Origin of the sequence: Candidatus Pelagibacter ubique HTCC8051, assembly GCF_000472605.1 — a bacterium.
Lineage (GTDB): Bacteria > Pseudomonadota > Alphaproteobacteria > Pelagibacterales > Pelagibacteraceae > Pelagibacter > Pelagibacter communis_B.
In genome coordinates this window covers 346029-403699 of sequence record NZ_KI421440.1, presented here as the reverse complement: position 1 = coordinate 403699, position 57671 = coordinate 346029, and the positions used below count along the sequence as shown (strand labels likewise).

Annotated in this window: 62 protein-coding genes (2 of these 62 cut by a window edge); 27 read left to right on the top strand and 35 right to left on the bottom strand. The window is 30.8% G+C overall.

The features are described from left to right. The 3 genes from dctP (F754_RS0102105) to F754_RS0102095 all read right to left on the bottom strand — a co-directional run. Positions 1 to 746: the 5' portion of a TRAP transporter substrate-binding protein DctP gene (gene dctP / locus F754_RS0102105; RefSeq protein ID WP_023648268.1), read on the bottom strand. 271 nt of this gene lie to the left of the window's left edge; only the first 746 of its 1017 coding nucleotides appear in the window; its start codon is at positions 744 to 746; its stop codon lies beyond the left edge, outside the window. A gap of 127 nt (positions 747 to 873) precedes the next feature. Further along, positions 874 to 1842, bottom strand: coding sequence for a D-glycerate dehydrogenase (locus F754_RS0102100; protein WP_023648267.1), 969 nt, complete (start codon positions 1840 to 1842; stop codon positions 874 to 876). Between the two features lies 1 nt (position 1843). Beyond that, positions 1844 to 3628, bottom strand: a complete 1785-nt coding sequence (locus F754_RS0102095; protein ID WP_023648266.1) for a dihydroxy-acid dehydratase family protein — start codon at positions 3626 to 3628, stop codon at positions 1844 to 1846. A gap of 48 nt (positions 3629 to 3676) precedes the next feature. Between F754_RS0102095 and F754_RS0102090 the strand changes: the two genes are divergently transcribed. Together F754_RS0102090 and F754_RS0102085 are read left to right on the top strand one after the other, a co-directional pair. Beyond that, positions 3677 to 5182, top strand: a complete 1506-nt coding sequence (locus F754_RS0102090; protein WP_023648265.1) for an altronate dehydratase family protein — start codon at positions 3677 to 3679, stop codon at positions 5180 to 5182. A gap of 14 nt (positions 5183 to 5196) precedes the next feature. Continuing rightward, positions 5197 to 6072, top strand: a complete 876-nt coding sequence (locus F754_RS0102085) for a DMT family transporter (protein WP_023648264.1) — start codon at positions 5197 to 5199, stop codon at positions 6070 to 6072. Here the strand turns inward: F754_RS0102085 and F754_RS0102080 are convergent. From F754_RS0102080 to F754_RS0102025, 12 genes are all read right to left on the bottom strand, one after another. Further along, positions 6062 to 7099, bottom strand: a complete 1038-nt coding sequence (locus tag F754_RS0102080) for a Gfo/Idh/MocA family oxidoreductase (protein WP_023648263.1) — start codon at positions 7097 to 7099, stop codon at positions 6062 to 6064. The two genes, F754_RS0102085 and F754_RS0102080, sit on opposite strands and share 11 nt — an antisense overlap. Before the next feature lies 1 nt (position 7100). After that, entirely contained in the window at positions 7101 to 8084 is a 984-nt protein-coding gene (locus F754_RS0102075; RefSeq protein WP_023648262.1) for a galactose mutarotase, read from the bottom strand. Between the two features lie 8 nt (positions 8085 to 8092). Next, positions 8093 to 8854, bottom strand: a complete 762-nt coding sequence (locus tag F754_RS0102070; protein ID WP_023648261.1) for an SDR family oxidoreductase — start codon at positions 8852 to 8854, stop codon at positions 8093 to 8095. 126 nt (positions 8855 to 8980) lie between these two features. Next, positions 8981 to 9829, bottom strand: a complete 849-nt coding sequence (locus F754_RS0102065; RefSeq protein ID WP_023648260.1) for a phytanoyl-CoA dioxygenase family protein — start codon at positions 9827 to 9829, stop codon at positions 8981 to 8983. 43 nt (positions 9830 to 9872) lie between these two features. Next, on the bottom strand, positions 9873 to 10652 hold the full coding sequence (locus F754_RS0102060; protein WP_023648259.1) for an ATP-binding cassette domain-containing protein: 780 nt from the start codon (positions 10650 to 10652) through the stop codon (positions 9873 to 9875). Beyond that, positions 10652 to 12247, bottom strand: a complete 1596-nt coding sequence (locus F754_RS0102055; protein WP_023648258.1) for an ABC transporter permease — start codon at positions 12245 to 12247, stop codon at positions 10652 to 10654. The genes F754_RS0102060 and F754_RS0102055 overlap by 1 nt, the downstream gene beginning before the upstream one ends. A gap of 72 nt (positions 12248 to 12319) precedes the next feature. Next, complete coding sequence (locus F754_RS0102050) at positions 12320 to 13225, bottom strand: sugar ABC transporter substrate-binding protein (RefSeq protein WP_023648257.1); 906 nt, start codon at positions 13223 to 13225, stop codon at positions 12320 to 12322. Positions 13226 to 13400: 175 nt separating this feature from the next. Continuing rightward, entirely contained in the window at positions 13401 to 14303 is a 903-nt protein-coding gene (locus F754_RS0102045; RefSeq protein WP_023648256.1) for an ROK family protein, read from the bottom strand. A 5-nt stretch (positions 14304 to 14308) separates the two neighbouring features. Further along, positions 14309 to 15058, bottom strand: a complete 750-nt coding sequence (locus F754_RS0102040; protein WP_023648255.1) for an SDR family oxidoreductase — start codon at positions 15056 to 15058, stop codon at positions 14309 to 14311. 1 nt (position 15059) lies between these two features. Continuing rightward, positions 15060 to 16532, bottom strand: a complete 1473-nt coding sequence (locus tag F754_RS0102035) for a tripartite tricarboxylate transporter permease (RefSeq protein WP_023648254.1) — start codon at positions 16530 to 16532, stop codon at positions 15060 to 15062. Further along, positions 16533 to 17042, bottom strand: coding sequence for a tripartite tricarboxylate transporter TctB family protein (locus tag F754_RS0102030; RefSeq protein WP_027303428.1), 510 nt, complete (start codon positions 17040 to 17042; stop codon positions 16533 to 16535). 24 nt (positions 17043 to 17066) lie between these two features. Next, on the bottom strand, positions 17067 to 18038 hold the full coding sequence (locus F754_RS0102025; protein WP_023648252.1) for a transporter: 972 nt from the start codon (positions 18036 to 18038) through the stop codon (positions 17067 to 17069). 69 nt (positions 18039 to 18107) lie between these two features. Here F754_RS0102025 and F754_RS0102020 point away from each other — a divergent pair, with 69 nt between their 5' ends. Both F754_RS0102020 and F754_RS0102015 read left to right on the top strand, forming a co-directional pair. Then, on the top strand, positions 18108 to 19106 hold the full coding sequence (locus F754_RS0102020) for a 4-hydroxythreonine-4-phosphate dehydrogenase PdxA (protein WP_027303427.1): 999 nt from the start codon (positions 18108 to 18110) through the stop codon (positions 19104 to 19106). Next, positions 19103 to 20278 (top strand): L-rhamnonate dehydratase, encoded by a 1176-nt coding sequence (locus F754_RS0102015; RefSeq protein WP_023648250.1) that lies wholly within the window; start codon positions 19103 to 19105, stop codon positions 20276 to 20278. The genes F754_RS0102020 and F754_RS0102015 overlap by 4 nt, the downstream gene beginning before the upstream one ends. A gap of 6 nt (positions 20279 to 20284) precedes the next feature. On the opposite strand, the gene F754_RS0102010 is transcribed toward F754_RS0102015, so the two are convergent. From F754_RS0102010 to iolD, 9 genes are all read right to left on the bottom strand, one after another. After that, positions 20285 to 21043 carry an SDR family oxidoreductase gene (locus F754_RS0102010; protein WP_023648249.1) on the bottom strand — a complete coding sequence of 253 codons (759 nt, stop codon included), beginning with the start codon at positions 21041 to 21043 and terminating at the stop codon, positions 20285 to 20287. A 21-nt stretch (positions 21044 to 21064) separates the two neighbouring features. Then, complete coding sequence (gene rbsK, locus F754_RS0102005) at positions 21065 to 21976, bottom strand: ribokinase (RefSeq protein ID WP_023648248.1); 912 nt, start codon at positions 21974 to 21976, stop codon at positions 21065 to 21067. After that, complete coding sequence (locus tag F754_RS0102000) at positions 21973 to 22446, bottom strand: fucose-binding protein (RefSeq protein WP_023648247.1); 474 nt, start codon at positions 22444 to 22446, stop codon at positions 21973 to 21975. Before F754_RS0102000 ends, rbsK begins: the two co-directional genes overlap by 4 nt. A 73-nt stretch (positions 22447 to 22519) precedes the next feature. Continuing rightward, the gene (locus F754_RS0101995; RefSeq protein WP_023648246.1) at positions 22520 to 23452 is read right to left on the bottom strand and encodes a sugar ABC transporter substrate-binding protein; all 933 of its coding nucleotides are present in this window, start codon (positions 23450 to 23452) and stop codon (positions 22520 to 22522) included. A 165-nt stretch (positions 23453 to 23617) separates the two neighbouring features. Continuing rightward, positions 23618 to 24634: an ABC transporter permease gene (locus F754_RS0101990; protein ID WP_023648245.1), complete on the bottom strand. Its 1017-nt coding sequence runs from the start codon at positions 24632 to 24634 to the stop codon at positions 23618 to 23620. A gap of 2 nt (positions 24635 to 24636) precedes the next feature. Then, positions 24637 to 25386 carry an ATP-binding cassette domain-containing protein gene (locus F754_RS0101985; RefSeq protein ID WP_023648244.1) on the bottom strand — a complete coding sequence of 250 codons (750 nt, stop codon included), beginning with the start codon at positions 25384 to 25386 and terminating at the stop codon, positions 24637 to 24639. A 21-nt stretch (positions 25387 to 25407) separates the two neighbouring features. Beyond that, the gene (locus F754_RS0101980) at positions 25408 to 26430 is read right to left on the bottom strand and encodes a 2-hydroxyacid dehydrogenase (protein ID WP_023648243.1); all 1023 of its coding nucleotides are present in this window, start codon (positions 26428 to 26430) and stop codon (positions 25408 to 25410) included. Between the two features lie 16 nt (positions 26431 to 26446). Next, entirely contained in the window at positions 26447 to 27604 is a 1158-nt protein-coding gene (locus tag F754_RS0101975; protein ID WP_023648242.1) for a Gfo/Idh/MocA family oxidoreductase, read from the bottom strand. Positions 27605 to 27610: 6 nt separating this feature from the next. Further along, positions 27611 to 29455: a 3D-(3,5/4)-trihydroxycyclohexane-1,2-dione acylhydrolase (decyclizing) gene (gene iolD, locus F754_RS0101970; protein ID WP_023648241.1), complete on the bottom strand. Its 1845-nt coding sequence runs from the start codon at positions 29453 to 29455 to the stop codon at positions 27611 to 27613. 92 nt (positions 29456 to 29547) lie between these two features. Here iolD and F754_RS0101965 point away from each other — a divergent pair, with 92 nt between their 5' ends. Continuing rightward, a complete protein-coding gene (locus F754_RS0101965; protein ID WP_023648240.1) occupies positions 29548 to 30990 on the top strand; it encodes an NAD-dependent succinate-semialdehyde dehydrogenase in 1443 nt (480 codons plus the stop codon). Between the two features lie 2 nt (positions 30991 to 30992). Then, positions 30993 to 31784: a 2,4-dihydroxyhept-2-ene-1,7-dioic acid aldolase gene (locus tag F754_RS0101960; protein ID WP_023648239.1), complete on the top strand. Its 792-nt coding sequence runs from the start codon at positions 30993 to 30995 to the stop codon at positions 31782 to 31784. Between the two features lie 12 nt (positions 31785 to 31796). Here F754_RS0101960 and F754_RS0101955 read toward each other — a convergent pair whose 3' ends face one another. Further along, positions 31797 to 32210 carry a MarR family transcriptional regulator gene (locus F754_RS0101955; RefSeq protein WP_023648238.1) on the bottom strand — a complete coding sequence of 138 codons (414 nt, stop codon included), beginning with the start codon at positions 32208 to 32210 and terminating at the stop codon, positions 31797 to 31799. Between the two features lie 36 nt (positions 32211 to 32246). Further along, positions 32247 to 33215 carry a DUF1907 domain-containing protein gene (locus F754_RS0101950; protein ID WP_023648237.1) on the bottom strand — a complete coding sequence of 323 codons (969 nt, stop codon included), beginning with the start codon at positions 33213 to 33215 and terminating at the stop codon, positions 32247 to 32249. An 85-nt stretch (positions 33216 to 33300) separates the two neighbouring features. Between F754_RS0101950 and F754_RS0101945 the strand changes: the two genes are divergently transcribed. From F754_RS0101945 to F754_RS0101930, 4 genes are read left to right on the top strand one after another with little or no spacing between them, the layout of a single operon-like run. Further along, positions 33301 to 34245: a 2-dehydropantoate 2-reductase gene (locus F754_RS0101945; RefSeq protein ID WP_023648236.1), complete on the top strand. Its 945-nt coding sequence runs from the start codon at positions 33301 to 33303 to the stop codon at positions 34243 to 34245. Further along, positions 34246 to 35115, top strand: a complete 870-nt coding sequence (locus F754_RS0101940; RefSeq protein WP_023648235.1) for a 2OG-Fe(II) oxygenase — start codon at positions 34246 to 34248, stop codon at positions 35113 to 35115. It abuts the gene before it with no gap. Positions 35116 to 35129: 14 nt separating this feature from the next. Then, positions 35130 to 36113: a phytanoyl-CoA dioxygenase family protein gene (locus F754_RS0101935; RefSeq protein WP_023648234.1), complete on the top strand. Its 984-nt coding sequence runs from the start codon at positions 35130 to 35132 to the stop codon at positions 36111 to 36113. A gap of 6 nt (positions 36114 to 36119) precedes the next feature. Then, positions 36120 to 37043, top strand: coding sequence for a 3-phosphoglycerate dehydrogenase (locus F754_RS0101930; RefSeq protein ID WP_023648233.1), 924 nt, complete (start codon positions 36120 to 36122; stop codon positions 37041 to 37043). Here the strand turns inward: F754_RS0101930 and F754_RS0101925 are convergent. Together F754_RS0101925 and F754_RS0101920 are read right to left on the bottom strand one after the other, a co-directional pair. Continuing rightward, entirely contained in the window at positions 37036 to 38118 is a 1083-nt protein-coding gene (locus F754_RS0101925; protein WP_023648232.1) for a Gfo/Idh/MocA family oxidoreductase, read from the bottom strand. The genes F754_RS0101930 and F754_RS0101925 overlap by 8 nt on opposite strands. A 31-nt stretch (positions 38119 to 38149) precedes the next feature. After that, positions 38150 to 39454 (bottom strand): c-type cytochrome, encoded by a 1305-nt coding sequence (locus F754_RS0101920; protein ID WP_027303424.1) that lies wholly within the window; start codon positions 39452 to 39454, stop codon positions 38150 to 38152. Between the two features lie 33 nt (positions 39455 to 39487). Here F754_RS0101920 and F754_RS0101915 point away from each other — a divergent pair, with 33 nt between their 5' ends. Continuing rightward, positions 39488 to 39958: a sel1 repeat family protein gene (locus tag F754_RS0101915; protein ID WP_023648230.1), complete on the top strand. Its 471-nt coding sequence runs from the start codon at positions 39488 to 39490 to the stop codon at positions 39956 to 39958. Between the two features lie 39 nt (positions 39959 to 39997). Here the strand turns inward: F754_RS0101915 and dctP (F754_RS0101910) are convergent, their stop codons facing one another. The 3 genes from dctP (F754_RS0101910) to F754_RS07540 form a co-directional block, all read right to left on the bottom strand. Then, a complete protein-coding gene (gene dctP, locus F754_RS0101910; protein ID WP_051332830.1) occupies positions 39998 to 41050 on the bottom strand; it encodes a TRAP transporter substrate-binding protein DctP in 1053 nt (350 codons plus the stop codon). Positions 41051 to 41135: 85 nt separating this feature from the next. Further along, positions 41136 to 42425, bottom strand: a complete 1290-nt coding sequence (locus F754_RS0101905) for a TRAP transporter large permease (protein WP_023648228.1) — start codon at positions 42423 to 42425, stop codon at positions 41136 to 41138. After that, complete coding sequence (locus F754_RS07540; RefSeq protein ID WP_082254678.1) at positions 42425 to 42913, bottom strand: TRAP transporter small permease; 489 nt, start codon at positions 42911 to 42913, stop codon at positions 42425 to 42427. Before F754_RS07540 ends, F754_RS0101905 begins: the two co-directional genes overlap by 1 nt. Positions 42914 to 43135: 222 nt before the next feature. On the opposite strand from F754_RS07540, the gene F754_RS0101895 reads away from it, so the two are divergent. Further along, entirely contained in the window at positions 43136 to 44101 is a 966-nt protein-coding gene (locus F754_RS0101895; protein ID WP_034390974.1) for a hydroxyacid dehydrogenase, read from the top strand. Between the two features lie 41 nt (positions 44102 to 44142). Here F754_RS0101895 and iolE read toward each other — a convergent pair whose 3' ends face one another. After that, positions 44143 to 45045 carry a myo-inosose-2 dehydratase gene (gene iolE, locus F754_RS0101890; protein WP_023648225.1) on the bottom strand — a complete coding sequence of 301 codons (903 nt, stop codon included), beginning with the start codon at positions 45043 to 45045 and terminating at the stop codon, positions 44143 to 44145. A gap of 140 nt (positions 45046 to 45185) precedes the next feature. Here iolE and iolG point away from each other — a divergent pair, with 140 nt between their 5' ends. The 12 genes from iolG to F754_RS0101830 all read left to right on the top strand — a co-directional run bounded on the left by iolG (position 45186) and on the right by F754_RS0101830 (position 53462). Next, on the top strand, positions 45186 to 46187 hold the full coding sequence (gene iolG, locus F754_RS0101885) for an inositol 2-dehydrogenase (RefSeq protein WP_023648224.1): 1002 nt from the start codon (positions 45186 to 45188) through the stop codon (positions 46185 to 46187). A 1-nt stretch (position 46188) separates the two neighbouring features. Next, on the top strand, positions 46189 to 47043 hold the full coding sequence (locus tag F754_RS0101880) for an SDR family oxidoreductase (RefSeq protein ID WP_034390971.1): 855 nt from the start codon (positions 46189 to 46191) through the stop codon (positions 47041 to 47043). Positions 47044 to 47063: 20 nt separating this feature from the next. After that, positions 47064 to 47906 (top strand): amidohydrolase family protein, encoded by an 843-nt coding sequence (locus F754_RS0101875; protein ID WP_023648222.1) that lies wholly within the window; start codon positions 47064 to 47066, stop codon positions 47904 to 47906. 3 nt (positions 47907 to 47909) lie between these two features. After that, the gene (locus F754_RS0101870; RefSeq protein ID WP_023648221.1) at positions 47910 to 48872 is read left to right on the top strand and encodes an aldo/keto reductase; all 963 of its coding nucleotides are present in this window, start codon (positions 47910 to 47912) and stop codon (positions 48870 to 48872) included. Between the two features lie 132 nt (positions 48873 to 49004). Continuing rightward, positions 49005 to 49331, top strand: a complete 327-nt coding sequence (locus F754_RS0101865) for a GYD domain-containing protein (protein ID WP_023648220.1) — start codon at positions 49005 to 49007, stop codon at positions 49329 to 49331. 139 nt (positions 49332 to 49470) lie between these two features. Beyond that, positions 49471 to 50463 carry a GTP 3',8-cyclase MoaA gene (gene moaA / locus F754_RS0101860; protein ID WP_023648219.1) on the top strand — a complete coding sequence of 331 codons (993 nt, stop codon included), beginning with the start codon at positions 49471 to 49473 and terminating at the stop codon, positions 50461 to 50463. Position 50464: 1 nt separating this feature from the next. Next, a complete protein-coding gene (gene moaC / locus F754_RS0101855) occupies positions 50465 to 51010 on the top strand; it encodes a cyclic pyranopterin monophosphate synthase MoaC (protein ID WP_023648218.1) in 546 nt (181 codons plus the stop codon). A gap of 12 nt (positions 51011 to 51022) precedes the next feature. Next, on the top strand, positions 51023 to 51289 hold the full coding sequence (locus F754_RS0101850; protein ID WP_023648217.1) for a MoaD/ThiS family protein: 267 nt from the start codon (positions 51023 to 51025) through the stop codon (positions 51287 to 51289). After that, entirely contained in the window at positions 51289 to 51741 is a 453-nt protein-coding gene (locus F754_RS0101845; RefSeq protein ID WP_023648216.1) for a molybdenum cofactor biosynthesis protein MoaE, read from the top strand. Before F754_RS0101850 ends, F754_RS0101845 begins: the two co-directional genes overlap by 1 nt. Then, a complete protein-coding gene (gene msrP, locus F754_RS0101840) occupies positions 51728 to 52633 on the top strand; it encodes a protein-methionine-sulfoxide reductase catalytic subunit MsrP (RefSeq protein ID WP_023648215.1) in 906 nt (301 codons plus the stop codon). The genes F754_RS0101845 and msrP overlap by 14 nt, the downstream gene beginning before the upstream one ends. Positions 52634 to 52639: 6 nt before the next feature. Next, a complete protein-coding gene (locus F754_RS0101835; RefSeq protein ID WP_023648214.1) occupies positions 52640 to 53224 on the top strand; it encodes a sulfoxide reductase heme-binding subunit YedZ in 585 nt (194 codons plus the stop codon). Beyond that, positions 53217 to 53462 (top strand): DUF1244 domain-containing protein, encoded by a 246-nt coding sequence (locus tag F754_RS0101830; protein WP_023648213.1) that lies wholly within the window; start codon positions 53217 to 53219, stop codon positions 53460 to 53462. The genes F754_RS0101835 and F754_RS0101830 overlap by 8 nt, the downstream gene beginning before the upstream one ends. Here the strand turns inward: F754_RS0101830 and moaB are convergent, their stop codons facing one another. Beyond that, positions 53463 to 53963 (bottom strand): molybdenum cofactor biosynthesis protein B, encoded by a 501-nt coding sequence (gene moaB / locus F754_RS0101825; RefSeq protein WP_023648212.1) that lies wholly within the window; start codon positions 53961 to 53963, stop codon positions 53463 to 53465. 15 nt (positions 53964 to 53978) lie between these two features. Here moaB and F754_RS0101820 point away from each other — a divergent pair, with 15 nt between their 5' ends. Together F754_RS0101820 and F754_RS0101815 are read left to right on the top strand one after the other, a co-directional pair. After that, positions 53979 to 54725 (top strand): sulfite exporter TauE/SafE family protein, encoded by a 747-nt coding sequence (locus tag F754_RS0101820; protein ID WP_023648211.1) that lies wholly within the window; start codon positions 53979 to 53981, stop codon positions 54723 to 54725. 38 nt (positions 54726 to 54763) lie between these two features. After that, positions 54764 to 55354 (top strand): hypothetical protein, encoded by a 591-nt coding sequence (locus F754_RS0101815; protein ID WP_023648210.1) that lies wholly within the window; start codon positions 54764 to 54766, stop codon positions 55352 to 55354. On the opposite strand, the gene F754_RS0101810 is transcribed toward F754_RS0101815, so the two are convergent. Together F754_RS0101810 and F754_RS0101805 are read right to left on the bottom strand one after the other, a co-directional pair. Next, a complete protein-coding gene (locus F754_RS0101810) occupies positions 55338 to 56231 on the bottom strand; it encodes a DMT family transporter (RefSeq protein WP_023648209.1) in 894 nt (297 codons plus the stop codon). The two genes, F754_RS0101815 and F754_RS0101810, sit on opposite strands and share 17 nt — an antisense overlap. Then, the gene (locus F754_RS0101805) at positions 56228 to 56710 is read right to left on the bottom strand and encodes a YbaK/EbsC family protein (protein ID WP_023648208.1); all 483 of its coding nucleotides are present in this window, start codon (positions 56708 to 56710) and stop codon (positions 56228 to 56230) included. The genes F754_RS0101810 and F754_RS0101805 overlap by 4 nt, the downstream gene beginning before the upstream one ends. Positions 56711 to 56851: 141 nt before the next feature. Between F754_RS0101805 and glnA the strand changes: the two genes are divergently transcribed. Next, positions 56852 to 57671 carry the 5' portion of a type I glutamate--ammonia ligase gene (glnA, locus tag F754_RS0101800; RefSeq protein ID WP_023648207.1) on the top strand. It continues 587 nt past the right edge of the window, so the window shows 820 of its 1407 coding nt (coding positions 1–820); it begins with the start codon at positions 56852 to 56854; the stop codon falls past the right edge of the window.

The window sequence follows — 57671 nt, the reverse complement described above, 5'->3', positions numbered from 1 at the left end:
TTCCAAACTTTAGAATTACAAGCTAAATGGTCAGCTGGCATAGAGTGAAAACCAGGATATGTCGCATATCTGTTTTTTTCATAGTGTCCACCTGCATAGTTAGTTGCTAAGCTAGAGTAGTCAGCACCATCAATTAGACCAGTTTGTAAAGCAGTTGGAACTTCACCAAAATCCATTACGATTGGTTTAGCGCCTAATGCTTTAAAGATCATACTTTCCATTCCTGGAGGTGATCTAAATTTAAAGTCTTTGATAGAAGCAACATCTGGAATTGGTTTACTAGATATTAAAGACTCATGTCCTGGTATCCACCAACCAATTAAAGTCATTCCATATTTATTGTATAATGCATCAACAGCTTCTTGAGCTCCAGGGAACTTTAAGAAATCATATTGTTGATAAGGGTTATCGTATCCACCCATTACATCACCTGCAAATTGGAACGCTGCATTTTTACCAGTTTGGTAACCAGCACCAGTCATATCACAATCGATAATTCCAGTTTGAGCAGAGTTAAATACTTCAGCAGATTTACCTGTTACTGAAGATGAATAAAACATTTCAACTTTCAAGCTTCCGCCAGAAAACCTTTCAACATTTTTTGCGAATTGAGCCGCAACTTCACCGTTAGGTGAACTAGCAGTAAAGTGAGTTTCAATCTTTAAAGTCTTTGCATTAGCAGAGCCAAATAAAGCTACTGAAACAATAGCTACTGCAGCTATAGTTTTTGTTATTAATTTAAACATTATCTTCCTCTCGTTTATGTTTTTAATATTGGAACTTAATCACAAATGATTTTTAATTTCAAATAAAACGCGAAAAAATGTGTATAGAAATTATATATATTAACTAAATAAGCAACTTCAGATTGTATTATACCACTTCAGAAATTAGTGGCTTATTCTGAAAATAATTACAAATATTATCTACAGCCATCATGCTCATTGCTAAACGAGTTTCATGAGTGGCACTACCAACATGAGGTAAAACAAAACAATTATCCAGCTTCATGTATCTTTCATCTAAATTAGGTTCGTTATTAAATACATCTAGGCCAGCTGCGTAAATTTTATTATTTTGTAGAGCTTCTATTAACGCATCATCATCAATTGTTGATCCTCTGGAAGTGTTAATCACTACAGCATGCTTAGGTAGTAGCCCAATAGAAGTAGTGTTTAAAATATGCTTTGTTTCTGCCGTAGCAGGAGTATGAATACTAACAAAATCACACTCAGGCATCATAGAATTTACATCTGAAAAATATTTTGCTTCATCTTCAAGATCTTCGGAAAGTTTATTTCTATTAAAGTAAATTATTTTCATACCAAATGCTTTTGCACATTTTGCTACCATTCTCCCAATTCGACCCATACCAATTATACCAAGTGTTTTTCCTGTAACAGAATTCCCAATCATAAATTTAGTTAGATCAGGTTTTTGATCTTTCCACGTCCCTGATCTTACAAGATTATAAGCTTCACCTATTCTTCTTGATGCAGCTAAAATCAAAAGAATAGTCGTTTCAGCAACAGCTTCGTTTAAAACATTAGGAGTATTGGTAACTTTAATCTTTTTTCTTTCAGCTGATTTAACAGAGATGTTATCGTAGCCTACTCCAACTTGAGCAATAATCTTTAATTTACCATTTAAATTTTTAAAAAAATCTTCTCTAATTTTGTCAAACCCAGTTGAAATAAATCCATCATACTCATTAGCCATTTTAATAAGTTCGCTATTTGGGATTGGCTCATCTTTTAAATTAAGAGTTACATCAAAATTTTTCTTTAATTTCTCCTCTGCTCCATCTGATAATTTTCTTGTAACTAGTATTTTTGCTTTCATATTAATGAGAATTTCTTGGAAGACCTTTTTTATTAGAAACATCTAAATAACTTCCACGTGACTTAATACACGCACCGTCTTCAAGTTGACCTACCGTATCTCTAAAAATTTCTTGCCATGGAGTTTGATTGTTCGCTTTAAATAATTTTTTGTTTTTTCTTCTCTTCTTAAACTCTGTTTGAGAAATCAACAAATCCACTCTTCTTTTATTTAAATCAATTTTCATTTTATCACCTGTTCTTACAATTCCTAAATCTCCACCAACAGCAGACTCTGGTGAAACATGAAGAATTGATGGACTTTCAGAGGTACCACTTTGTCTTCCATCTCCAAGAGTTGGTAAATGTGTAATCCCTTTTTTTAATAATCTGTCAGGTGGCTGCATATTAACTACTTCTGCAGATCCAGGATAACCAACTGGTCCACAGCCCCTAATAATTAGAATAGAATTTTCATCAATCTTTAATTTTTTATCGTTTATTCTTTTATGATAATCTTCTGGTCCTTCAAATACAGCTGCTTTACCATTGAAAACATTTGGATTTTTTGGATCTGATAGATATCTAGCTCTAAATTCTTTGCTTATTACAGATGTTTTCATTATTGCAGATGAAAAAAAATTACTTTTCATAACTAAAAATCCTGCATTTTCTTCTAAACTATTTTTGAAAGTTTTTATTACCTTGGTATCTATATCTATTTTTCTTTTTAAATTTTTACCAACAGTTTTTCCAGTAACTGTCATGATATTAGTGTGAATTTTTCTATTTTTTATTAATTCTTTCATTACAGCAGGTACTCCACCTGCTCTATAAAAACTTTCCATCAAATATTCTCCTGCTGGTTGGCAGTTAACTAATAGGGGAATATTATGTCCTAGCTTTTGCCAATCAGATAAATCAAATTTGATTCCCATATGTTTAGCAATCGCACTTAAATGAGTAGTGCAGTTGCTTGATCCACCGATCGCACTTGCAACTACCACTGCATTTTCAAATGCTTTACGTGTCATAATTTTTGATGGTGTTAAATCTTCATGAACCATTTCAACTATTCTTTTTCCAGTCTCAAAAGAGATTTGTTCCCTCTCTCGATACGGTGCAGGTATAACAGCACAACCAGTTAAAGACATTCCTAAAGCCTCTGCAACTGAATTCATAGACGAAGCTGTTCCCATTGTATTACAGTGACCAACACTTGGTGCAGAAGATGCAATCATATCCATAAACTCATCATAATTTATTTCACCTTTAGCTAAAAGTTTCCTAGCTTCCCATACCACCATCCCTGATCCAGCTAGTTTACCTTTATAAATTCCATCTAACATTGGTCCACCAGACAAAACGATTGCTGGAATATTTACTGTTGCTGCAGCCATTAATGCTGCTGGGGTTGTTTTATCACAACCAGTTGTCAGTATTACTCCATCAATTGGATACCCGTATAAAACTTCAACAAGAGACAAGTAAGAAAGATTTCTATCTAACATTGCAGTAGGTCTTTTTCCAGTTTCTTGAATCGGATGAGTTGGAAATTCCATTGGAATTCCACCTGCTCTTCTAATTCCATCTTTTATTCTTTTGCTTAAAGATAAAAAATGTCTATTGCATGGTGAAAGGTCACTACCTGATTGTGCTATTCCAATAATTGGGTTTCCAGACTGTAATTCTTTTCTAGTAAGTCCATAGTTAAGATATCGCTCTAAATAAAGAGCAGTCATTTCTGGATCTTTTGGGTTATTAAACCATTGCTGACTTCTTAAATTTTTTTTACGTTTTATTGGCATACATAATTTGTAATGACTTGTTTAGAATATTAGTTATATAATAAAATTATGAATAATCTAATAGTTTTAAACCAAAATGACAATGTTGGTGTAAGTCAATTTATTATTCCAGAAAAAACTAAAATAGAAGGACATGACTTAAGTACTATAGACCCAATTCCATTTGGTCACAAAGTTTGCTTAAAATCTATAAATAAAGGTGATCCAATAATAAAATATGATCAAATAATTGGTTTTGCTTTAGATAACATAAGACCGGGCGAACATGTTCATTCACATAATCTGGAATTTAGAGAATTTAAAAGAGATTTTAAAGTAACTAATAAAAAGAATATTATTAATGAAAAAGCAGATACTTTTTTTAATGGCATTTTAAGAGACAATGGTGATGTAGCCACTAGAAATTATATTGGAATTGTAAGTACTGTTAATTGTTCTGCAACAGTAACTAAAATGATTGTAGAAAGAATTAAATACTCTAATATTTTAAAAGATTATCCAAATATCGATGGTATAGTTCCTATTACTCATTCTACAGGATGTGGGATGAATACAGAAAGTGAAGGTATGCAAATCTTTCAAAGAACAATTGATGGATTTAAAAATCATCCCAACTTTTCACATGTTTTTGTAATAGGCTTAGGATGTGAGTGTGCCCAAGTAAGTTTGTTTGACGAGTCATTAAAAAAACACAATAGAATTCACTTCTTAACTATTCAAGACGAGGGTGGAACAAAAAAAATTGTTGAAAAAGTATTATCTCAAATTAAAAATTTACTAGCTGAAGCAAATAAAGTTAAAAGAACATCTCAATCAGTAAATCATTTAACACTCGCTTTGCAATGTGGAGGATCAGATGGATATTCAGGAATTACAGCAAATCCAGCATTGGGTGTTGCGGCAGACCTTTTAGTTAAAAAAGGAGGAAGCTCAATATTATCTGAAACACCTGAAATTTATGGAGCAGAACATTTACTGATTAATAGAGCTAACTCACAAGAAACAGCAGATAAATTGATAAAGAGGATTGAGTGGTGGAAAAATTATACTTCAATCAATAATAGTTCGATGGATAATAATCCTGCACCTGGAAATAAAAAAGGAGGTTTGACTACTATTTTAGAAAAATCTTTAGGAGCTGTTGCTAAAGGAGGCAATTCTATACTTCAAGATGTTTTAATGTATGCAGAGCCTTTAAAAAACAAAGGTTTTAATTTTATGGACTCTCCAGGTTATGACCCTGTATCAGTAACAGGTCAGGTAGCGTCAGGAGCAAATGTAATTTGCTTTACAACGGGTAGAGGTTCATGTTTTGGATGTAAACCAGTTCCTAGTTTAAAACTATCAACTAATTCAGCAATGTATGAAAAAATGTCAGAAGATATGGATATCAACTGTGGAACAATTGCAGAAGGTGAAGAAAAAATAGAAGAAGTAGGTCAAAAAATATTTGAACTAATAGTCAACACAGCATCAGGAAATAAATCTAAAAGTGAGATCAACGGCTACGGTGACGAGGAATTTAATCCTTGGCAAGTAGGCGTAGTAATGTAACAAAGATCTTCATTGTGCCTCAACAAACCCCATTATTTAACGTAATTTTATTAGCTGCTGGTGGTTTTTTCATGTTTGTTTGCATGGATTCTACAGCAAAATATCTTGGTACTGTCATGCCTGTTACTCAAGCAATTTGGGGGAGATTTTTTTTTCACTTAGTATCTTTAATTATATTTTTTTTAATTTTTAAACCAAAAGTAAATTTAAAAAAAAATTTTAAACTTCAAATAATTAGATCTTTATTGATGGTAACAGCCACAACATTCATGTTTTATTCTTTACAGAAATTTGACTTAGTAGATATATATGTTGTTTTCTTTTCTGCACCCTTAATAGTTTCGTTACTATCTGCATATTTTTTAAAAGATATATTATCTTTTAAAGGAATAATGTTAATGCTTCTGAGTTTTGGGTCAATTATCTACTCATTAGGACCAAGTATGAAAATATTTAGTTTAGACTTAATTTTTCCAATTGTGCCTCCGATTTGCTGGGCTCTTTACCAATTTTTTACAAAAGTTGTATCTTCTGATAATGAACCTTTTGCATCAATTTTTTATACATCAATTTTAGGAGCAATTATTTTTAGTATATTTATAACTTTTAATTGGGTGCCGTTAGAAAAAAATATTTATTGGCTTTATTTAATATTAATTGGTGCCGCAGGATTTGTAAGTCATTCATTAATAATTTATGCAATACAATTATCTAACTTATCATTTGTTACTAATTTTCAATATTCACAATTAATTTGGTCTACGATTGTTAATTTCTTAATTTTTGGTGTACCTTTTGACTATAATAAAATCATAGGTGTAATCGGGATTATTATATTTGGACTATTATTTATTCGTACAGAAGGTAATAAAGATAAGGTTAAAGTCTAATTTTTTTACCCAGCTTGGCACTTTTTGTGATTGCTGCAAAAATTTTAAGTGAAACTAAACCATCATTACCATTAACTTTAGGTTTATTTTTTTTACTTACTACATCAGCAAAATGGTCTATTTGATTAATAAGAGTGTTATCATCTTTTTTATTTAAATCTTCTTTTACTAATATCTTTTTCCACCAACTTCGTTCATTTTTATAAAACCAATTTTTCAAATTTGGAAATTGTAAAGATCCTTTGGTTCCACCAATCATATATGCAGATTGATTAGTTGTAGGATAAGCAGGATTTTCTCCTGCTGTTAACTCATAACTCCATGGTGCAACAATTGTATCTGATAAGTTTAAAGTACAAAGTGTACCAGATTTAAAAACTAGACTAACTGTTGCTGTATCTTCTACTTTAAATTTTCTATTTTTATTTGTTGTAAAGGACTGAACATATTGAATTGGACCCAATAAATAACAAATCATATCAATATCATGGACAAGATTAATCCCTAATGGACCCCCGCCTTTACTTATTCTCCATTTTTCTTTGAAATATGCTTTATGCTTATAAAGCCAACACAACACATTTACTGAAACTATTTTTCCTAATTTACCTTTGTCTATAATCTCTTTTACCTTGGATACTATTGAGTTGTGTCTTCTGTGATACCCTATCAATAACGGTGTCTTATTTTTATTAGCACTTCTAATAATTTTTTTAGCTGAATTAATATTATCTGAAATAGGTTTTTCCAATAAAACTGGGATTTTATTCTTTAAAAAACTAACTGTATGCTTTTCATGCAGTTGATTTGGTGTAGCAACAATCACAGCATCTAAGTTTTTTGAGTTTAAAAGTTCATTTACATTTGAATATAATGGAATTTTATATTTTTTTGATAAATTTTTAGCGTTATTACTAATATCTACTATTGAATGAAGATTAGTTTTTTTTGATTTTAAAATTGCTTTGATATGTTGGAGGCCCATTAATCCAGTTCCTACAATTGATATGTTGATTTTTTTATTCATCTTATGAAATATTTATTTTTGTAAAATACTTATAAAGTTTATTTGGTTTAATTAAAGTACTTGGAAAATTTTTATTGTTAGGGGCATCTGGATAGTGTTGAGTTTCTAAACAAACACCTTGGTAAGGAGCAAGTTTATTTTTATATCGCAAACCTTGACTAGTATATAGTTGCACACCTGGAAGATTTGAATAAAAATCTAACTTAATATTAGTTTTTTTATTTTTTAGTGAGGCTAAATAATTTTTAGAATTTTTTTTAATACAATATGTTAAATCAAATCCTACTTGATTTATTATTTTTGATATTCTCATAATTTTTTTATTTTTAATGATATTTATTTTTTCTCCAATATTTTGAAACTTATTGAAATCATTAATAGTATTTTTAACTTTTTTAATTTTACCAGTTGGGATTAATTTATTACTTACTTCAAGATATTTTTCAGAGTTAATTTTTAAATCATGGTTAAAAATTGTTTCTTTTTTATCTTTATTCAAATTCCAATAACTATGATTAGTTAAACTCACATGAGTTAATTGATTTGATTTATATTGGTATTTGATGAATAAACTTTTATTCTTGATTTCAAAAGTGCACTCTGAATTCAAATCTCCTGGAAAACCTTGGTCTAGATCTTTAGATAGCAATTGATAGATAATTTTATTTTTTGAATGATGATGTTTTCTCCACTCCAATCTATCAAATCCTATTTTTCCTCCATGTAGCGTATTTTTTCCCTCATTGACTTCAAGTTTAAAAATTTTATTTTTAATGTTAAATTTTGAATTTGATATTCTACCTGCGTAACGACCACAAGTAGCCCCTACATAAAAATTTTTATTACTATAATTTTTTTTAGGACCAAGATTTAAGATTAAATTTATTTTTTTTTTCTTATCATAAACTTCATACAAACAAGCACCGATATTAATTGATTTAACTCTTAAATACTTATTTTCTATGGTTGAGCTTTGTACTTTCACAAAGCCTATTATAGCCAACCTTTGTCCACAATATAAGATTGATTAGTACAACCTGAAGACTGTTCTGATGAAAAAAACAATACTGCCTGAGCAAGTTCGTGTGGCATTAATTTTTTTTTTAAACACTGCCTTTTCATCAGTTCTTTTTCAGACTCCTCATTCAACCACAAATCTATCTGTCTCTGTGTCATTACCCATCCAGGTACAACCGAATTAACTCTAATATTAAATTCTCCTAAATCTCTTGCAAAAGATCTTGATAAACCAACTACTCCAGACTTTGCTGCTGTATAGGCGGCCATGCCTCCCTGACCTACCATCCATGATGTTGATCCCATATTTATGATTGCCCCACCACCATTGTCTATCATTGATTTTTTAACAGATTGGACCGTGAAGAAAAAATGTCTTAAATTTACATTAATTCTTTCATTCCAATATTCTTCAGTTACATCGTCGATTTTATGTCTAGTATCATTAGCAGCGTTATTAATCAAAATATCTATTGGTCCCTTATTGCCAATAATGTCAGCTATAGTCTTTTGAAGCTCTTTGATATTTAGAAGGTCACATTTAATAAATGTTGGTAAACTATAATTTTTATTTTTTATATCTTTAATTAATTTTTTTGATTCATCTTCATTAATATCTATAAAATAAACTTCAGATCCTTGCTCACAAAAATGTTCAACAATTGACGCCCCTATCCCTGATCCTCCACCTGTTACAAATACTCTTTTATTTTCTAAATCGTAATATTTTACTTTCATTTTCCTAACCTCTACTAGTTATAAATTCTTCTCAGTATTATTTGCATTTAGTATTAGACTAATTTTTTTTATACTATTTTTATTATATATAATATTTATAGATTATATAACTTAATAATATAAATTTTATTTAGCTTTGTAACCTAAACCAATATTATTTGTTTTTTTACTCGCATCCATAATTTTTGGATATTCGTAATTTAATCCTAAAAGCTGTCGCACTTTTGGATTTGAATTATTTTTAAAGTCTTCAGATAAATAAGTAACTAAATCTTCAACTGGTTTTATATATTTAGGAAGAAACTCTATTAGTAATGCTGCTCTTTGATGGTTTGATTTATTTGATGATGCTCCATGCCAACAGTTACCATTAAAAAAAACTAAATCTCCAGGATTAGCAATCATTTGTTGTTTATTTGAAAAGTCATCATTTTCATTTGGATAATGCAATTTTTTTTGTGATCCTGGTATGTATGCAGTTGCTCCTGATTGTTCTGAGCAAATATCTAGAGGTATAGTTGCCTGACAGTTTTGTGCAAATGAACTATTAAGACCCATGGGGAAAGTCTCACTATTATAAAAATCCCAATACGGATAATCAATATGCAGTTCCTGTCCTATAGACCCTGGTAGCAATCTACTTGCGCAGTAAGATCCACAAAAAAACTCTGAACCTAAAAGTTTAGACATTAAGCTAAAAATAATGTCATTTGTTATTAATTTACTAAAAACCTCTCCTTTACCAAATAAATTCCAAATTCTTTGCTGAAGTTTAATTTTGTCGGATGATTCGGCCTCAGCATTAAAGTGAGTTTCTTTTTGCTCTTGTATGTCTGCAAAATGATTAACAATGTTTTTTGCTTCTTTGATATCGTTTAAATTATATACATTTTCAATAACAATAACTCCGGATTCATGCATTAATTCATTTATTGCTTCAGTAATATTGAAACTATCCCTTGAGAATTTCTGCATAGATAAATCTTAAGTGAAAAAAAATTAAAAAAAAATAAAAAAATTATAATTCTAATTCTTTAGCTAGATCACCAATTTTTGCACCACCTGCCATCAATCTTTTCACATCTTCATTACCAAGTTCTGAAGACAATCCTGAACCAATTACTTCTCCCAAACTTAAAAAAGTAAATCGATCAGCTATAAGTCGTGCATGAATTTCATTGTGAGTAATAAGTATAATTGCAATGTTTCCTAAACTTTGAACTTTTTTTATTGTTTTTAAAACTTCCATTTGCTGCTTTTGACCTAGTGCTGATGTAGGTTCATCTAATATTAGTATCTTCGCACCAAAGTAAATTGCTCTTGCAATAGCCAAAGTCTGTCTTTGTCCACCTGACATTGTTCCAACTGGTTGATTGGGGTTTGAAATATTAATTCCAATTTTAGACATTTCTTCAGTTGTTATTTTGTCCATCTCATCCATTTGCATTAAACCAAATGCGCCAGGTCCTTTTGTTAATTCACGTCCAAGAAAAAAATTTCTTGTTACTGAAGTTAGAGCATTGAGAGCTAAATCCTGATAAACTGTACCAATGCCAGCATCAGAAGCTTGACGTGGTGAAGTAAAGTTAACTATTTCTCCATCTACTTTTATTTCTCCACTTGTCATTGGATGAACTCCAGATAACACTTTAATTAAAGTTGACTTTCCAGCTCCATTGTCACCTAAAAGAGCGTGAACTTCACCCGGATAAACATCTAGTGAAACACCATTTAAAGCAGTAAATGCTCCAAATTTTTTAACTAAATTTTTTATTTCAATTAATGGTTTTTTATCCATTAAATATTCCCCATAATTCGTTTCCTAATGTTCTCATTTGTAAAGGCAGCAGTAACAAGAACTGCTCCAAGGAACACTCTATAAAAAGACCCATCAATTCCAGGAATATAAAAGAAGGCTTCTTTTGCTATACCAAAAATAATCGTACCCAAGATAATTCCACCTATTGTTCCAAAACCTCCTGTTAATACAACACCACCAATAACCGCTGCAGCAATTGCTTCTAATTCTTTTAAATTACCTTTAGCTGTATCTGCAGTATTAACTTCAAATACTTGACATGCAGCAAACATAGTTGCACAAAATGCAGTATTCACAAATAATGCAATCTTAACTTTATTTGTTGGCACACCATTAGCCTTTGCAGCATTAAGATTTCCTCCAGTTGAATAAATCCAGTTACCTGCTTGAGTTTTGCTCAAAATAAAATAACAAATAAAAGCAATGAGTCCCCAAATCATTAGAGCAGAATACATTCCTTTAGCAAAAATATTTCCAAAGTTATTTACATTCCAGTCTACTGTGAAATACAACCAATTAAAAACTGGTTCCATAATGTCTCCTCCAAAGAAATTAGCGACTGGTCTTGCTGTAACTATGGTGTCGATGTAAGCTTTTGCTATATCAATATCAGTAACCACTTTTGCCGTAACTGCAGGAACATCAACTCCAGCTTCAATTTTCTTTGTCAAAATTTCTACCATTGAGTCATTGCCAGATTTTTTTGCACCAGCTAAAGATTTTTCTAAGGTTTCAATCATTTTTGTTGAATTTATTTCAGTTTTCAAAGTTGCAACTTTTTCATTAATATATGAAAGTCTTTCAGTTAATTTTGCAACCGTGCTAGCAGGCACAGTGCTAAGAATTTCTAATAATTGGTCATTTGGTAAAGCTTTAGCTGCATCTCTTTCCATTTCCCCAAGACCTGGTACATTTATAATATTTTTGATATCTGGTAAGTCTGTAACAGTTGTTGATCCAGCAGTTTGATCAGGAGCTCTATTAAATGCTCTATATGATACCTCTGTTAAACCTCGTAAAAAGAAAAGTCCACCTAGTGTAACAATGAAAGAAGATATACCACTTTTAACAATTACCCATCCCTGGATCCATCCAAAGGATAGAGTCATACATAGCGTAATTAATATTGCTAATAATGGTGAGACATCTCTAATTTCAAATAATTGAAACCCCTCAAAATGAAAACCTCCTACAAAAGATACATAAGGAATAACAACAGCAAAACCCCATTTTAGTATCATTGCCATACAACCACCAGCAAAACCAATCATTGAGCCAACTGAAAGATCAAATTCACCTGCAATAATTAACATCCCAGCAGCAAGTGCTACGATCCCTAATTGAGCAATTACCCTAAAATTATTTCTAATTCCTAAGGCGTTAAATCCTTCACCAGAAAAAGGGTTAAGAGAAAATTCTCCTTCTGGAATAGAAAAGTATCCCAACATACAAAAAAGTAAGATCATTACCCCCAAAGGTCCAATCTCTGGACGAGCCAGTAATGCAGAATACCATTTTTTTTCACCTTGTCGGTCTGACTCTTGTCTTGGTTTATTTGTTGTTGATGTATTCATTTTTAAAAAAGGTTTGTTAATTTTATAAAAAAAAGGGCCGATTAAATAATCGACCCTTTAAATTTTAACTAACTATCTGTCAATTCCTGCAAGAGCAGCAACTGAAGAAGCGTTAGACTTATCTACGAAGCCAGGTCCTGAAGGGATGTTAGCTCCTGGAAGAAGTCCAGCACTGTTGTTGTACAAGTGTAATACGATAACTGGCACATAACCTTGTAGTCTTTGTTGTTGATCAATAGTGAAAGATACTCTTCCAGATCCGATTAAGTCCATAACTGCAGGACTTAAGTCAAAGCAAGAATGGTGTACTGTCATACCAAGATCAGCTAAAGCTTTATCAACAGCTTCACATACGTGAGGTCCTACTGAAAGGATTGCATTGACATCTTTGTTTGCTTGTAAAGCAGCAGTAGCTCTAGTTTGAATAGTAGCAGGGTCAGATGTAGTATCAGTCATTTGCATAGGAACTGCAGAACCGTAACCTTCACATCTGTCTACAAGAGCTGTGTTGTATGCTTCTTGAATCATACAAAGTGCTTTAGTAGCACCTTCAGCTTTTGCTCTTTCACCAGCTTTTTGTCCAGCAAGTAATTCAGGCTGACCAACGTGCATCAAAGCACCTAGGCTCGCAGAAGACTCTAAACCAGAGTTCATTGTAATTACTGGAACACCAGCTGCAACAGCAGCTTTAATAGCTGGTCCTAATGCATCTGGGTCTGGTAAAGAAATTACCATACCATCTGGTTGAGTAGCTGCAGCAGCTTGAATTGAGCTTGCCATATCAGCCATATCAGCAGAAGGGTTGTAGATGTATTCGAAGTCAGCACCGATTGCTCTAGCTGCATCTTCACCACCTTTTTGAACTACTGGCCAAAAAGGATCCTTTCCTTCACCATGAGTTATCATGACGTATCTTTCAGCGAAAGCAGAAGTTGCAAATAATGCAAGAGCTGCAATCGAAAGTATAAGTTTTTTCATTATTTCTCCCTTTTAAATTAATTTAAAAAATGAAATATAACTGCTTTAAGGAAAGATCATAATAAAAAATATAAATACAACTTTTGATTGATTTTTTTTAATCAATATTTTTTATCTACTTTTCTTGTCTTTATCAGAATTAAAATTTGCTAAATTAAATTATTAATAGAAATTTTTAGTATGTGGCACTTCTTCCCAATCTTGCGGCACCACGAACACCACTAGCATCACCAAATCTTGGTTTTAAAAAAACACCTTCGTATTCTCTTCCAGCAACAAATTTTCTCACTAATGAATCTATTTCATGTAAAAAATCAATTTCATTTGAAACTCCTCCTCCAAAAACAAAAGCATCAGGGTCTAAAATATTTATTATATTTGAAAGTGACATTGATAAATTAACTTTAAAATCATCTATAAGTCTTTCTGCATCCAAATCATGTTTTCTATTTAATTCAAAAATTTCATTTGTTTTTAAATTTTTTCCATAGAGTTTATTAAATTTTTTCGCTAAACCTAAGCCAGATAGAAAACTTTCAATCTCAGCTTCTCTTGGATTACTTGTGTCAAAATTTTCTTTTTTAGCAGCAAAATAAGGAATTTGATTATGACCCCATTCTCCTGCAACACCATTCGGGCCACTTACTATTTTTTTATCAATCACCAAACCACCTCCAACTCCAGATCCCAAGATTATACCATAAACAATTTTGTAATGTTTGCCCGCTCCATCTATAGCCTCTGACAAAGCAAAACAATTTGCATCATTTTCACAAAACACTTCTTTACCTAGTGCTTTACGTAAATCATTTTGAAAAGGTTTTTTTTCTAACCAAGTTATGTTAGGAGCATTTTTAACTAATCCTGTTTGGGGAGAATGAACACCTGGATGACAAACACCAATTTGAAGTTCTTGTTTAAATTCTTGTTCTAATTGTCTATGAATATCTCTTATTGATGTAATAATTTGAGTGTAATTTTTTGGGCATGGTATTCTAGATCTATGTTTTTCTTGTCCATCTTTTTCAAGTACAACACTCTCTATCTTTGTTGCACCAACATCTATACCTACTTGCATAATTATTAGTATGTTGCTCTACCACCACTTAAATCAAATACTGCGGCTGTTGAAAAAGAATTTTCTTCACTTGATAACCAAGTAACTAATGAAGCTAATTCCTCAACCTTGGCAAACTTATTTCTTGGTATTTTAGATAACATGTAATTGATATGTTCTTCAGTCATTTGGTCAAAAATCCGAGTTTTTGCAGCAGCTGGTGTTACACAGTTAACAGCTATATTTTTAAGAGCTAATTCTTTGCCTAATGATTTTGTTAACCCAATAACCCCTGCTTTTGAAGTACTGTAAGCACTTGCATTTGGATTTCCTTCTTTTCCTGCAATTGAAGCAATATTAACTATCCGTCCATAATTATTTTTTTCCATAAATGGGACAACTGCCTTGCAGCAATAAAAAACCGAATTAAGATTTAAATTGATAACTTTATGCCATTCGTCCAAAGGGTATTCGGCAACTGTTGTATTCATTCCAGCAATCCCAGCATTATTAATAAAAATATCTATTTTGCCATTTTTACTTTCAATTTCATTTAAACTTTTAGTGATATTTTCGAAATTACTTACATCTACTATCTGGTAACTTAAATTTTCAGAATTAACTTTGTCTAATGCTTTTTTTATAGCATCTTCATCAATATCCCAAATAACTACTTTTGCACCAGCTTCGATAAATCTCTCAGTTACTGCCAAACCAAAACCTTGTGCTCCACCTGTTACAATTGCAACTCTTTTATCTAAATCATATTTAATCATATTATTTTTTTTTCTTTTTCGATCTTAATAAAGGAAAAGTTAGAGCAATTAAAGATAAAATGAAGAATGTTAAAGCAATAGGTCTTGTTAGAAACATTAACCAATTTCCATCAAATATTACTAATGATTGTCTAAGAGTACCCTCAACCAATTCTCCTAATATTAATCCTATAATAACTGGAACAACTGAAAAACCATATCTTCTCATAAAAAATCCAAGCACTCCAAAGAATATCATTATCCAAACATCTATAATTGATTGACTTAATGAATAAGTTCCACAAACAGACACTGCAAAAATCATTGGCCACAAAATCTTATTAGGCACCAATGTTATTCTTGCAAAAATCTTAGCACCAAAAAAACCAAATATAAAAAAGAGTACGTTAGCAATTAACATTGCACCAAAAATTCCATATAAAAATTCTGGTTGTTCTCTAAATAAATCAGGACCCGGTCTTACCCCGTGAATGATTAAGCCTGTTAATATTACAGCAGTAGTTGCGCTACCAGGAATACCTAAAGCAAGAGTTGGCACCATCGCTCCACCTGTTGCAGCATTATTAGCAGCTTCTGCTCCTGCAATTCCTTCTATTGACCCCTTACCAAATTCTTCAGGTTTTTTTGAAAATCTTTTTGCTTCAGAATAACCAATTAAAGATGCAACTGTGCCACCTTCTGCAGGAAGCACTCCTATAAAAGATCCAATACCTGATGATCTTAAAATAGTTTTCCATGTTTGTTTATAATCATTAATTGACGGTAATTTTACTGCTTTTAAAGCTACTCTTTTAAAAACTTGATCTAGTAAAGTTGATTGAGTTAACATTTCACTAATTGCAAATAAACCAACAACAACTGGTATAAAACCAATGCCCTCGGATAATTCATTTATTCCATAGGTAAATCTATCTATGGAAGTCATAAAATCTTTTCCAATAGTTGAAATCAATATTCCAAAAGCTCCAGCTATCAAATTCTTAATTGGGCTTCCTTCTCCAATAGAAGCAAGCATGGTTAAACCAAAAATAGCTAAAGCAAAATATTCGGGTTGACCAAATTCATAAGCTAGTTTTGCAAGTAACGGTGCAAAAAAAACTAGTATTATCACGCTAAAAATTCCACCAACAGTGCTTGATACAGTTGCCATTCCAAGAGCTCTGCCTGCCTCACCTTTTTGAGCCAATGGATAACCATCTAAACATGTTGCTGCTGCTGCAGGCGTTCCTGGTGTGTTAATTAAGATAGCAGTAATCGCTCCACCGTATGTTCCAGCACAGTAAATTGATGTTAACAAAACAATTGCTGAAAGTGGATCTAAAGTCATTGTAAAAGGTAAAATCAAAGCACCTCCAGTGGTAGGACCAAGACCTGGTAAAACTCCTAAGACTAAACCAAATAAAGTTCCAAAAAATAAAACTATCATTAGTTTAGAACTAAATAATGGGGCCATCATTAAAAGTAAATTTTCCATTTATACCTGATAATAAATGTTAGTGATTATGCCAGGAGGAAACCTTAAGCCTAGAATTGTTTCAAAAAAAATAAATACAATTATTGGAAAAATAATACTAACTAATAATAAATAAAAAAATCTTCTTTCACCCCAATAATATGAAACAAAAACAGATAGAGCAGAAATTGCTAAAAAGAAATCTAAGGTTTTTGAAATCAAAACAAATAATAAAAAACTTATTAATGTTATATAAAATGTTTTTGGTAATCTTTTTTCAGCTTTCCACGGTTTTTTAGTTGATAAAAAATATACAATACAAGTTAAGCTAATTATTAAAACCAACAATGCCTTTGGGAAAGTTGCTGGTTGAATACCTCTGTTTAAAATTGGAGGAACAATATCAAATGTAAAAGTTGTAATTAGTAAAATAGTAGAAATAAATATTATTATAAATGAAACTTTAAATTCATCTTTAAAAAAAAAGGGCAAACTTTTGTTTGCCCTTTTTTGTTTTCGTACATTATTCATTAATTAAATGTACTTTCTTTTAAATTACTTAATATAACCTAAAGCTTTAAGCTGTGCAGTCATTTCAGTAAGCATTTCTTCCATTTGCTTACCCCATTCATCAGCACCAACTACACTAGTGTCATCAAGACCAATTTCAGTTAAGAAATTTTTGTAATAGTTGTGTCCCATAGCTTTCATCATTCCAGCTTCTAGCTCTTTAACTCTTGCTGCTGGAGCTCCTTTTTTAGTTACGAAACCTCTAACAGTAGATAAAGAAACAGGTATTCCTAATTCTTTAGCTGTTGGAGAATCCCCAATTTTAGCCATTCTATTATTTGCTAAAACAACAGAAACACATAGTGTTCCATCATTTATTTCTGTTAATGCTTCCCCTAAGTTCAAAACACCTACATCAATATCTCCTTTGATTAGGTTAGTTTTGATCGGAGCTACACCTTTATAAGCAACAATAGTAGGATCTTTTAATCCACCTTTTTTTGTAAACGCAATTGCGCTTACATCATCAATTCCACCAACATGAGTTGTTCCATATTTAAGTGATTTTGATTTTTGAACACTAATAAATTTTTTAGCATCTTTGATGTCAGCTTTACAATTTACTACAAACAATTGAGGATCATCAGTTCCTCTTGCAAGTGGCTGCATGTCACTAATTTTAACTTTAGTTTTACCTAATGCCATTGATACAGCATGACCAGTAGTCCAAGTTAAAGTGTGTTGACCGTCAGCAGGTAGGCTCATCATGTAGTCCATAGATACAGCTCCACCACCACCTTTTTTGTTAACTAATTGCATGTCTTGTTTAAGAACTCTTCGAGCTCTTAAAAGCATCATTCTAGTAGTTACATCGGTACCACCACCAAAACCAGCGTGAGTAATTGCTTGTATAGCACCATCTGCTCTTGCAGAAGTAGTAAGCATTGGTAATGCTATAACAAAAAATTCAGTCACTAGAAATGCAGCAGCTAAGAAAAGTTTAAAACTTTTTTTCATTATTTCCCTCTTTAGTTAATTTATAATTAATTATATAAACATAATCTGATACAAATCGTAAAGAAAAAAATGCCTCAAAACAAAATTAATATTGCGCTTCTTCTAGGGGATCCTTCTGGTATTGGTCCAGAACTTATATCTAAATTATTGAATAAGGAGATTACTAACAATGCTAACATAGTTGTTATCGGTGAAAAAAATATTTTAGAAGGTGGTAATAAAATTTCTGGTAGTTCACAAGGTCTAAAATATGTTGATAAATTTGATCAAATAAATTTTGAAGAAGGAAATAAATTTTTCCTAGATATTTCTAATGGAAAAAATCATAGATATAAATTATCAGAATGTTCTAAAGAATCTGGGGAAAGTGTTTTGTCAGCTTTGAATTTAGCCTTAGAGCTTGCTAAAGAAAATAAGATTCATGCAATTAATTTTGGTCCATTCAATAAAACAAGTTTAAAACTAGGTGGTAATAAATATTCTGATGAACTGCATTTAATGGCTGAAAAATTAGAAGTAAAAAATTTCTTTTGTGAATTTAATGTTATTGATAATTTTTGGACAGCACGTGTTACATCTCACATTCCAATTAAAGAAGTTCCAGATCATGTTAAAAAAGAAAAAATTATGAAACCAATTAAGCTTATTAATGAGGCAATGAAATTAAACGGTATAAAAGTTCCTAGAGTAGCTGTTCAAGCACTTAATCCTCATGCTGAATTTGGAACTGAAGAGAAAGATGAAATTATTCCAGCTATAGAAGAGGCTAAAAAAATAGGTATTAACGCTGATGGACCTTTACCTTGTGATACTTCTTTTATAACTGCTTATAAAAATAAAAATCATGATTGTATTGTTGGTATGTATCATGACGCTCTTCAATCTGGCTTAAAAGCATTTGGTTTTGATAGAGGTGTTACTGTTCAAGGTGGATTACCTGTTCCAATTACTACACCTGCTCATGGTACAGCTTTTGATATTGCTGGTAAAAATGAAGCTAATCTAGAACCTACTTTGAATTCATTTAAAATTGCATTAACAATGGCAGAAAATAAAAATAAAACATGACAAAAATTAAAGATATTAGAACCAAAGTTTATCAATGGAATGGTAAAACTGTACCTCCACAAAACAACTTTTGTACAAATGCTTCAGATCTTTTATTTGAAAAGTCTGATGCAATGGGCTCTTTTAGATTTCATGAATGGTTGATTTGTGAAATTGAAACTGATGACGGGATCGTTGGAATTGGAAATGCAGCATTAGCACCTCAAGTTACAAAAAAAACTATTGATACATATTTAAAGCCTTTAGTAATTGGAGAAGATCCTTTTGATTACGCATACATTTGGGAAAAAATGTACAGAAGAACCCATGCTTGGGGTCGTAGAGGAATTGGTATGGTTGCAATTTCTGCAATTGATATCGCTCTCTGGGACATAATGGGTAAAATTACAAAAAAACCTGTGTTCAAATTATTAGGTGGAAGAACAAAAGAAAAAATCCCTGTTTACGCATCAAAACTATATAGCCAACCAATTAAAGAGCTCCAAAAAGAAGCTGAGAGTTACGTAAAGCAAGGTTTTAAAATGTTTAAAATGAGATTTGGTTGGGGTCCTAAAGATGGACCTGAAGGAATGAAAAAAAATATTGAACTTGCGGAAGCTGTAAGGGAAGTAATCGGTGAAGATACAGACTTGATGATGGAATGTTATATGGGTTGGAATTTAGATTATGCAAAAGGAATGATTCCAAAATTAATGAAATTTAATCCGAGATGGTTGGAAGAACCAGTTATAGCGGATGACATTCATGGATATGCTGAACTCAATAATATGAACATGATTCCAATTTCAGGTGGTGAACATGAGTTTAACATGTTTGGATTTAAACAATTATTAGATTTAAAGGCAGTAAGCTATATTCAATATGATAACAACAGAGTTGGTGGTTTTACTGCTGCTCAAAAAATTAATGCAATTGCAGAAGCTCACCAAGTTCCTGTTATTCCTCATGCAGGTCAAATGCATAATTATCATTTAACAATGTCTAATTTCAATTGTCCAATTTCAGAATTCTTTCCAGTAAATGATGTGGAAATAGGAAATGAACTTTTTTATTATATTTTTGAAGGTGACCCTGCACCAGAAAATGGATTTATTGATTTAGATGATAATAAACCAGGACTAGGTTTAACTATAACAGATAAATATAAATCTGACTTTAATATAATTGAGTAATTAATCTTAAGTTAATCCACCATCAACAATAAAGTTTTGTTTGGTGCACCCAGTTGAAACATCTGATGCTAAATATAAAACCATACTCGCAACATCTTCTGACAAAAGTTGTTTTTTAATTGATTGTTTTTCTAAAATTTCTTTTTTAAATTTTGCGTTAAGCCATAATTTAGATTGTCTTTCAGTTGCTATGGAGCCTGGCGCTATTGAATTAATTCTTATATTATGTTTACCTAAATCTTTTGCTAAAGACCTAGTTAATCCATGTATTGCAGCTTTTGCTGTGCTATAAGCTGGAAACATTACCGCTCCTCTTACCCAACTTACGGAACCAAGATTAATTATAGAGCCACCTTTATTGTTGATCATACTTTTTTTTACAGCTTGAATAGAAAATAAATAGTGTTTTAAATTAACTGCCATTCTATCATCCCAATATTTTTCTGTAATCTGTTCTAAACTATGTCTTTGATCATTTGATGCGTTATTGATCAAAATATCAATTGGGCCTTGTTTGGTAATTTTTTGGATTGATAATTTTAATTTTTTAATATTTTTAACATCGCATTTTACAAACTTTGGTATTTTGAATTTTTTTCTTTTAATCTTGTTTATAGTTTTTTGTGCTGCTTTTGTATCAACATCAATAAAATAAACTTCAACACTTTGTTCACAAAGATGTTCAACTATTGAGGATCCTATTCCTGAAGCTCCACCTGAAATTAGAGCACGTTTATTCTTTAAATCGAAATACTGAGCTTTCATTAATATATATTAATCATTAAGTTAATATTCTTCCACTTTCTTCAATAAAGGCATTGAAACAGCTGCACCTAATCTAGTAGTTGATATGCCGGCTACTTTATTTGCAAATAAAATTGCATCTTTGTAGGTAAAATCTTTTGCTAGAGCAACAGCTAAAGCTCCGTTAAAAGCGTCGCCTGCTCCAGTTGTGTCCACAACTTCATTCTTTAATTCAAAAGCATTAATTAAATATTCCTCATTTTCATTAGCAAAATAAGAACCTTTTTCTCCTAGTGTAATTATAATATTTTTTACACCCATATTTAAAAAATCAGCTGCTGCATTTTTAATATCTTGCTCTGTATCAATTTTTTTATTTAAATAAAATTCTGCCTCAGTTTCATTAGGTGTAAAAAAATCTAACAACTTAAAATCATCTTTATTTATTTTTCTAGCAGGAGCTGGGTTTAAAATTGTAAGACAGTCATTTTCCTTAGCTTTTTTTATAGCGTAAATAGTTGTAGAATCTGGAGTTTCCATTTGTGTTAAAAATATTTTTGATTTTTTTATTAATTCTAAATTTTTATCAATATCTTCATTTTTTAAATGAGCAGCAGCTCCAGAAAAAACATTAATAGCATTATTACCATTTTCATCAATCATTATTCCCGCAACACCTGTTGAAAGAATGGGATCTTGAATTATATAATCTACATTAACTCCTGCTTCTTTATATAGTGAGAAAGCCATATCAGCATGACTATCTTTACCAACTTTAGTTATAAAATTAACTTCACCATTTAATCTTGCTGCAGCAATTGCTTGGTTAGAACCTTTTCCACCTGGTCCAACTATATAATTGTTCCCTAAAATTGTTTCTCCCTTTGCAGGTATTTTATTCCCAAAAAAACATATGTCCGCAACAAATACTCCAAAAATACAAATTAGGTTCATTGCTTATCAAGAACCCAAACACTGCCATCTGCCTTTATTACGCCCTTTGTCAAAATAAAACATCCAAATGGTCTTGCATCTGTTGTTGTAACGATAGCATAAGATTTTTTAGCTTCTTCATAAAAAGATTGTCTTTCAATAGAGCCTACTTCCCAATTATCTCCAGAAACATCTTTAATTGCTTTAATAAATTCTTTGTGAGTATCAGTTAGTTCATTTGGATTGTCGTCAACTTCCATTCTATTTGCTGCTGTACCACCTTGAGAGACAATAAAACTATCAAGTGGGAACACAGAAAGAATTGCTCTTGTAGCTTCATTAATATTTACCCCATCTAATCTCACTACATTTTTATTCATTGAATGTGCTGGAAAATTTGCATCTGCCAAAACAAGTTTATCACCATGTCCCATGGATCTTAAAAGAAATAAAAGATCTGGACTTAATATGGGGTCAATTTTAATAAGCATATAATTATTATATTACATAAAAAAAAAGGGTGGAATAAAAATTCCACCCTTTAATTTTAATATTTTCTAAAGATTATTTAAAATCGTTAGCGTTTTCTTTAGTTACTAATTGAGTTCCAGTATCGATATTTGCATCAATTTTTTCACCCTTCGCTAAAGCAAGTGCATATTTAACACCATAAGCACCCATGTTATAAGAGAACTGAGCAATAGTTGCTGTTAACTTACCAGCTAAAATACTAGTAGCTGCATCTGGAGTAGCATCAAACCCAACTACTACCACATCATTCATTCCAGCATCTTCAAGAGCTTGAATAGCACCTAGTGCCATATTGTCGTTTGATCCAAAGATAGCTTTAATGTTTGGATTTTTAACAAGAATAGATTCTGTAACTGATCTTGCTTTTGCAGTATCCCATTCAGCTGTTTGTGTAGCTACAATATTTAAACCACAACCTTTCAATCCTTTAATTGCACCATCTCTTCTAAGAAGAGCTGTTGATTGAGACTCCATTCCTGTCAAAATTGCAACATCAGAACCTTTTGGAGTTTTATCACAAATAAAATTAGCAGCTAGCTCAGCTCCATTTTTATTATTTGTTCCAATGAAAGTTACTCCTTCATTAATTCCTTGTGTATCTACAAACACTACAGGAACTCCACTCTTAATAGCGTCATCAACAATTGGTGCAAAAGCATTTGGATCTGCTGGTGCTAGAGCCATTGCATCAACTCCTTTTGCCAACTGATCTTCTACTTGGTTAATTTGTGATTGAACATCACCTTCTTGGGGTGGTGCTATAAGCACTAATTTAACACCTAATTTTTTTGCTTCCTCTTTAGCTCCTTTTTCTACTGAAGCCCAAAAAGCATTTCCTGATCCAGGACCTTTAATACTAAATAAGATAGTTTTAGCATGACCATCTGCAAACGAACTAGTTGCTGTAATACTTAATACTAAAAATAACGATGTAAAAAATACACCAATTTTTTTAATTATATTCATATGTTTTCTTCCTCTTATTGTTTTTAAAAAAAATATTGAATATTATTTAATAAAGAAACACAACCATTAAAAGAATCACACTTTAGACCTAAAAAATTTAATTTATAATATTTTTAAAAAGTAAAAAAATAACAAAAACAACTTGAAGGAGAATAAATAATTTTACTATTTTCTTGTTCCAAGATCTTTTCTTAAAACATCAATATAAACTGCAAGAACAATAATTGTTCCTATTAATACCTGTTGCCAAAAAGAGCTAACATCCATTAAGTTTAGACCATTTCTTAATAATCCCATTATCATAACACCAGCGAAAACTCCGAGTACAGTCCCTCTGCCTCCAAAGAAACTTGCTCCACCGATAATACATGCTGCAATAGCATCTAATTCTGCATTAAGTCCTGCATTAGGGTAACCTGAGTCAGTTCTTCCTGCTAAAATTAAAGCCCCAAAGCCAGCTAATAATCCACACAAAGAATATACAATTACTAAAATCTTATTAACATTTATTCCTGCAGCTCTAGCAGCATTTGGATTGCCACCAATAGCATAAATCCATTTTCCAGTTCTGGTATGATTTAAAAATACCCACATTAGAAAAAATACAACAGCAATTAAAATTACACTGACTGGTAAATATTGAGATTTTTCTAACCCTAACCACGTAAGATCAATTCTTCCATTACCTAATAATCTTACCTCTTCAGTAAAGCCGCTAATAGGAACACCCCCTGATATAAGATTACCAGTGCCTCTAAATATATAAAGAGTACCTAAAGTCATTATAAATGGATGAGGCATGCGGAGTACCGTAATTCCAAACCCATTCACCATTCCACATAGGGCACCTGTAAAAATAGGGATTAAAATTACAACATACCAGGCTGCTCCAGCTTTAGAGGTTATTGCGAGAACCATCAAAGATAACATCATTATCGAACCAACCGATAAATCTATTCCAGCAGTGACGATTACAATAAATACTCCTAAAGCAAGCATAGATTGCCATGAAATTTGCTTAAATACATTGGTTATATTTCTCCAGGAAAGAAAAACTTCGGGCTGCATGATGTGAAGTGCAATGATCATTATTAATAGTAATATTAAAATTCCATACTTATCAAAATAAGGAATTGCTTTTAAAAATAAGCTATCTTTTTTAACTTCTTTTTTATTATCCATTTTTATTTTTTTCCCATGATCCAGCCAATAACTTCATCTCTTGAAGTTTTTGATAATTCTGACTCTGCAAAATTTGTTCCTTGAAAAAGAGCTGTTACTCGATCACAAACTGCAAAAATATCATCCATTCTATGACTTATAATAATTACACTAACACCTATTTTCTTTAGACCATTTATAAGATCTAAAACTTTTCCAACTTCTTTTATTGCTAAAGCAGCTGTAGGTTCGTCCATAATTACTAATTTAGAATTGAATGCGGTAGCTCTAGCAATAGCTATGGCTTGTCTTTGACCACCTGATAATTCTTCAACTTTTTGATCAGCACTTTTTACATGTATCTTTAATTTCTCTAAGTGAGCTTCTGACATTTCTTTAATTTTTTTATAATCAAGCATCTTAAAAAAACCTAAGTTTTTAGTTGGTTCACGCCCTAAGAAAATATTTTCTCCAATAGGTAGATTTCCAGCTAAAGCTAAATCTTGATAAACCATTTCTAAGCCTAAGTTTTGAGAGTCTCTTGGGCTTTCTAATACTTCTTTGTTACCATTAAAATAAAGCTCTCCTTTACTAGGCTTATAAAGACCAGAAAGTACTTTCATCAATGTTGTTTTTCCAGCACCATTATCTCCTACCACCCCTAAACATTCACCTTCTCTAACGCTTAAATTAACATTTTCTAATGCTGTGATAGTTCCAAAATATTTACTAATGTTCTTAGCCTCTAAAATAATTTTGTTTGAAGAAAACATCTTTGCAACTTAAAAAAAAAATTAATTAATTGCAACTGGTTTTGATGCTAACAACCCTACAGTTTTAGGTTGAGCAGCTTTACAAAATTTTGGTTGTAAATTTTTTGCAATTAAATTCATATCCTTTAAAACGATATTTCCCATGTTGAAGAAAGCTGACTCCAAAGCTCCAGCTCTATGAGCGGAAAATAAAATATTTTTAACTTTTCTAATTGGATCCTTTTTTGATACAGGTTCCTCAGGAAATACATCGGTAGCAGCAAATATATCTCCTTTTTTTAAACGCTTAATTAAGTCTTTGAAATTCACAACCGCAGCTCTACTCATTAAAATAAACAAAGAATTCGACTTCATTTTATTTAATAATTTTTTATCAATAAGGTTTTTATTTTTTGTAGTTACAGCAGCCAAAACATAGATAATTTCACATTTTTTAAACATTTCATTTAAACTCATTGAGTTAAATCCTAACTGTTTTATTTTTTTTTGAGGTATCCATGGGTCATATACATTAATGTCTTTAGTAAATGGTAATAATAGTGGATATAAAGATTTAGCTAAATCTCCAAAACCTAATAATCCAACTTTCTTTTCAGACAATAAAGAAGTTTGAAGATTGCTTTCTAACCCATACTTTTCTTGTCCTTTAATAAAATCTGAATGTGCGTTATGAATGTTTCTTAGCAAAGACAACGTCATTCCTAGTGCAATTTCTGCTACAGGTTTTGAAAATACGGGAGATGTTGCCAAGACATGAATGTCATTTCTAAAACAATAATCATAATCCATATTATCCATGAAATTACTTTCAACATTAATTATAGCTTTTAGTTTCTTTGCTTTAGTTAAGAGCTTTTTATCTAAATTTGGCTGACCCATTATAAATGTAGCTTTATGAATATTATCTTCATAAAATTTTTTTTTGTTATCTTTTGGAGCAATTATCATTTTGTACTTAGATTTTAATTCTTTAAGTTTTTTTTTTGTAAATATAAGATCAAGTGTTCTTGGGTATGGATCGCTTATAACAATTAATTTTGGCATAAATTATTATTTAAAGTTACTTTATTATTTTTCTTATTTCCTTCAAAGAAAATGGTTGGGGCTTTTTACAAGTAGTTTTGATTGTTTGAGAAATTCCAGAAGTGCAGGCTTTCATGATTGATTGAATTATATCCAATACATGTAAAGATAACTCTCCATTACATTTATTAATTTTTTTATTTTCTATCGAATAAGCCATCTCTGCTAAACCTACTCCGCGGTAGTTTGCATTAGTTGGTGACTCGTTTGCCCTTGAACTTTGTGATCTAATATTAATTTTACCTAACGGCATTTTATTAGTTTTATATTCGCTCCACAGATCACCTAAATTTTTACATAAATATACTGAGCCCCCAAACATATTTGGGTCTGGAACTATCATCGACCCTTTGTCACCATATAATTCTATGTGGTTTCTCTGGTGAGCTATGACATCAAAAGATAGAGTTAGTCTGATAATTGTTCCACTCTCAAACGTAATAGTTGACAAATAAGTTGTAGGACATTCAACTTTAAAGGTTTTGTTTTTTCTTGGACCTATTCCAATAGTTCTTCTCTTTACTCCATTAACAACACTTCCAATAACTTTTTTTGCTGGCCCTAATAAATTAACTAAAGCTGTTAAATAATATGGACCCATATCAATAACTGGACCACCTTCTTTTTTAGCAAACCACGGTTCAGGATTTGGATGGTAAGATTGAACTCCTGGGAAGGCAAAAATTGCATTCCCTAAATTAATTTTGCCTATAATCTTTTTATCAACTAACTCTTTTGATTTTTGAATACCACCTCCCAAAAAAGTATCTGGAGCGTTTCCAATATAAAGTTTTTTCTTTTTTGCAATTCTTAAAAGATCTTTTCCATCCTTAAAATTAATTGCTAGCGGTTTTTCAGAATAAACGTGTTTACCATTAACCAATGCCTGCTTTGCAACTTTATAGTGAGCTTTTGGAATAGTTAGATTAAGAACAATTTCAATTTCTTTATCTTTTAAAAGTTCATTTACAGTTAATGCTTGAATTTTATAGGTTTTTGCACATCTAACTGCATTACCATGATTTATATCTGCACATTTAATAATTTTGATATTGTTAAAATATTTTTCAGCTCTGAAATAAGTCTCTGAGATATGACCGCAGCCAATGAGACCAACTTTAAATATTTTATTCATAAAGAGTTACACGCCTTGTCTTTGTTTACTCTTTCCTTCTTTATAAAGTTTTATAGCTTCTTTGTTTTCTTTAGTTGTTGGAATCTCTAATGTGGGACTATCCCAAAACGAAGAACCTTCTAACCACTGATAAGCATGTGTCTTAATTGAAATTACATATGTAACATCAGATTTTTTTGCTCTTTTAAATGCTTCTCCAAGTTCAGATATAGAATTTACATGTTCTGATTTAGCTCCCATACTTTCTGCATGTTTTGCAAAATCAATACCTACAAGGCCTGGTGTTTTTGAGCTTTTAAGTAAATTATTAAATTCTTTTCCACCTTTAAATAATTGAAGTCTATTAATCACTGCAAAACCACCATTGTCACAAACAATTATTATAAGTTTATTCTTTGTGATTACTGAAGAATAAATATCAGAATTATTCAATAAGTATGAACCATCTCCAATAAATGAAATTACTTCTTTGTCTGGGTTGGCCATTTTAATTCCAAGGGCACCTGAAATTTCATAGCTCATACAGCTAAAACCCCATTCTGTTTCGTGTGTATTTAATTCTCTTGGTCTCCAAACTTGAATAACTTCTCCTACAAGTCCACCGGCAGCTGTGACTGCAATATCTGAAGGGTCAGAATTTTTATAGATGGAACCAACAACTTGAACATAGCTAGGTACCTCCTGATTTGTTGGGGCACTTTCTTTGTCTACATGTTCATTCCAAGATTTAAGTTCAGCTTGAGATTTTTTATTCCATTCCTCATTTGCTTTCCACTCACCTAAAGCTTGAGATAATTCATCTAATGAAACTTTTGCATCACCTATTACAGCTTGTGCTAAATGTTTGTTGGCATCAAATCTTGAAACATTAATCGAAACAAGTTTAAAGTTTTCATTTTCAAAATTTGCCCATGAACCAGTAGTAAAGTCTCCTAGTTTAGTTCCAACTGCAATTGCAAGATCAGTTTGTTTAGCTAATGAATTAGTATTTTTTCCACCTAGCCCACCTATTTGTCCAGCATAGTGTGAATGATCCCTCTTCATTGTAGAATATCCCATTACAGTTTGAGTAACTGGAATATTATGCTTAATTGCAAAATTACTTAATTCTTCCATAGCATCAGAATAAAAAACACCACCACCAGAAATAATTATTGGATTTTTTGATGATTTAATTTTTTCTGCAGCTTCTTTAATTTGAAATTCATCTGGTCTAGGTCTTCTTATTGCGTGAATTTTTTCTTTGAAAAAGTCTTCTGGATAATCAAATGTTTGTCCTTGAATATCTTGGCTTAAAGATATGCAAGCCGGTCCACAATCTGCAGGATCAAGCATAGTTTGAATAGCAGCTGGAAATGATTGTATGATTTGTTCTGGTCTTGTAATTCTATCAAAGTATCTGGTTACAGGTTTAAAGGCATCATTTGCTGTAATTCCAGGATTATTAAAGTGTTCAACTTGTTGTAAAACTGGATCTGGCATTCTATTTGCGTAAGTATCGCCCGGTAAAAATAAAATTGGCAATCTATTGCTCATTGCAACGGCTGCTGCTGTAACCATGTTTGTAGCTCCAGGACCAACAGATGATGTTGCCACGAAAATTTGCTGCCTTCTCTTTGCTCTTGCATAACCAATACCTGTAAGAGCCATGTTCTGTTCGTGGTGCCCTCTATAAGTTGGAAGCTCTTTTTGATTTTCTTCAAGAGCTTGACCTAAACACGCTACATTGCCATGACCAAAAATTCCAAATACACCTGGAAATAAAGGTTCTTTTTTACCGTTAATTAATATTTTTTGAGCAATTAAATATTTTACAATCGCATGAGCACAGGTGAGAGTAATTTTTTTCATAAATATGTTTATCTTTTAATATGTATAGTGTTTATATATAAATATATTTATAAATTAAAAAACCTAATTAAGTAAACTTAAAAATAAAATTTATGTACGAAAAGTTTGGACAATTCATTGATGGTAAATGGCAACAAGCTGAAAAAAAAGAAACTTACGATGTAATCAATCCTGCAACAGAAGAAGTGATTGGAAAAGCATCAAAAGCATCCTCTATAGAAGTGCAAAAAGCATTAAAGTCTGCTGAAAAAGGTTTAGAGATTTGGAAAAACACAGCACCTTGGCAAAGATCTTATGTTCTTAGAAAAATTGCTGACTTAATGAGAGAAAAAAAAGAAGTTTTAGCAAAATGGATGACGCTTGAAGTTGGAAAACCTCTTGCTGAAGCTGTTGGAGAAGTCGGTGGTGGAGCTGACATTTTTGAATGGAACGCTGAAGAAACAAAAAGAATATATGGTCAAACTCAACAAAGTAGATTTCCAGATACTAGAGTACATGTTTACTATCAGCCAGTAGGTGTTGTTGCTGCTTTAGTTCCATGGAATTTTCCAATAGTATTAGCATCAAGAAAAATTTCTACTGCTTTAGCTGCTGGTTGCTCTGTTATTTGTAAGCCAGATACAATTACTCCTGGTGCAGTAATGGAATTAGTTAACATATGTAAAGAAGCAGGAGTGCCAGATGGAGTGGTAAACCTTCTATCAGGAGATCCAGCTGAAATATCAAATGAATTAATGGAATCTGATGTTATTAAAAAAGTTTCTATTACTGGTTCAACAAGAGTTGGAAAAATAATTTTAAAAAAAGCTGCTGAAAAAGTTCAAAGAGTTACAATGGAACTAAGTGGTCACTCTCCCTTTATTGTGTGTGAGGATGTAGATATGAATAAAGTTGCTGATATAGCTATAACAGGTAAATTTAGAAATAACGGACAAGTTTGTATTTCACCTAACAGATTTTACATCCAAGAGAATAGAAAAGACGAATTTGTTAGTGCTTTTATTGAAAGAGCAAAAAAATTAAAAATTGGAAATGGAATGGATGAAGGTATTGAGTTGGGCCCTTTAAGTACTGCTAAGAGATTAGAAGAAATAGAAAAATTAGTAGAGACAACAAAAAGTGAGGGTGCAAAGGTATTAATGGGTGGAAAAAGACCTTCTGGTTTTAATAAAGGTTACTATTATGAACCAACTGTATTTGATGATGTAAAAGATAATTTCACTATTATGAAAGAAGAACCTTTTGGTCCACTTGTGCCTATTTTAACATTTAAAACTTTCGATGAAGTTATTGAAAGAGCAAACGATAATGACCTTGGTTTATGTAGTTATTTATATACAAATTCAATGGATCAAGCTCATATAGGATCTGAAAAATTAGAATCTGGATGTGTTGCAGTTAATACTGGAGTAGTTGCACTTGCTGAAGCACCATTTGGTGGGATTAAACAAACAGGTTATGGACGTGAAGGTGGTTCGGGTGCAATCAAAGATTATCTAAATGTGAAATACACTCATATGGGTCTAAAAATATAATAATGAGAAAAAATAAAGTTAAAGAAATGATGAAAGCTGGGAAACCAGTTATCAATGGTTGGTTACAAATCCCAAGCACTGTATCAGCTGAAGTAATGGCTCATCAAGGATGGGACTCACTTACAATTGATATGCAACATGGTTTAGTTGATTACACCAATGCTTTACCAATGCTACAGACTATATCAACAACTGATGTTACTCCACTTGCAAGAGTAAATTGGAATGAACCAGGGCAAATAATGAAAATTCTTGATGCTGGATGTTATGGTATCATCTGTCCGATGGTTAGCAATAAAGAAGAGGCAGAAAGATTTGTTCAAGCATGCATGTACCCTCCCCATGGTTATAGAAGTTTTGGTCCGGTTAGAGGTTTAATTTATGGTGGTTCGGATTATGCAAAACATGCAAATGATGAAATGCTTAAATTAGCAATGATAGAGACGAAAGAGTCTTTAGGTAAGCTTGATGAAATTATGTCAACACCCGGTGTTGATGGTATTTATATTGGTCCAGCAGACCTAAGTTTAGCTATTGGTGAAGAACCAGGTTTTGATAGACCAGAAAGCACAAAAGCTTATTCAGAAATTTTAAGAATTTTAGAACATGCTAAAAAAAATAATATATTTGCAGGTATTCATAACGGAACACCTGAGTATGCACAAAAAATGATTGATATGGGCTTTAATTTTGTAACAATTGGTGCTGATCAAAGAGCATTAAGTGCCGGATCTAAGGCTGTAGTTGATAAAATGAAAGGTTTTTCTAAAAAAGAAGAATCTAAAGCTTATTAATTAAAATATTTATTATATCCCTTTATAAAGAATATCTCTTCTATCGATAAACCCTTCAAAAGTTTTTATTGTAATTACAGATGGTAAAATAAAGATAGATCTTTTGTCTTTTTCATTTCTTATAATTCTAAAAAATCCTTTTTTAATAGCAGTATCGATATAAACATTTGAGGTTAAGTAAGATTTTTCAATAACTTTTAATAATTCATTTTTAGTAATTGATTTATTTTTATAATAAGCAAGCATTACCATATGCAACATTATCCAATGTTGGGGTGTTAATGAGAACCAATTAAGCAATTCATTTTCCAATCTTCCCTCGAAGTCACCTAGTGACACTTCAGCTAATTTAATTCTTTTTTGAGTAATTTTTGGGATCTTTTTTTGTTCCTCAAAATGTTTAGGATACTTAAATTGTCTCTTCATCTGACAAATGTTATCTTAAAGAAAGTTAAATTAATATTATTTTTTATTACTTAATTCTTTATATATATTGTTAACTCTGTGCACTTCTTCTGCAGTATTAAAATACCCTTCATACTCAATTTCTTCTGGAGTTACATCAAAGTGATAGTGGCCAGCAATATTTTCTTTTGTATAAGAATGAAAATGAGTGTGTTCGCCAGACTCTCTTAAATTAAGATCTCCTCCTGTTGGGTCACCCGTCCAAAGTATGCTGTAACCTTGTAATTCTGGTCCTACAGGTTCATAAAATTGTAAAAAATCTTTTACACACTTCATTTGTTTTGGATCGTAGTATTCGTGTTTAATATCAGCATAATCAGGCTGAACATGTGATTTAATTTTTCCTTTTAACATTCTAAAAACACCTGCTAATGCAAGATGATCGTTGCCCTCAATTTTTAAGTTGTCTGACAAAGCTTCTCTCATTGCTTGAGGTAAAGAGCCCTGTTCACCAGATCTTCCTTTTATTTTAATTTTGATAACTTTTCCTCTTGCCCCATCAGTATAAAAAACATTGCCTAAGCCACCGTGTTTTCTAGCTGTATATTTTTCAGCAATACATTCTTTGTTAGAACCAACTCGAGCAATAATTGATTTTGACTCAGAAGTAATTAAATTTTCATTAATTACCAATTCACCACAATGACCTTCTAAACAAGACATAGCACCTGAGCCGGCACCTAAAGCATAACTTTTTTCTGATCCAATCATTTTAGAAATTTCTTCATAATCAAATTCAGCACCAATAAATTTAGGATCGTGCATGTAAGGTTCTCCACCAACATCTATAATTTTTTGATTACCACTTATTCCTTCAGAAGGACATCCCCAATCTCTCAAATTTGGACAGTCAACTATAGATATCTCGACAGATTTGTAATTATTAGATAATCCAACTTGCAAAGCTTCAGAGATTTTATCTAATGAATATTCTTTAAATTTTGATTTTTCTATTTTTAATTGCATTATTAATTAAGCTATAATTTATTTTGCAAGATGTCTATAGATAATATATATAATATCTATACATAAATTAATTTTAAAAGGGATAATGATAAATAAAGATTTAAAAGTTGCAGTTTTAGGTGCTGGTGCAATGGGCTGTTTGTTTGGAGGTTTGTTAGCTGAAAAAGGGCTAAATGTAATTCTAATAGATGTTTGGAAAGAGCATGTAGAAGCAATAAATAAAAACGGTCTTAAAATGGATGGTCATGGCGGAGATAGATTTATAAAAGTTAAAGCAACAACTGATCCATCAACTGTAGGTATTGTTGATGCAGTAATAGTAATGTGCAAAGCAACTGTTCTGGAACCAGCTCTCAACAGTATTAAAAATATCATTGGTGAAAAAACTGTTTTTATGTCTTTTCAAAATGGTTTTGGACATGAGGCTATAATGCAAAAAATTGTTGGAGTTGAAAAAGTTTTAGGTGGAACAACAACTCAAGCATCAAATATATTGGGACCTGGACATATAATGAACCACGCAGCTTTACCATCTTGGATAGGAGAATACGAGGGCGGTATGAGTGAAAGAGTTAAAGAGATAGCTGATACTTTCACGGCATATAATTTAGAGACAATTGCGGCAGATGATGTAAAGAAAAGAAAATGGATGAAACTTTTTGCATTAACTGCAATTGGGCCCCTATCAGCAATTTTTGATCTACATCACACAGATTTATATATTAATAATAGTGCAAATGATGTTTCAAGATCTCTTGGCAAAGAAATCATATTAGAGACAAGACAAGTAGCTTTAGCAGATGGTGTTGAGGTATCTGAGGATGAGTGTCTATTTATGTTTAATAAAATTGTAGACTCTAACCAAACAAATAAATCATCTATGGCTTTTGATGTTCAATATAAAAGAAAAACTGAAATTGACTTTATAAGCGGTGTGGTTTCAAGTCTTGGAAAAAAACATGGAATAAAAACTCCTTTAAACGATTTAATGTACAAAATGATCAAAGTTAAGGAGGGAATGTATAGCTAAATGCTAAAAATTGAGAAATTAAAAAAAATAAAAAGTAATTTTCCAGTTTTAGTAGGTAGCAACGTTATTCCAAGAAGTATTTGTAAAACATTAATTAAAGAAATCAATAATTCGAAATCTTTTGATGACATGATCATGGGTGGGAGAAGTCGAATAAACAAAGGGTCTAAAAATTTTAATAATTATATTAAAAAATCAAAAACCTCAGAAAAACTCTTTAAAATTTTCAATGGTAAATCTTTCTATAAAAAAATTGAAAGTATATTTAAAAAAAATTTCAAAGATGGCTCTTGGGAAAACTCAAATCTTCCAAAAATTTTTAATCAAAAAAAGTTTACTATTAAAAAAAAATTAAACTCGAGTGAACTTCAAAAAATGCTTGGGAATAATTACTCAAACCCAAAAGTAAATTTAGATATTGATTTTTCTGTTTCAAAGGGTGGATACAGATTAAGACCCCATCGAGATGACATTACAAGATTATATAATTTTTTAATTTACTTAACAGATATTCCAAAAAAGAATGGTGGATCACTTACTATTTATAAAAAAAAGGCAAAAAAGAATCTAAGAAAAAGCTTCAGGAGATTTCCTAAAATTAGTGAACTTGAAATTGTGAAGGAGTTTACACCTAAGCAAGGAACAGCTGTTTTTTTTCAATCAACTCCTAACTCTTATCATGGCGTAAAAAGATTTATTGAAAAAAAATGTTCTAAAAGGTTTTTTATTTATGGAAGTTACGCTTTAAATAAGCCAGTAATTTGGAAATTTAATAATATTCCTTATTATCCTCACATAATTAAAAATAAAAAAAAAATGCTTACATCTTTTCATGATGCAAATTATCTTACCATACCAACTACGAATTAATATAAGTTTAAAAAATGAAATCATTGACTAAAAAAAAATTTGAAGAACAGGGATACGCAATAGTAAAAAATATTTTAAATTTTGATAATGATCTGAAACCTATTTTAAATGATATGGAATATGTAATGGATAGACTAATTCATAAATTCTCTCCTAAAAGAAAAATATCAAAAGCTTTAAAATTTAAATTTGAAAAAAAATATCAATTTGTATCTTCTCTTAATATTTTTGATCTAGATCAGTATTTCAATACTCGACTACCTAGAGACCATGTTAAAAAAGATAGCGATTACTTTGCAAGCCATTCTCTTTGGAATTTAATTAAACATAAAAAAATACTTAAAGTTGTTGAGAAAATACTTGGCTCTGAAATACTTTCTAATCCAGTTCAAAACACAAGGATAAAACAACCAGAAAAAACATTGCCTAAAAAATCAATTCATGATGGTTTAAGCGGAAGGACACCTTGGCATCAAGATGCAGCAGTATTATCTACTAAAGGTCAAAAAAAAACTGAACTTTTAACAGTATGGATACCTTTTACAAAAACAACTAAGAGAAATGGATGTATGATTACTATTCCTGGAATAAATAAATTAGGATTATTAAATCATCACTCTGGCTACAGAGGACAAGTCGAAATAAAAGACTCAAAATTACTTAACTCAAAAAAAGTAGCTTACTTAGAAGCTAATGTAGGAGATATCGTTTTGCTACACCGACATTCTGCACATTGCTCCATTCCTAATAAATCAAATAATTTTAGAATAAGTGCTGATCTCAGATATAATAAAGCAGGTCAAACTTCTGGTCGGGAGCCATTACCTAGTTTTTATGTAAAAAGTAAAAATAAAAAAAATATTACTATTTCAAATTTTAAACAATGGCTTGCTCTATGGGAAAAAGCTAAAGAAAAATGTATACCTAGAAAATATGCCTTTAAATATCCTTTGCCAACGTTTAAAAATAGCAAAAGAGATCTTTCAAAACTAATATAACAAAATATGACTAAAATCTTAATAACAGAGTTTATTAATCAAGATAGTTTAAACGATCTAAATAATATTTTTGAAATCAAATTTGATGAAAAGCTTTGGGAAAAAAATGAAGAGCTTACTGAAATTATTAAAGATTATGATGGTTTAATTGTTAGAAATAAAACCCAAGTAAGCAAGCATATTTTATCTAACGCTAAAAATTTAAAATTTATTGGAAGGTTGGGTGTTGGTTTAGACAATATTGATACTGAATTTTGTAAAACCAAAAATATTCATGTTCAACCAGCAACAGGTATGAACGCAGACTCTGTTGCTGAATATGTGGTTTCATCTTCAATGTCCTTGATAAAAAAAATTCCAATACTTCATAACGGAACTGTCAAAGGTAATTGGCCTAGAACTACTGTTAAATCTGCTGAAATAAATGGAAAGTGTATTGGAGTAGTAGGTTTTGGTACAATCGGTAAAAAGGTTGCAGACTACAGTTTGAAAAATGGTCTAAATGTTTTGGCTTATGATCCTTATATTAAGGAGTTAGGTGATAATGGAAAAGATTATAGGTTATCTTCATTAGAAGACATATTTCAAAATGCAGATATTATTTCTTTACATCTTCCATTAACAGAAGAGACAAAAAATCTAATCAATAAGTCTTCATTCTCTAAAATGCAAAAACATCCAATAATAATTAATACGTCAAGAGGTAGTGTTGTTAATGAGAATGATCTTATAGAAGCTTATAATCAAAATTTAATTTCAGGTTTTGCATTAGATGTTTTTGAAAATGAACCTATTACAAATGATTTATATGAAAAAATAAAACCTGATATGAATTGTATTCTTACACCTCATATTTCAGGAGTTACAACAGAGTCAAATGTAAGAGTAAGTAATTTTATCGTAAAAAAGACGATCGAATTTTTTAAATAATTATCTCGTTCAATTTAACTACTCTTCCAAGCTTAATAGACATTTCTGCAGCTTCACCTACAGCAACAGCAATTAAACCATCTTTTAAAGATACCTCTGGATTTAATTTATTTTTTACTGCATTTATAAAGGCTAAATGCTCATAATAAGTTGATCCATGATGGTGACCTGCTTCAAGTATTTTTGAATCTACACTAATAGTTGCTAATTTAGTTTTTCCATCTCTCATACCAATTCTAAGATTAGAAGAGGTTAAACCAGACTCATTTGATGGAACTGAAGTTTCAATTTTACCAATATTTCCAATGGCAATTAACTCCTCTTGCATTTCAGAATTTTCAGCAAACATACAAAGCTCTAACATACTTCTTGAACCATTCTCAAAATTTACAATTACATATGCATTATCAATAATATCTGGTTTTTTTCCATCATACACCTCATCTAAATGATTAACATCTTGTCCCCCACTTGCATAAACACTTATGGGATCACTTTTAGTTATAAAACGCATTAAATCAAAAAAATGACAGCACTTTTCAACTAAAGTACCACCCGTATTTTTTTCAAATCTATTCCAATCATTTACTTTCTTTAAAAAAGGAAATCTATGCTCTCTAATTGTTAAAGTTTTTAAGTCACCAATTGTTTTATTATGTATTTCTGAAATTAATTTTGCTACAGGTGGCATGTATCTGTACTCCATAGCAGTCCAAAATACTGATGGATAATCTTTAGTTAACTTTTCTATTTCTAAACAATCTTTAGTGTTAGTACACAAAGGTTTTTCAACTAATATATGTTTTTTAGTTTTAATAACATCTTTTAAAATCTGAATATGTGTAAAATTAGGAGATGAAATTATATAAACGTCGACTAAATTTTCTTTAATCAAATCAAGATGATTATTAAAACAAGCAACTTCTTTTTTAATTAATTCTTGGCACTGTTTTATAGACTCATCGTGCGGGTCTGAAAGTGCAACTAATTCAGCCTCATTAATTAAAGATAAATTTAGAATATGTTCTCGAGCCATTGTGCCTGCTCCTATTATTCCATATTTGATCTTATCCATTTTTGCGTTGTATCAGTTTAATTAAATAAAATTAATCAATTGTTAGTCCACTCGGTACTTTTTTTGGTTTACCAAGAGGTCTCTTATTTCCATTTACACCAGTAAGAGACTCTAAAAAAGACACTAGTTGATCAATTTCCTTATCATTTAAATCTATGGGTTTAATATCAATGCTTGATATTATTCTATCTTGCTCTCTTTTATCCAAAAAAGTTACAAAGTCGATTTGTTCTAACCAAGGAGCCTTTGGTAAATTAGCATACTCAGGTTTCCAATTTCTATTCATTTCAATCGGATTTAAATGATGTTTGATTATTTCTTTGAGCGTTGGGTAAGCACCATTATGCCCATAAGGAGCAGTCAACGATACATTTCTTAATGCAGGTGTTTTAAATTTATACATATCTTTAATATTATCAGTTTCAACCATACGACCTACATCGCGTGCATAAGGGTCAAAAGGTCTTGTTCGTCCAGGTCCAAATTGCGGAATTCCTATAGAATGAAATTTTTGGTCAGACAATAATGATCCTGAGTGACATGAACTACAATTTGCTTTTCCATAAAATAATTCCATTCCTTTAATTTGTTTTGAAGTTAAAGCTTTTTTGTCACCGTTTAAATAATCGTCAAATGGGGAGTCAAAAGAAGTCCATTCATGAATTTCAAAAGCAGCAATTGAATTAACGATATGTGTAATATTAATATCTAAAGAACTATCTACATCTTCAAAAGCATTTTTAAATAACTCAACATACTCAGGTATTGCTCTAATTCTATTGGATATCACTGGCCATACAGCATCAATTCGCATGCTATCTTTTCCGACTTTTGAAACTAGTCCTATTATTTCGTTTTCACCTGGATTGCCTGCCATTTCAAATTGTCTAGTCATTGGAAACAAAGCTTGTACTGCAACAATATTATCTAAACCCTTTGGAAGAGCTTCCTGAGCTGGAGTATTAAAGTTATTACCAAACATATTTGATTTAGTTACCCTTCCATCATGTAATAGTGTTGTTATTTCTTTAAATCCTAAATTCCATAAAGCTAATGAATTTCTGGGTATTCGTTTTTTGATCCTATCTACTCCAATTCCAGCAGTTCTACTTAAACCAATACCACTTCCACCCTCTCCAATACCAAGTGAAAGTCCATCAGTACCTCCTAAGTCGTGACTATGACATGTTGCACAGGCAATATTACGATTTGCAGATAAAATTTTATCATGAAACAAAAGTCTACCGATTTTAACTTTTTCTGTATCCACTTGATGAAAATCATCATTGGTTAAAGGTTTTGGTAGTTCAATTGCGTATGTTTTATTTACTGAAATTAAAAATGGAACTATAAATAAAATAATTTTTAAATGATTAAGTATATTTTTATAATTTTTTTTATTCCCTCTATTGTTTTTGCTGAAATTGAAAATGCAAGAGATTTGATGGAAGAAGGAAAATTTGAAGAAGCTATGGAAGAACTTATACCAGCAGCTAGGTCTGGGAATGCAGATGCTGAAGAACTTATTGGAATTATGTATGCTATGGGTCTTGGAGTTGAAAGAGATGATGTAAGAGCTTTTGAATGGTATCTTAGATCTTCTATGAAGGGTCACCCTGGTGCTCAATCTGGTGTAGGATGGTACTATGAAATTGGGAGAGGACTTCCTGCCCCTGATCTTGTCAGAGCTTATATGTGGTACGGCTTGTCTGCTATAGGAGGAGACCCAGATGCTGCAATTTCTCAGGAAGAAGTTATTAAGAAAATGACTCCTGAACAAATTAAAAAAGCTCATATACTTATTAAAGATTACAAATCTTGGATTTATCCTTTTAGGTAATGGAGCGAATTAAAATCCGCCCCATTAATTTATTTTATATTATAAGTCTTTTTTGTAATCACTAGATGCTCTTTTCTCAGCATCAGCAACTGCACTAGTTAAAGCGTTAAAAATTTCTCCACCACCTTTAACATTTGACTTAAACCAATCATAAACTGGGCTTGCAGCTTTCTTGAAACCTGCTTTTTGATCAGGTGTTGGTACATATAAGTCTCCACCACCAGCTACAAAATCCTCATAAGCTTTGATTGATTTTCTTTTTGGAGATGCAAATGTTGCTTGTTGTAAAGCATAGAATCCGTCTGTCACAACTCTTTTAAGATTAGTTGGCATAGACTCATACTTTGCATTGTTCATCCACCAAAGTGCTCCCATATATGCATGTCCATCTAATGTTACATACTTTAGACCTGCATCAGGAAACTTCATGTTCATTATGTCAGTTATTCCATTTTTTGAACCTTCAACTACACCTGTTTGAAAAGATGTAAATAGTTCAGGCCACGGAATAGGAGTTGGTGAGGCACCCAAAGCTTTAACAAGCTCTTGAGGTAAATCAGCTACTACTGTTCTAATTTTAAGACCTTTCATGTCTGATGGATCTGCAACTCTTCTTTTTGTATTTGCAAAGTTTCTCCATCCACCTGTATTTCCAATAGTCATCAATCTAATAGAGTCACTAGAGTCTTTAAGAGCCATTTTTCTCATAGTTCTTACGAAATCACCCTGCATAACATCTTCAGCAATTCTGTCATTTGCCATTAGATAAGGTAAGTCTAAAACTTGAACATATGGGAATACACCCGCAGCTCCGCCAGAAGTAGATATGTAAACATCTATACTTCCATCAGATACACCTTGTAAACACTCAGCTCCTTTTGAACAAAGTTGCGTACCCACAAAAAGTTCTACACCTATTTTACCATTAGATGCTGCTTCAACATAGTTTTTAAAGACTACTGCACCATCATAATCTTCATCTTGATCGTTAGAGTTCATTGTCATTCTAAGATTGTAATCAGCTGCAGAAACAGATGCTGTAAATCCAATCAACAATAATAATGAAAAAAACGATTTAATTAAATTATTCATAATTATTTCCCTCTTGTTAATATTTATGTATTTAGACTATACTTAAAATTATTCAGAGTCTATTATCGATAAAAAAATAAAATAACTATTTAGCAAAACCAGTAATAAGAGGAATAGTCATTGAAATTGCTGGAAAATATGTAATTAGAAATATTACAATTGCTTCCACAGCTAAGAAAGGCAATATTGCTTTTGCTATTGTTTCAACTCTTTCACCGGACACAGATGAAGCAACAAAAAGAACAAGCCCCATTGGAGGTGTAGCTAATCCAACAGTTAAGTTTACTGACATAATTATAGCAAAGTGAACAGGATGAACTCCAAGCTCAACAAAAACTGGTCCTAAGATAGGACCCAAGATTATTATTGCCGGACCTGCATCTAAAAACATTCCAACAATAAATAATAAAATATTAATTAAGAATAATAAAACATATGGGTTATCACTTAATCCTAAGACAAATTCTGCTAGATATTCAGGAGCATGAGATAAACTAACAACAGTTTTAAATGCCATTGCAGCTCCTACTAAAAGAAGTACGACTGATGAAACCATTGCAGCTTTAGTCATTACTTTGGGTATCTCTTTCCACTCTAAAGATTTCAGAACAAATAATCCTATAAACATTGCATAAGCAGCTGCCACTGCAGAAGCTTCTGTGGGAGTGAAAATTCCACCCAAAATTCCTCCAAGAATTATTACTGGAGTCATTAAAGGAAAAAAAGCTTTTAAGGATGCTTTACCTCTTTGACTCCATGTAGTTTTTTTTGTTACAGCTGGAAAATTATATCGCTTTGCCATAAATTTAATGGTAACCATTAAACTTACGCCAACTAAAATTCCAGGAACAATACCTGCAAGAAATAGAGCTGCCACACTCTCACCCATGACATAAGCATAAATAATCATTATTCCTGAAGGAGGAATAATTGGACCAATAACTGAGCTTGCTGCAGTAATTGCTGCTGCAAATTTTTTGGTATAACCTTGTTTTTCCATTGCAGGAATTAACATTGAACCAATTGCAGAAGTATCTGCAACTGCTGATCCAGATAAACCAGCAAAAAGCATTGAAGTTAAAACGTTTACATGAGCCAAACCACCTTTTAAATGACCCATCATTGCTTGACTAAATTCTACTAACCTTAGAGTAATTCCTCCTCTATTCATTAGTTCGCCAGCTAACATAAAAAATGGGATTGCCATTAAAGGAAAACTATCAATACCATTATAAATATTCCTATAAAGCATTGCTCCATCTGTAGATTGGTCGTTCAACCAAAGTAAAATTCCAGGAGCAGCTAACAATCCAAAAAATACTGGTAATCCAATTAATAAAAATAATAAAAATAAGGGAAGAAACCAAATTAACATTATTGAGACTCCAATTTTTGTTTATCTAAATCCTCAGGTAATTCTAACTTTGTAAAGTTACTTAAAAAATTTCTTAAAATTAACTCTATGTTTACTGAAATCAAAAAAACAATTCCAACAGGTAAGGACATATACATCCAGGCTAATCTTATTGGCTCAGCTTTACCCCCGATTAAATTAAAAGGAATTTTAATTGAAGCAGAACTAAATATCCAACCAGCATTAATATGTTTTAAACCTAATTCTAGTCCAATTATCAAAACAAATAATGAAACAATTAATAAAAATAAAGTTAATAAAGTAGATATAATTTTAGGTAAAAATCTTTCCAACATATCAATAGAAACAAAACCGCCCCACCTATAGGCTGAAGGAGCGATTAAACCAGTCATCCACAACATTAAAAATCTTGCAACCTCATCAGGCCATGGTAGTGCGCTGTTAAGAACATATCTAAAGAATACCTGGATCATAATTACAACAACCATTAAAAAAATTGCGATCCATGCAAATTGTCTTCCAATTCTCAGAAAAAAAGTATTGCACTTTTCAAGAAAGTTAAAAAAATAAAGTAGAGTTTTTATAGTTAAATTCACAGTTAAATTTATTTTAATAAGAAAATAATTACAACTTTTTTAAAAAACTATTTTACATTGTTTGATATTTTTCGTATTAGAAAAGCCTTCAATAGAAAGGCTTAAATAAAAATTATGAGTAATAAAAAGAAGATTTTAGTTATCCAAAAAGTTCATGATAAAGGTATGGAAATAATTAATAACCATCCAAATTTTGATGTGGAAGTTACTGATGATGTTTCAGTTGAAAATTTAAAGACAAAAATAAAAGACTGTGATGGTGCTTCAATTAGAATAGCAAAATTGCCAGGTGAGGTTATTAATGAAGCAAAAAATCTGAAAATAATTTCAAGACATGGGGTTGGTTACGACAATATTGATCTAAAAACTGCGAAAGAGAGAGATATAAAAATAGCTATTACAGCTAATGCAAACGCTGTTACAGTTGCTGAGCATGTAATGTTTGTTCTGCTAAATATTGCAAAAAGAAGAGAGCTCTATCACACGACAGTCAGAGATGGCAACTTTAAGGATAGAAATAAATTACCTAAAACTATTGAAGTATGGAAAAAAAATTTCCTAATAATGGGATTTGGTAGAATTGGTAAAGCACTTATTAAAAGATGTTTGGGATTTGAAATGAATGTCTTCGTCTATGATCCCTTTGTAGATAAAGATACAATAGAGAAGCTTGGTGGAAAAAAAGTTGATAATCTTGAAGAGACGGTAAAAACTATGGATGTAATATCTCTACACATGCCTTTAACAGAAAAAACTGAAAATCTTATAAATTATGATTTGCTTAAGACGATGAAAAAAAATTGTATCATAATTAATGCAGCTAGAGGTGGGATTATTCATGAAGAAGATCTCAATAAAGCTTTAAATGAAGATTTAATTTTTGGTGCAGGAATTGATGTGTTTAAAAAAGAACCACCGGAAAATGATAATCCTCTTTTAAAAAATGATAAAGTTTATTTAAGTCCACATACTGCTGCTTTTACTGATGAATGTATGACAAGAATGGGTGTAGAAACAATTAAAAATATTATTGATTATTTTGATGATACATTAGAAAAATCAAAAATTGTAAGATTGTAATAAGAGATTTAGTTTAAAAAATTTAGTTTATTTATTGAAAGTTAGTCTTTATGAGTCTCAACATTACTAAGTTTTAGAGTTTCGGTTAAATACTTGTACCCTATTTTTGCATATTCAAAAGGATTTGCTTTTGCAGGATCTTGCTCTGCCTCTACCACTAGCCATCCTGAATAATTTTTTTCTTTCAATACATCAAACAAAGGCTTGTAATCAATACATCCATCACCTGGAACTGTAAATGCACCCTCTAAAAATGCACCTCTAAAACTTAAATCTTCTTTTAAAGATTTTTCTAAAACACTTTTTCTAATATCTTTACAATGTATATGAATTAATCTTTCGCTAAAATCATTTAATATTTTTAACGAGTCTCCTTGAGCAAATAGCATGTGACCTGTGTCTAATGTAAGCTTTACACTATCATGCGTGTTTTCAAGCAATCTAACAGTATCCCCTTCGGTCTCTATTACAGTGCCCATATGATGATGGTAAGCAAGCGGCATCCCTTCATCTTCAAGATATTTTCCAATTTCTGAAATTTTTTCATAATATTTTTTAGACTCTTCAAGATTCATTTGAGGTCTTGTAGATAATTTTCGATTTGGATCTCCTTGAATTGAACCAGAAACTTCAGCAAAAACCATGCAAGGTGAATTACAATCTTTAAAAAGCTTTAACTGATCTTGAATTAGATTTTTTTCTTCATTAATACTATTTGTTCTTAAATTAGCTCCATACCAACCTGAGCAAAGATTTAGATTAAATTCATTAAGTTTAGGAATTAATTCTTCTGATTTTTTTGGAAATTTACCCCCAGACTCAATTCCAATAAATCCTGCTTGACTAGCTTCAGACAAACATTGTTCTAAAGAAGTATCGCCTCCCAATTCAGGCATATCATCATTACTCCATGCAATTGGTGCTATTCCTAATTTTACTGACATAAAAAATTTATTAAAAAGTTAAATGGATTTTTAAATGATGATGTTATATCCATCAAGAAAATTATATTTTTAATTGATGTTTAATTAATCATTAAAAAAATGTTTCTTGATTTTATTTTTTAATTCTGTTGTATATTCTTATGATTAACTTTTCTTTAGTGGGAGCAGGACGTATTGGAAAAATGCATGCTAAATTTATAGCAGCCCATCCAGAAGCAAAATTAAAATATGTATATGATGTTAATTCTCAATTTGCTGAAGAAGTAGCAAAATCAACAGGTTGCTCAATAGCATTTTCACCTGAAGAAGCTATCAAGGCTGACGATATAGACGCAGTTCTAATAGCATCAGCTACTCCAACTCACACTCAATTTATTACAATGGCAGCGAAAGCTGGGAAAGCAATTTTTTGTGAAAAGCCAATTGATTTAGATATCAATAAAGTTAATGAGTGTATGGAAAATATTAAGGGAACGGACGTTCCTATTCAAATTGGCTTTAATAGAAGATTTGATGCCAGTCATGCAAAGGCGCAACAAGCAAAAGTAAAAAAAGAAATTGGTGAATTGGAAATGATTGTTATTACAAGTAGAGATCCTGAGCCTCCTGGAATTGACTATTTAAAAGCTGCAGGAGGATTTTTTAGAGATACTACTATCCATGATTTTGATTTAACTAGATTTATATTGGGTGATGATCCTGTAGTTCAAATATCTGCATTTGGAGATGCTTTATTTGATAAAAATGCGCAGCAGGAAAAAGATCATGATACTGCTATGTTTATTTTAAAGTCAAAAAATGGAGTTTTAATTCATATAAATAATTCTAGAAGAGCTGTGTATGGTTATGATCAAAGAGTTGAGGTATTTGGTAGTAAAGGTATGGTAATTTCAAACAATCAAACCCCTACTTCTCTAGAAAGATACACAAGTACATCTACAAATGAAAAAGAGCCTATACATTTCTTTTTTATTGAAAGATACGAGCAAGCTTACAGAGATCAATTTAATGAGTTTGTAAAATGTGTTGAAGATAAAACAAAACCATTAGTTGGATTTGAAGACGGTAGAAACGCTTTGATAATAGCTAATGCAGCATATGAGTCGCTTGAAAGTGGTAAAGCAATAGATATAAAATTCTAATATGTCCAATAAATATATATCTGAACAATCTAACCAATTTAAAAATAAAATAATAATTGTAACAGGAAGTACTCAAGGAAGTGGAGCTGAGACTGCAAAATTACTAGCAAGCAGAGGTGCTAAGGGAATAACTATCTGTGGAAGAAATAATGAAAAAGGAAACAAGGTAAAATCTGAAATAGAAAGTATGGGTGCAGAATGCCTATATGTTCAAGCTGATTTAGAAAAACTTGCAGACTGTAAAAAAATAGTTTCTGAAACTGATAAAAAATTTAACACAGTAGACTCTTTTATAAATGTTGCTGCTTTTACAGAAAGAGGAACGATCTTAAGCACAACAGAGGAAAATTATGATAAAAATTTTAACGTAAATGTCAAAGCTCCTCTTTTTATGATGCAAGATGTTATAAAAATAATGATAAGAGATAAAAAAAAGGGAACTATTGCACATATTTTATCAATGGCAGCTTATAGTGGTATGTCTTTTTTAACTGCTTATAGCGCTTCAAAAGCAGCTTTGGCAATAATGATCAAGAATGTTGCTAATTCAGTTTCAGGACACCAAATAAGAGTTAATGGCGTAAACTTAGGTTGGACTGACACACCAGCAGAAACAACGATACAAAAAAAATTTCATGATGCTGATGACAATTGGCTTAAAGAAGCAGAGGCAAAAGTTCCATTTAAAAGACTAAATAAACCTTTGGATGTTGCAAAAATACTAGCTTTTTTATGCTCAGATGAGTCTGGTATTATGACCGGAAGCATTGTTGATTTTGATCAAACAGTTGCTGGATGGCACTCCTATTCAGCTTATGATACTAAAATTTTAGATGACAGTATCTTGGGTGAATAATTCTTTATATAATTAGTTAAATGAAAATAATTGATGCACATCAGCATTTTTGGGATCCTTCAAGGGGAGATTATCATTGGATGCCAAAAGATAATTCAATATTAAATCGAAAATATGAAGTTAAAGATTTATCTCAAGTTTCTAAATCAATTGATTTACACAAAACTATTTTAGTTCAAGCTGCAGCAACTAATGAAGAAACTAATTATATATTGGCTATAGCTGAAAATTCAAATTTAGTCTCTGGGGTTGTTGGATGGGTAAACTTTGAAGATCCAAATCAATTAGAACAATTAAAAAGTTTTGCTAAAAATCCAAAATTTGTAGGTGTTAGACCTATGATACAAGACATCCCTGACAAAAATTGGGTTTTAAATAAAGATTTTGATATTTTTTTTAAAACTATAATTGATCTTGATTTGGGTTTTGATGCACTTGGGTTTCCAATTCATTTAAATAATTTTTATATTATTGCTTCCAAGTATCCATCTTTAAGATTTGTAATTGATCATTTGATGAAACCAAAAATTTGTAATAATGATCAAAAAGAATTTGATCATTGGAAAAATGTAATGAATAAATTGTCTAATTTAGATAATGTTTATTGTAAGTTTTCTGGAATGGTTACTGAGGCTTGTGAAAATTGGACTGAAAATGATTTAGGACCTTATACAAATGAAATTTTAAAAATATTTACAGATAAAAAAATATTATGGGGGTCTGATTGGCCAGTATGTAATTTAAGAACAGATTATATTGGTTGGTTTAATACTGCACAAAATTTAACTAATAATTTGAGTTTAGATCAAAAACAAAATATATTTTATGAGAATGCGATAAAATTTTATAAACTAAAAATTTAAATTATGAAAAAAAATAAAATAAAAGATACAGAATTAGAGGTTACAGAGTTAAGTTTTGGTACTTCTTCATTAGGTAGTATGCCAGACACTTACGGTTATGAAGTGTCTGAAGAAAGAGCTCAAAAAACTCTAAATAGATTTTTTCAAGGTCCTGTTAATATGCTTGATACTTCAAGAAATTATGCAATGGGTGAAAGTGAAAAAAGAATTGGAAGAGCAATTAAAGAAAATGGTGGTTGGCCTAAAGATTTTCTTTTATCTACAAAACTAGACAGGAATATGGACACCTTAGTTCTTGATAAAAACAGAGCTAGAGAGTCTTTAGAAGAAAGTTTGAAAACTTTAAATGTAGATTCTGTTGATATTTTATTTTTACATGATCCAGAATATGCAAAAGACATTACTGATATCACAAAAAAAGATGGAGCAATGGATGAGTTATTTAAGATTAAAAATGAAGGTCTTGCTAAAGCAGTAGGTGTTGCAATGGGTAAAGTAGATATAATGTTTCCTTTGCTAAAAGATTGGGATTTTGACGTGATAATTAATCATAATAGATATACTCTAATAAATAGAGAGGCTAATAAAATGTATGAATATGCTTCTAGTAAAAATATTGCAATTTTTAATGCAGCTCCTTACGCTGGTGGAGTTTTGGCTAAAGGTCCTGATAACTTTAAAAAAATAACCTATCAGGATGCTACGGAAGAGAAATTAGCCCCTGCTCGTGAATTTGAAAAAGTTTGCAAAAAACACAATGTGGAATTAGGAGCAGCTGCACTTCAGTTCTCTTTAAGAGATAATAGAATTACCTCAACCATATGTGGCGTAACCAGTGTTGAAAGTATAGAAAAAAATTTAGCTTGGGCCAATGCAGAAATTTCTGATGAATTTTGGAGTGAAATATCAAAACTACCATTTTCAATCAACGATCCTGAATCTGAGAGAGTTTTTACCCCAGGATAATTTTGAGAGAATATAAATAATTTATTCATTTAAATTACCCTAAAATTATTAAAAAAATCATTAGTGTAACAATTTTGACCTACTAATTATTTCTTTTTTTAATTAAGATATTAGAAAATAAAGGAGGTCTTAATGGCAAAATATTTTGTTATGGGAAATTATACAGCAAAAGCTTTTCAAGGATTTATGAAAGATCCAACTCAAGATAGATCTGTTGCTGTAAAAGCACTTACTGAGTCAGTTGGTGGAACTTTTGAGTCTTTCGCAATTACTCGGGGTCCGTACGATTTTATAGCTGTTACTTCTGGTGATATGCCTTTTGAAAATTTTGCTGGAGTAAAATTAGCTGTAGAAGCTAGTGGCACTGTAGAAAATATGGTTATCCTTGAAGAAATGGATATGAATAAAGCTGCTGAACATGCCGCTAAAGCTATGAGTGGGTACAAACCTGCTGGCTAAATATAAATAACTTCCAGTCTTTTGACTGGAAGTTAAAAATCTTCAGATATTGCTACATCTTTTTTAAAATCATTAATCTAATATTGTAGTAAGATTTACGACATGGTAATTTTTATATATTATTATAAAAGATATATTAATAGATATGCTTAAAGATAATTTTGGAAGATCTTTCCCCTATATTAGAATGTCTATAACAGATGTTTGCAATTTTAAATGTGGATATTGTTTGCCTAACGGGTATCAAGTTGACAAAAGCGATAACAGAAAATTTCTTCATTTAGATGAGATAAGACGTCTTGCAAAATGTTTTTCTGAGTTAGGAGTTAGTAAAATTAGAATTACAGGTGGTGAACCAACAGTTAGAAAAGATTTTTTTGATATAATAAAAGTTTTAAAGTTTGACTCAGGTATCAAAAATATAGTTATAACAACTAACGGTTACCATTTAGATAAAAAAGCAAAATTATTAGTGGATAGTGGACTTACTGGAATAAACATAAGTATAGATAGTCTGAATCAAGAAACTTTTAAAAACATTACTGGTCACAACAGACTACCAGAAATTTTACAAGGAATAGAAAATTTACAAAATATTGGTTTTCAAAATATTAAAATTAACGCTGTGCTTTTAAATGGAATAAATTCATCAAGAAAGGATTTTAATGATTGGTCAAAATTCATACAAAAAAATAAAGTTGATTTTAGATACATAGAATTGATGAGAACTGGTGATAATTTAGAATATTTTAAAAAATATCATGTATCATCAAATATTTTTAAAGAATTCTTAGATGAAAATAAATGGATCTATCAGACATTTGGTAAAGATGCTGGACCTTCTATAAATTATATAAACCCTAAATTTAAGGGCAAATTTGGAATTATAGCTCCCTATTCAAAAGATTTTTGTAAAACATGTAATCGATTAAGAATTACGTCTAGAGGTGATTTAAGATTATGCTTGTTTGGAAATACAGGGATAAATTTAAGGCATCTCATTCAAAAAGATGATCAACTTAATGAATTAAAAGACTTAATATTAAAACAAATGCAATTTAAAAAAGAGTCCCACTATTTAGAATTAGGAGATACCGGATCGACTAAAAATTTATCAAAAACTGGGGGATAAAATGAAAAATTTAAAAGTAATTAAGAGTAATGAATTAAAAGATTGGGTAAAAGAAGTTTTCAAAAAAAACTCTTTTAACATCGTAGACGTTTCAACCAAAAAGGAAACCTTTAGAAGAGCTTTGGCTTCTGGGAAAATTTATGTTGGTAAAGAAGTATTTGATTTAATTAAAAATAAAGAAATGCCAAAAGGAGACCCTATAACGTTAGCAGAAGTTTCAGCAGTTTTAGGTGTTAAAAAAACTAGTGAATTAATTCCTTTATGTCACCCACTACCAATTGACCATACAGCTACTAAAATAATTATGCACGAAGAAGATAGTTCACTAGAAGTATTTTGTATCGTATCAGCATATGCAAAAACTGGTGTAGAAATGGAAGCTATAATGGGAGTAAATGCAGCTTTAATAACAATTTATGATTTAAGTAAAATTGTCAATCCTCATCTGAAAATTGATAATGTTAAGCTGTTGATTAAAGAGGGTGGTAAAAGTGGTTTGTGGAAAAACCCAGATGGACTTCCTGATTTTTTGAATGAAATCTATTAATTATAAAAATTAATGAAAGTGGTAATAGAACTGTTTGGAGCAAGCAGAGATTTTAGTGATAAAAATTCGATAGAATTTGATATTAAAAATAACTCAACAATCAAAGACTTGAGAGAAGAAATATTAGATTACCTTGATTTACATTTTAAAGGTAATAAAAATTTTATAAAAATTGTAAATTCATCAGTATTTTGTTCAAATGATAATATAATTAGCGACAATTATAAAATAACAAATAATGAAAAAATTGCTATTATTCCTCCAATTGGAGGAGGTTAATGCTTCACGCTAAAATTATAGATTCTAAAGAAAAAAAATTATCAATTATTGAAGCCGAAAACTTCATTTCGTCTCATGATTATGGGGCATCAATTTATTTCTCAGGCACTGTAAGAAATCAAAACGACAATAAAAGCGTAATAGGAATTACATACGATAGCCATGATGCTCTTGTTATAAACAGTTTTCAAGAAATCTATAATGAGGCAGATCAAAAATTAAATATTAAAGATAAATCTGTTTATATTGAACATGCCAAGGGTTATTTAAATTTAGGAGAAATTAGTATTATTATTGCAGTTGCTTGCAAGCATAGAGATCAAGCTTATGTTTTATCAAGGTATATCATTGAAGAAATTAAAAAAAGATCTCCAATATGGAAAAAAGAGCATTATCAAAATAATGATAGCGCATGGTTAAAAGGAAACCCTATAATTAATGAAAAAAATTAAATTCTCAGAAATAACTCCTGAAAATATTTATTTAAAGAGAAGAGACTTTATCAAAAAACTTGGATTATCAACAAGTTCTTTAATGATTGGTCAAAATTTTCTTAATAATGCTTATGCATCAACGAATAGTTTAGAGCCGACTGAATACAGATACATAAGTACTTATAACAACTACTATGAATTTGGTACTAGAAAATCAGATCCTGTTGAGAAATCTCAAAATTTTAAAACGGAACCTTGGAATATTAAAATTGATGGTGAAGTTGAAAATGAAGTCGATATTAGCGCTTTAGAAATCAATAATATGTTTAAAAGTGAAGAAAGAATTTATAGATTAAGATGTGTCGAAGGATGGTCCATGGTTATTCCTTGGATGGGATTTTCTTTAAGTAAACTTTTAGAAAAAGCTAAGCCAAATAATAAAGCAAAATTTGTAGAATTTATATCTGTATACGATCCTATACAGATGCCTGGCCAAAAATATCCTATACTTCAATGGCCTTATAGAGAAGGTTTAAGAATTGATGAAGCTATGCACCCTTTGACAACACTAGTGACTGGTCTATATGGTAAAAAACTTCCAAATCAAAATGGAGCACCATTAAGGTTAATTGTACCCTGGAAATATGGATTTAAAAGTGCAAAAGCAATTGTAAATATTAAATTAGTAGAAAAAATGCCAACTTCGTCTTGGATGAGATCTTCTCCAAGAGAATATGGATTTTATTCCAATGTTAATCCAAATGTGGATCACCCAAGATGGTCACAAGCTTCTGAAAGAGTTATTGGTTCAGGAATTCTAAGTGAAAGGATTCCAACTCAAATGTTTAATGGCTATGGTGATGATGTAGCCAATTTATACTCTGGAATGGATTTAAAAAAATACTTTTAAATTAAATTGATTAAATACTTTAAATCTTTTGTTTTTATTATTTGTTTATGGCCCCTTGGAATTATCATTTTAGATATTTATTACAATAATCTTGGGGCTGAACCAGTAAAAAAAATTATGAACCATTTTGGAGAATGGACTTTAATTTTTATTTGCTTAACTCTCACAATGAGTCCACTTAAAAGAATTACTAATCTATCTTTTTGGATAAAATTTAGAAGAATGCTTGGTTTATTTGTATTTTTTTACGCTACAATCCATTTATTAACTTATGTTGGATTAGATTATAGATTTGATTGGGAACCAATAATTAACGATGTATTAAAGAAGAAATTTATTTTTATAGGATTTTCTGCTTGGTTATTATTAATTCCATTAGCTGCCACCTCTTCACAAAAAATGATAAAAATACTAAAACGTAATTGGAAAAATTTACATAGATTAGTATATGTTATTGCTATTTTTGGATCTCTTCATTATATCTGGTTATCTAAAACAATCTTCTTTAAACCTCTTATATACACTTTAATTATAGTTGTTTTGCTTGCATTAAGAATTAAAATAAAAAAAAGAGATATTAATTATGGATGAAAATACAAAAAAAGAAATTCAATCAGCAACATTAGAGAGATTAATAGAGCATCTTAAAGAAAGAAAAGATGTTCAAAATATAGATTTAATGAATTTAGCAGGTTTTTGTAGAAATTGTTTGTCTAGATGGTTTAAAGAAGAAGCTGAAAAAAAAGGTGTAACTATATCTGATCCTGATGCAAGAGAGCATATTTATGGAATGCCTTATTCTGAATGGAAAGAAAAATACCAAAAATAATTATTTTTCTTTAAGTCTTGGGAATAACTCAACAAAATTACATGGTTTGTGATTGATATCCAACTGATGTTTTAAAATTCCATCCCATGCATCGGTAACACCACCTGACGATCCAGGTAACGCAAAAACATATTTACCATTTGCTAAAACTGCACAAGCTCTCGACTGTATCGCAGAAGTACCGACCGTTTTAAGACTTATTGTTCGAAAAACTTCTCCAAAACCAGGTATTTGTTTATCCGCAATTTCTTCTATTGCTTCTGGAGTAATATCTCTTCCAGTAAGACCTGTTCCTCCAGTAGTTATAATCACATCAATATCTTTTTTACTGATCCATTCTCTTAAAATTAAAACAATATCTTCTTTATTGTCTTTGCATATTTTTCTATCAATTAAATTATGATTTGCTTCTTTAATTTTTTCTACAAGAATAGCACCAGATTTATCATTATCAAAAGTTCTGGTATCTGTTACAGTTAATAAAGCTATATTTACACTCATAAAATTTTTTTAAGTATGATTATATTATCAATATTTTTTCTCATAACATCAATATTATATTCTAGTGTTGGCTTTGGTGGTGGGTCTACTTATTTAGCTCTAATGCTAATTTGGGAAATTCCTTTTTATATAATTCCAATATTGGCATTATGTTGCAATATTATTGTGGTATCTGGAAATTCAATAAACTATGTAAGATCAGGAAACCTCAATTTTAATTTACTTATACCTTACTTGGTAGGTTCTATCCCTTTTGCATTTTTTGGTGCCTCAATATCTATTTCAAAGGAATTATTCGAGATAATTTTATTTGTTATTTTATTTATTGCTGGGATACTTTTATTGATTAAGAATAAATCATACAGCGATGATCTGATAAAAATAAATTCAATTCCAAAAGCTGTTTCTATATTCATTGGATCTGTTATTGGGTTTGTTTCAGGGATTGTTGGAATTGGTGGGGGTATATTTTTAAGTCCAATTTTATTTTTGATGAAAGCAGGGTATCCAAGACATATTGTTACGGCAGCTTCACTATTTATTTTAATTAACTCGATTTTTGGTGTAGCTGGTCAACTTACCAAAAATATTGTTTTTGATGAATTTTTGAATTATTGGCCTCTTTTCGTTTGTGTATTAATTGGTGGCCAAATTGGAAATTTACTAAATATAAAATTTTTATCTAATAAAACTCTTACGATAATAACTTCTATGTTGGTAATTTTTGTATCTATTAGGATGGGTATAAGGCTGATATCATAATCTTGATTTAATTAACTTTTAATATACTAGAACTATAAATGAAAAATATTAAGCCCTTTGGACCATCGATTGGAAAAACTAAAATTTCCAAAAAATTTTCTGATAAATTAAACAATGAATTTGATATCAAATCTAATTCAAAAAAAATTGATTATAGCTCTAAATTAGCAAGCCAAATTAAGAATGAATTAAAGATTTCTAATAATTTTATTAAGAAAAATTTAGAAAAAGAATTAATACAAAGCATTAATAAATTTCTGTCCAATGATAAAATAAAAAATGTTAAAAAAATTAGAATTTTAAATTTATGGGTAGTTCGCCAATTCAAGGGTGAATACAACCCTATTCATTATCATGAAGGGGATTTGTCAGGTGTTGGTTATTTAAAATTACCAACAGGAATGACAAATAATAAGATGGTTAAAAATAAAAAATTGAAAACAAATGGAACAATTGATTTCATAAATGGTCAAAAAGGATTTCTAAGCAAAAGTATTTATAATGTTGTGCCAAAAACTAGAGATTTATTAATCTTTCCAAATTATCTGATGCATACAGCTTATCCTTTTAATATCGAAGGAGAACGTAGATCGTTTTCTTTCAATGCTAAAATTATTTTGAAAAAATAGTTTTATTGTCAGCTTTTTTAACAAAATAGATACCAATACAAACTGCTATTAAAGATACTAAAACTTTAATTGTTATTAGTTCTTTTAAGAATATATAGCCTAAAATAGTTCCAAAGATTGGTATCAAGTAAGAAACTTGTGATTGAAAGATTAAACCATTATTTTTTAAAATTCTGAATCTTAATAACCATGCAACTCCTGTTGGAACAATTCCTAAGTATATTACAGATATTAAAGAGTCTGTTCTTGGAACTGATTGCCAAGGTTGTTCTATAAAACTGACAAGTGGAATTAAAATTATAATTGCCCAAATTAAAATTGAGCCAGTTACATTTTCATTTTTTTTCTTACTAATTTTAAGAGTTAAAACACCTCCTATTACATAACAAGTAGAACCTAATAAAATTAATAATGCTGAGGTAAAATTATTTTCATCAATCAAAATATTATCTGAAAACAAAAATACTATCCCAGAAAAACCAATTAATATTCCAAATGTTTTAACTAAATTAAACTTTTCATTTTTTGTATAAAAGTGTCCTAATACTGTTGAGCTCAATGGTGTGGTAGACATTAAAATTGCTGCTAAATTACTTTGAACTGATTTAACTCCGTAGGCTATTAAAAAAAATGGAGCAACTAAATTAATAAAACCTATCATAGCAAACCAATGCCAATCTTTGGAGAAAGCTTCAATTTTAATATTCTTATAATAACAAAGAAGCAAAACTGGAATTGCTCCAAAAAAAACTCTTAGAAAAGCAATTGTTACTGGTCCAAATGAATATGTTGCAATCTTAATATTAAAAAACGCAGAGGCCCAAATCAAAGCTAATATAGTTAATAAAATGTAATCAATTAATTTTGGTTGTCTCATTCAGCTATTTCTCTCATTTGACCATTAGTTAATTTTATTAATTGAATAAATTTTATCTCAAAAACACAATTTGGATGTCCTGCAGCAGCAAACACGTTTGTAAATCTTTCTAAATTTGTATCAATATAGATTTTTAATTTACTTAAGTGACCTACAGGTGAAACACCTCCTATTGTATAACCAGTTATTCTTTTAACATCATCAGGATTTGCCATTGAAACATCTTTTTCATCTAGGATTTTTTTAAGTTTGTTTAATGAGCATCTTTTATCTCCTGACACTAAACAAAGTACAAAATTGTCTCCCACACTAAAAAGTAAACTTTTTACAATAGCCCCGACACTACAACCTAAAGCTGTAGCTGCATCTTGCGCGGTTCTTGCTGTTTGTTCTAAACAAACAATTTCAAGACTTGAGTCAAATTCCTTTATTGATTCTTCAGCTCTTTTTACAGGTTCTTTTTCTAGTATTGAATTCATAGATTTTTATAATTCCTGTGGAATAATATTGAATAAATACACCACTTATGTGAAAATTGCATAGGTGTTATTTATTAAATAAGCAATATTTTTTGTGATTATTTTGTTAATTACCACTCATTAAATTATATAGGAGACAAAATGAGCGCAGCTAATGTTTTAAAATTTATCAAAGAAAAAGAAGCAGAGTTTGTAGACTTAAGATTTACTGACCCAAGAGGAAAACTTCAACATTTAACTATGGATGCAACAATCGTTGATGAAGAAATGTTAAATGAAGGTGTATTTTTTGATGGCTCATCTATTGCTGGTTGGAAAGCTATTAATGAGTCTGACATGATTTTAAAACCTGATACTGCTAGAATGATAATGGATCCATTTACCTCTCATAATACTGTCGTTTTGTTTTGTGATATTTTAGATGCTGTTAAAAAATCTTCATATGAAAGAGACCCTAGAGGAACTGCTAAAAAAGCTGAGGAATATTTAAAGCTATCAGGTATTGGTGATAAAGCATTTTTTGGTCCTGAGCCTGAATTTTTTGTATTTGATGATGTTAGAATTAACAATGATCCAAACAACACAGGGTTTGTTTTGGATAGTAAAGAAGGTCCTTACAACTCTGGTAAAGTTTATGAAAATGGAAACATGGGACACAGACCTCCAGTTAAAGGTGGCTATTTCCCGGTACCACCAGTTGATAGTGAACAAGATATGCGTGGTGAATATTTAAAAAATTTAAAAGAAGTTGGGATTAAAGTTGAAAAACACCACCATGAAGTGGCTCCAAGCCAACATGAACTTGGAATGTATTTTGGAACTTTAGTTGATCAAGCAGACAACGTTCAATTGTACAAATATGTTGTACAAATGGTTACTCATTCATTTGGTAAAACTGCTACATTTATGCCAAAACCAGTTGCAGGTGATAACGGTTCAGGTATGCACATTCACCAATCTA

Coding starts and splice junctions, on each gene's coding strand:
- F754_RS0102095 (WP_023648266.1), bottom strand. CDS start 3,628: ATGCCAATAAAACGTAAAAAAAATTTAAGAAGTCAGCAATGGTTTAAT.
- F754_RS0102080 (WP_023648263.1), bottom strand. CDS start 7,099: ATGAATAAAAAAATCAACATATCAATTGTAGGAACTGGATTAATGGGC.
- msrP (WP_023648215.1), top strand. CDS start 51,728: ATGAAAAAAATTAAATTCTCAGAAATAACTCCTGAAAATATTTATTTA.
- F754_RS0102100 (WP_023648267.1), bottom strand. CDS start 1,842: ATGAAAGCAAAAATACTAGTTACAAGAAAATTATCAGATGGAGCAGAG.
- F754_RS0102050 (WP_023648257.1), bottom strand. CDS start 13,225: ATGAAAAAACTTATACTTTCGATTGCAGCTCTTGCATTATTTGCAACT.
- iolD (WP_023648241.1), bottom strand. CDS start 29,455: ATGAAAAAAATTACTCTCACCTGTGCTCATGCGATTGTAAAATATTTA.
- F754_RS0102055 (WP_023648258.1), bottom strand. CDS start 12,247: ATGAATACATCAACAACAAATAAACCAAGACAAGAGTCAGACCGACAA.
- F754_RS0102040 (WP_023648255.1), bottom strand. CDS start 15,058: ATGATTAAATATGATTTAGATAAAAGAGTTGCAATTGTAACAGGTGGA.
- F754_RS0102015 (WP_023648250.1), top strand. CDS start 19,103: ATGACAAAAATTAAAGATATTAGAACCAAAGTTTATCAATGGAATGGT.
- F754_RS0102090 (WP_023648265.1), top strand. CDS start 3,677: ATGAATAATCTAATAGTTTTAAACCAAAATGACAATGTTGGTGTAAGT.
- F754_RS0101905 (WP_023648228.1), bottom strand. CDS start 42,425: ATGTTAATTTGGTTTCTTCCCTTATTTTTATTATTTTTATTAATTGGA.
- dctP (WP_051332830.1), bottom strand. CDS start 41,050: ATGAATAATTTAATTAAATCGTTTTTTTCATTATTATTGTTGATTGGA.
- F754_RS0101830 (WP_023648213.1), top strand. CDS start 53,217: ATGGATGAAAATACAAAAAAAGAAATTCAATCAGCAACATTAGAGAGA.
- F754_RS0101940 (WP_023648235.1), top strand. CDS start 34,246: ATGCTAAAAATTGAGAAATTAAAAAAAATAAAAAGTAATTTTCCAGTT.
- F754_RS0101880 (WP_034390971.1), top strand. CDS start 46,189: ATGTCCAATAAATATATATCTGAACAATCTAACCAATTTAAAAATAAA.
- F754_RS0101915 (WP_023648230.1), top strand. CDS start 39,488: ATGATTAAGTATATTTTTATAATTTTTTTTATTCCCTCTATTGTTTTT.
- F754_RS0102045 (WP_023648256.1), bottom strand. CDS start 14,303: ATGCAAGTAGGTATAGATGTTGGTGCAACAAAGATAGAGAGTGTTGTA.
- iolE (WP_023648225.1), bottom strand. CDS start 45,045: ATGTCAGTAAAATTAGGAATAGCACCAATTGCATGGAGTAATGATGAT.
- F754_RS0102020 (WP_027303427.1), top strand. CDS start 18,108: ATGCCTCAAAACAAAATTAATATTGCGCTTCTTCTAGGGGATCCTTCT.
- F754_RS0101810 (WP_023648209.1), bottom strand. CDS start 56,231: ATGAGACAACCAAAATTAATTGATTACATTTTATTAACTATATTAGCT.
- moaC (WP_023648218.1), top strand. CDS start 50,465: ATGAAAAATTTAAAAGTAATTAAGAGTAATGAATTAAAAGATTGGGTA.
- F754_RS0102070 (WP_023648261.1), bottom strand. CDS start 8,854: ATGAAAGTAAAATATTACGATTTAGAAAATAAAAGAGTATTTGTAACA.
- F754_RS0101980 (WP_023648243.1), bottom strand. CDS start 26,430: ATGCCAAAATTAATTGTTATAAGCGATCCATACCCAAGAACACTTGAT.
- F754_RS0101865 (WP_023648220.1), top strand. CDS start 49,005: ATGGCAAAATATTTTGTTATGGGAAATTATACAGCAAAAGCTTTTCAA.
- F754_RS0101955 (WP_023648238.1), bottom strand. CDS start 32,210: ATGAAGAGACAATTTAAGTATCCTAAACATTTTGAGGAACAAAAAAAG.
- F754_RS0101925 (WP_023648232.1), bottom strand. CDS start 38,118: ATGGATAAGATCAAATATGGAATAATAGGAGCAGGCACAATGGCTCGA.
- moaB (WP_023648212.1), bottom strand. CDS start 53,963: ATGAGTGTAAATATAGCTTTATTAACTGTAACAGATACCAGAACTTTT.
- F754_RS0102065 (WP_023648260.1), bottom strand. CDS start 9,829: ATGCAGAAATTCTCAAGGGATAGTTTCAATATTACTGAAGCAATAAAT.
- F754_RS0101945 (WP_023648236.1), top strand. CDS start 33,301: ATGATAAATAAAGATTTAAAAGTTGCAGTTTTAGGTGCTGGTGCAATG.
- F754_RS0101950 (WP_023648237.1), bottom strand. CDS start 33,215: ATGCAATTAAAAATAGAAAAATCAAAATTTAAAGAATATTCATTAGAT.
- F754_RS0101845 (WP_023648216.1), top strand. CDS start 51,289: ATGCTTCACGCTAAAATTATAGATTCTAAAGAAAAAAAATTATCAATT.
- F754_RS0102030 (WP_027303428.1), bottom strand. CDS start 17,042: ATGAATAATGTACGAAAACAAAAAAGGGCAAACAAAAGTTTGCCCTTT.
- F754_RS0101985 (WP_023648244.1), bottom strand. CDS start 25,386: ATGTTTTCTTCAAACAAAATTATTTTAGAGGCTAAGAACATTAGTAAA.
- F754_RS0101995 (WP_023648246.1), bottom strand. CDS start 23,452: ATGAATATAATTAAAAAAATTGGTGTATTTTTTACATCGTTATTTTTA.
- F754_RS0101895 (WP_034390974.1), top strand. CDS start 43,136: ATGAGTAATAAAAAGAAGATTTTAGTTATCCAAAAAGTTCATGATAAA.
- F754_RS0102035 (WP_023648254.1), bottom strand. CDS start 16,532: ATGGAAAATTTACTTTTAATGATGGCCCCATTATTTAGTTCTAAACTA.
- F754_RS0101850 (WP_023648217.1), top strand. CDS start 51,023: ATGAAAGTGGTAATAGAACTGTTTGGAGCAAGCAGAGATTTTAGTGAT.
- F754_RS0102060 (WP_023648259.1), bottom strand. CDS start 10,652: ATGGATAAAAAACCATTAATTGAAATAAAAAATTTAGTTAAAAAATTT.
- F754_RS0102010 (WP_023648249.1), bottom strand. CDS start 21,043: ATGAAAGCTCAGTATTTCGATTTAAAGAATAAACGTGCTCTAATTTCA.
- F754_RS0102025 (WP_023648252.1), bottom strand. CDS start 18,038: ATGAAAAAAAGTTTTAAACTTTTCTTAGCTGCTGCATTTCTAGTGACT.
- F754_RS0101815 (WP_023648210.1), top strand. CDS start 54,764: ATGAAAAATATTAAGCCCTTTGGACCATCGATTGGAAAAACTAAAATT.
- rbsK (WP_023648248.1), bottom strand. CDS start 21,976: ATGAACCTAATTTGTATTTTTGGAGTATTTGTTGCGGACATATGTTTT.
- F754_RS0101990 (WP_023648245.1), bottom strand. CDS start 24,634: ATGGATAATAAAAAAGAAGTTAAAAAAGATAGCTTATTTTTAAAAGCA.
- F754_RS0101930 (WP_023648233.1), top strand. CDS start 36,120: ATGACTAAAATCTTAATAACAGAGTTTATTAATCAAGATAGTTTAAAC.
- F754_RS0101805 (WP_023648208.1), bottom strand. CDS start 56,710: ATGAATTCAATACTAGAAAAAGAACCTGTAAAAAGAGCTGAAGAATCA.
- F754_RS0101870 (WP_023648221.1), top strand. CDS start 47,910: ATGAAAAAAAATAAAATAAAAGATACAGAATTAGAGGTTACAGAGTTA.
- iolG (WP_023648224.1), top strand. CDS start 45,186: ATGATTAACTTTTCTTTAGTGGGAGCAGGACGTATTGGAAAAATGCAT.
- F754_RS0101960 (WP_023648239.1), top strand. CDS start 30,993: ATGAGAAAAAATAAAGTTAAAGAAATGATGAAAGCTGGGAAACCAGTT.
- F754_RS0102000 (WP_023648247.1), bottom strand. CDS start 22,446: ATGCTTATTAAAATTGACCCCATATTAAGTCCAGATCTTTTATTTCTT.
- F754_RS0101975 (WP_023648242.1), bottom strand. CDS start 27,604: ATGAATAAAATATTTAAAGTTGGTCTCATTGGCTGCGGTCATATCTCA.
- F754_RS0101935 (WP_023648234.1), top strand. CDS start 35,130: ATGAAATCATTGACTAAAAAAAAATTTGAAGAACAGGGATACGCAATA.
- F754_RS07540 (WP_082254678.1), bottom strand. CDS start 42,913: ATGGTTGTTGTAATTATGATCCAGGTATTCTTTAGATATGTTCTTAAC.
- F754_RS0101965 (WP_023648240.1), top strand. CDS start 29,548: ATGTACGAAAAGTTTGGACAATTCATTGATGGTAAATGGCAACAAGCT.
- F754_RS0101820 (WP_023648211.1), top strand. CDS start 53,979: ATGATTATATTATCAATATTTTTTCTCATAACATCAATATTATATTCT.
- F754_RS0101875 (WP_023648222.1), top strand. CDS start 47,064: ATGAAAATAATTGATGCACATCAGCATTTTTGGGATCCTTCAAGGGGA.